This window comes from Paenibacillus pini JCM 16418 (genome assembly GCF_000576305.1).
Lineage (GTDB): Bacteria > Bacillota > Bacilli > Paenibacillales > Paenibacillaceae > Paenibacillus_AQ > Paenibacillus_AQ pini.
Map to the genome: position 1 here is coordinate 230410 of NZ_BAVZ01000002.1, position 57671 is coordinate 288080.

The 57671-nt window shown below is 44.0% G+C and carries 43 protein-coding genes, 7 pseudogenes and 1 other annotated feature (2 of these 51 only partly in view); of the genes and pseudogenes, 44 read left to right on the forward strand and 6 right to left on the reverse strand.

From position 1 onward, the window contains the following. The 3 genes from JCM16418_RS04375 to leuS all read left to right on the forward strand — a co-directional run. A protein-coding gene (locus JCM16418_RS04375; protein ID WP_306304748.1) for a carbohydrate-binding family 9-like protein crosses the window boundary here: on the forward strand, positions 1 to 149 show its end. 925 nt of this gene lie to the left of the window's left edge; the window shows 149 of its 1074 coding nt (coding positions 926–1074); its start codon lies off the left edge, out of view; its stop codon occupies positions 147 to 149. Between the two features lie 86 nt (positions 150 to 235). Next, the gene (locus tag JCM16418_RS04380) at positions 236 to 1273 is read left to right on the forward strand and encodes a glycoside hydrolase family 18 protein (protein ID WP_036646561.1); all 1038 of its coding nucleotides are present in this window, start codon (positions 236 to 238) and stop codon (positions 1271 to 1273) included. Between the two features lie 100 nt (positions 1274 to 1373). Continuing rightward, positions 1374 to 1610, forward strand: a binding site (T-box leader). Between the two features lie 104 nt (positions 1611 to 1714). After that, complete coding sequence (leuS, locus tag JCM16418_RS04385) at positions 1715 to 4156, forward strand: leucine--tRNA ligase (protein WP_036646564.1); 2442 nt, start codon at positions 1715 to 1717, stop codon at positions 4154 to 4156. A gap of 1 nt (position 4157) precedes the next feature. Here the strand turns inward: leuS and comER are convergent, their stop codons facing one another. After that, positions 4158 to 4985, reverse strand: coding sequence for a late competence protein ComER (comER, locus tag JCM16418_RS04390; protein ID WP_036646566.1), 828 nt, complete (start codon positions 4983 to 4985; stop codon positions 4158 to 4160). Between the two features lie 181 nt (positions 4986 to 5166). On the opposite strand from comER, the gene JCM16418_RS23540 reads away from it, so the two are divergent. The 6 genes from JCM16418_RS23540 to holA all read left to right on the forward strand — a co-directional run bounded on the left by JCM16418_RS23540 (position 5167) and on the right by holA (position 12371). Continuing rightward, entirely contained in the window at positions 5167 to 5706 is a 540-nt protein-coding gene (locus JCM16418_RS23540) for a ComEA family DNA-binding protein (protein WP_242403711.1), read from the forward strand. 48 nt (positions 5707 to 5754) lie between these two features. Continuing rightward, the gene (locus tag JCM16418_RS04400) at positions 5755 to 6273 is read left to right on the forward strand and encodes a deoxycytidylate deaminase (protein ID WP_036646567.1); all 519 of its coding nucleotides are present in this window, start codon (positions 5755 to 5757) and stop codon (positions 6271 to 6273) included. Positions 6274 to 6381: 108 nt separating this feature from the next. After that, on the forward strand, positions 6382 to 9048 hold the full coding sequence (locus JCM16418_RS04405; protein ID WP_242403712.1) for a DNA internalization-related competence protein ComEC/Rec2: 2667 nt from the start codon (positions 6382 to 6384) through the stop codon (positions 9046 to 9048). A 248-nt stretch (positions 9049 to 9296) separates the two neighbouring features. Continuing rightward, positions 9297 to 9845, forward strand: coding sequence for an RNA polymerase sigma factor (locus JCM16418_RS04410; RefSeq protein ID WP_036646568.1), 549 nt, complete (start codon positions 9297 to 9299; stop codon positions 9843 to 9845). Continuing rightward, the gene (locus tag JCM16418_RS04415) at positions 9842 to 11089 is read left to right on the forward strand and encodes an anti-sigma factor family protein (RefSeq protein WP_036646569.1); all 1248 of its coding nucleotides are present in this window, start codon (positions 9842 to 9844) and stop codon (positions 11087 to 11089) included. The genes JCM16418_RS04410 and JCM16418_RS04415 overlap by 4 nt, the downstream gene beginning before the upstream one ends. 262 nt (positions 11090 to 11351) lie before the next feature. Then, on the forward strand, positions 11352 to 12371 hold the full coding sequence (gene holA, locus JCM16418_RS04420) for a DNA polymerase III subunit delta (RefSeq protein WP_036646571.1): 1020 nt from the start codon (positions 11352 to 11354) through the stop codon (positions 12369 to 12371). Positions 12372 to 12446: 75 nt separating this feature from the next. Here holA and JCM16418_RS04425 read toward each other — a convergent pair whose 3' ends face one another. Then, positions 12447 to 13325, reverse strand: a complete 879-nt coding sequence (locus JCM16418_RS04425; RefSeq protein ID WP_036646573.1) for a metallophosphoesterase — start codon at positions 13323 to 13325, stop codon at positions 12447 to 12449. Between the two features lie 93 nt (positions 13326 to 13418). Between JCM16418_RS04425 and JCM16418_RS04430 the strand changes: the two genes are divergently transcribed. Together JCM16418_RS04430 and JCM16418_RS04435 are read left to right on the forward strand one after the other, a co-directional pair. Next, positions 13419 to 14066, forward strand: coding sequence for a response regulator transcription factor (locus tag JCM16418_RS04430; RefSeq protein ID WP_036646575.1), 648 nt, complete (start codon positions 13419 to 13421; stop codon positions 14064 to 14066). Continuing rightward, positions 14059 to 15450 (forward strand): HAMP domain-containing sensor histidine kinase, encoded by a 1392-nt coding sequence (locus tag JCM16418_RS04435; RefSeq protein ID WP_036646577.1) that lies wholly within the window; start codon positions 14059 to 14061, stop codon positions 15448 to 15450. Before JCM16418_RS04430 ends, JCM16418_RS04435 begins: the two co-directional genes overlap by 8 nt. Positions 15451 to 15472: 22 nt before the next feature. On the opposite strand, the pseudogene JCM16418_RS04440 reads toward JCM16418_RS04435, so the two are convergent. Both JCM16418_RS04440 and rpsT read right to left on the reverse strand, forming a co-directional pair. Then, positions 15473 to 17829, reverse strand: a pseudogene (locus JCM16418_RS04440) (glycoside hydrolase). Positions 17830 to 18010: 181 nt separating this feature from the next. Beyond that, positions 18011 to 18283, reverse strand: a complete 273-nt coding sequence (gene rpsT / locus JCM16418_RS04445; RefSeq protein WP_036646579.1) for a 30S ribosomal protein S20 — start codon at positions 18281 to 18283, stop codon at positions 18011 to 18013. Positions 18284 to 18440: 157 nt separating this feature from the next. Between rpsT and gpr the strand changes: the two genes are divergently transcribed. From gpr to JCM16418_RS04475, 6 genes are all read left to right on the forward strand, one after another. Continuing rightward, positions 18441 to 19442, forward strand: a complete 1002-nt coding sequence (gene gpr / locus JCM16418_RS04450; RefSeq protein ID WP_036646581.1) for a GPR endopeptidase — start codon at positions 18441 to 18443, stop codon at positions 19440 to 19442. A 118-nt stretch (positions 19443 to 19560) separates the two neighbouring features. After that, positions 19561 to 20862 (forward strand): stage II sporulation protein P, encoded by a 1302-nt coding sequence (spoIIP, locus tag JCM16418_RS04455; protein ID WP_036646582.1) that lies wholly within the window; start codon positions 19561 to 19563, stop codon positions 20860 to 20862. Between the two features lie 25 nt (positions 20863 to 20887). Further along, complete coding sequence (locus JCM16418_RS04460) at positions 20888 to 21238, forward strand: hypothetical protein (RefSeq protein WP_036646583.1); 351 nt, start codon at positions 20888 to 20890, stop codon at positions 21236 to 21238. 82 nt (positions 21239 to 21320) lie between these two features. Further along, positions 21321 to 23135, forward strand: coding sequence for a translation elongation factor 4 (gene lepA, locus JCM16418_RS04465; protein WP_036646584.1), 1815 nt, complete (start codon positions 21321 to 21323; stop codon positions 23133 to 23135). A gap of 105 nt (positions 23136 to 23240) precedes the next feature. Further along, positions 23241 to 24434, forward strand: a complete 1194-nt coding sequence (gene hemW / locus JCM16418_RS04470) for a radical SAM family heme chaperone HemW (protein WP_052020070.1) — start codon at positions 23241 to 23243, stop codon at positions 24432 to 24434. A gap of 73 nt (positions 24435 to 24507) precedes the next feature. Continuing rightward, on the forward strand, positions 24508 to 24969 hold the full coding sequence (locus tag JCM16418_RS04475; RefSeq protein ID WP_036646585.1) for an N-acetyltransferase: 462 nt from the start codon (positions 24508 to 24510) through the stop codon (positions 24967 to 24969). 83 nt (positions 24970 to 25052) lie between these two features. On the opposite strand, the gene JCM16418_RS04480 is transcribed toward JCM16418_RS04475, so the two are convergent. Beyond that, positions 25053 to 25559, reverse strand: coding sequence for a hypothetical protein (locus JCM16418_RS04480; RefSeq protein WP_036646591.1), 507 nt, complete (start codon positions 25557 to 25559; stop codon positions 25053 to 25055). Between the two features lie 324 nt (positions 25560 to 25883). Here JCM16418_RS04480 and hrcA point away from each other — a divergent pair. The 12 genes and pseudogenes from hrcA (at position 25884) to JCM16418_RS04540 (ending at position 36531) form a co-directional block, all read left to right on the forward strand. After that, a pseudogene (gene hrcA, locus JCM16418_RS04485) lies at positions 25884 to 26917 on the forward strand (heat-inducible transcriptional repressor HrcA). A gap of 113 nt (positions 26918 to 27030) precedes the next feature. Next, positions 27031 to 27642 (forward strand): nucleotide exchange factor GrpE, encoded by a 612-nt coding sequence (gene grpE, locus JCM16418_RS04490; RefSeq protein ID WP_242403713.1) that lies wholly within the window; start codon positions 27031 to 27033, stop codon positions 27640 to 27642. Positions 27643 to 27703: 61 nt separating this feature from the next. Then, positions 27704 to 29548, forward strand: a complete 1845-nt coding sequence (gene dnaK, locus JCM16418_RS04495; RefSeq protein WP_036646593.1) for a molecular chaperone DnaK — start codon at positions 27704 to 27706, stop codon at positions 29546 to 29548. 118 nt (positions 29549 to 29666) lie between these two features. Beyond that, the gene (gene dnaJ / locus JCM16418_RS04500) at positions 29667 to 30797 is read left to right on the forward strand and encodes a molecular chaperone DnaJ (RefSeq protein ID WP_036646594.1); all 1131 of its coding nucleotides are present in this window, start codon (positions 29667 to 29669) and stop codon (positions 30795 to 30797) included. Positions 30798 to 30965: 168 nt separating this feature from the next. After that, positions 30966 to 31331 carry a hypothetical protein gene (locus JCM16418_RS04505; RefSeq protein ID WP_036646597.1) on the forward strand — a complete coding sequence of 122 codons (366 nt, stop codon included), beginning with the start codon at positions 30966 to 30968 and terminating at the stop codon, positions 31329 to 31331. A 23-nt stretch (positions 31332 to 31354) separates the two neighbouring features. Next, complete coding sequence (locus JCM16418_RS04510) at positions 31355 to 31552, forward strand: YfhD family protein (RefSeq protein WP_036646599.1); 198 nt, start codon at positions 31355 to 31357, stop codon at positions 31550 to 31552. After that, positions 31549 to 31929 (forward strand): hypothetical protein, encoded by a 381-nt coding sequence (locus JCM16418_RS04515; protein ID WP_036646600.1) that lies wholly within the window; start codon positions 31549 to 31551, stop codon positions 31927 to 31929. The genes JCM16418_RS04510 and JCM16418_RS04515 overlap by 4 nt, the downstream gene beginning before the upstream one ends. Before the next feature lie 171 nt (positions 31930 to 32100). After that, a pseudogene (prmA, locus tag JCM16418_RS04520) lies at positions 32101 to 33074 on the forward strand (50S ribosomal protein L11 methyltransferase). Beyond that, the gene (locus JCM16418_RS04525) at positions 33074 to 33757 is read left to right on the forward strand and encodes a site-2 protease family protein (protein WP_036646602.1); all 684 of its coding nucleotides are present in this window, start codon (positions 33074 to 33076) and stop codon (positions 33755 to 33757) included. The pseudogene prmA and the gene JCM16418_RS04525 overlap by 1 nt, the downstream one beginning before the upstream one ends. Before the next feature lie 98 nt (positions 33758 to 33855). Further along, positions 33856 to 34617 (forward strand): 16S rRNA (uracil(1498)-N(3))-methyltransferase, encoded by a 762-nt coding sequence (locus JCM16418_RS04530; protein WP_036646603.1) that lies wholly within the window; start codon positions 33856 to 33858, stop codon positions 34615 to 34617. A gap of 2 nt (positions 34618 to 34619) precedes the next feature. After that, a pseudogene (gene mtaB, locus JCM16418_RS04535) lies at positions 34620 to 35959 on the forward strand (tRNA (N(6)-L-threonylcarbamoyladenosine(37)-C(2))-methylthiotransferase MtaB). A gap of 140 nt (positions 35960 to 36099) precedes the next feature. Further along, positions 36100 to 36531, forward strand: coding sequence for an NUDIX hydrolase (locus JCM16418_RS04540; RefSeq protein ID WP_036646605.1), 432 nt, complete (start codon positions 36100 to 36102; stop codon positions 36529 to 36531). Between the two features lie 21 nt (positions 36532 to 36552). Here the strand turns inward: JCM16418_RS04540 and JCM16418_RS27100 are convergent. Continuing rightward, a pseudogene (locus JCM16418_RS27100) lies at positions 36553 to 37515 on the reverse strand (Na/Pi cotransporter family protein). 176 nt (positions 37516 to 37691) lie between these two features. Between JCM16418_RS27100 and JCM16418_RS04550 the strand changes: the two are divergent. From JCM16418_RS04550 to yqfD, 15 genes and pseudogenes are all read left to right on the forward strand, one after another. Continuing rightward, positions 37692 to 39066, forward strand: a pseudogene (locus JCM16418_RS04550) (class I SAM-dependent rRNA methyltransferase). A gap of 211 nt (positions 39067 to 39277) precedes the next feature. Then, positions 39278 to 42785 (forward strand): annotated as a pseudogene (gene addB / locus JCM16418_RS04555) (helicase-exonuclease AddAB subunit AddB). Next, positions 42782 to 46882, forward strand: coding sequence for a helicase-exonuclease AddAB subunit AddA (addA, locus tag JCM16418_RS04560; protein WP_036646607.1), 4101 nt, complete (start codon positions 42782 to 42784; stop codon positions 46880 to 46882). The pseudogene addB and the gene addA overlap by 4 nt, the downstream one beginning before the upstream one ends. Before the next feature lie 87 nt (positions 46883 to 46969). Then, positions 46970 to 48148: an exonuclease SbcCD subunit D gene (locus JCM16418_RS04565; protein WP_036646610.1), complete on the forward strand. Its 1179-nt coding sequence runs from the start codon at positions 46970 to 46972 to the stop codon at positions 48146 to 48148. Then, complete coding sequence (locus tag JCM16418_RS26560) at positions 48145 to 48609, forward strand: AAA family ATPase (protein ID WP_306304749.1); 465 nt, start codon at positions 48145 to 48147, stop codon at positions 48607 to 48609. Before JCM16418_RS04565 ends, JCM16418_RS26560 begins: the two co-directional genes overlap by 4 nt. Next, entirely contained in the window at positions 48557 to 51571 is a 3015-nt protein-coding gene (locus JCM16418_RS04570) for an SbcC/MukB-like Walker B domain-containing protein (RefSeq protein WP_306304750.1), read from the forward strand. The genes JCM16418_RS26560 and JCM16418_RS04570 overlap by 53 nt, the downstream gene beginning before the upstream one ends. Before the next feature lie 314 nt (positions 51572 to 51885). Next, positions 51886 to 52245, forward strand: a complete 360-nt coding sequence (locus JCM16418_RS04575; protein ID WP_036646612.1) for a hypothetical protein — start codon at positions 51886 to 51888, stop codon at positions 52243 to 52245. 135 nt (positions 52246 to 52380) lie between these two features. After that, positions 52381 to 52740, forward strand: coding sequence for a histidine triad nucleotide-binding protein (locus tag JCM16418_RS04580; protein WP_036646614.1), 360 nt, complete (start codon positions 52381 to 52383; stop codon positions 52738 to 52740). A 138-nt stretch (positions 52741 to 52878) separates the two neighbouring features. Further along, positions 52879 to 53052, forward strand: a complete 174-nt coding sequence (rpsU, locus tag JCM16418_RS04585) for a 30S ribosomal protein S21 (RefSeq protein ID WP_005547957.1) — start codon at positions 52879 to 52881, stop codon at positions 53050 to 53052. Positions 53053 to 53067: 15 nt separating this feature from the next. Continuing rightward, positions 53068 to 53511, forward strand: a complete 444-nt coding sequence (locus JCM16418_RS04590; protein WP_036646616.1) for a GatB/YqeY domain-containing protein — start codon at positions 53068 to 53070, stop codon at positions 53509 to 53511. A gap of 117 nt (positions 53512 to 53628) precedes the next feature. Next, positions 53629 to 54987 carry an NfeD family protein gene (locus tag JCM16418_RS04595; RefSeq protein WP_081765322.1) on the forward strand — a complete coding sequence of 453 codons (1359 nt, stop codon included), beginning with the start codon at positions 53629 to 53631 and terminating at the stop codon, positions 54985 to 54987. A gap of 60 nt (positions 54988 to 55047) precedes the next feature. After that, positions 55048 to 56058: a flotillin-like protein FloA gene (floA, locus tag JCM16418_RS04600; RefSeq protein WP_162472260.1), complete on the forward strand. Its 1011-nt coding sequence runs from the start codon at positions 55048 to 55050 to the stop codon at positions 56056 to 56058. A 14-nt stretch (positions 56059 to 56072) separates the two neighbouring features. Then, positions 56073 to 56645 carry a YqfB family membrane protein gene (locus JCM16418_RS04605; protein WP_036646622.1) on the forward strand — a complete coding sequence of 191 codons (573 nt, stop codon included), beginning with the start codon at positions 56073 to 56075 and terminating at the stop codon, positions 56643 to 56645. A gap of 171 nt (positions 56646 to 56816) precedes the next feature. After that, positions 56817 to 57110 carry a sporulation protein YqfC gene (gene yqfC, locus JCM16418_RS04610; protein WP_036646623.1) on the forward strand — a complete coding sequence of 98 codons (294 nt, stop codon included), beginning with the start codon at positions 56817 to 56819 and terminating at the stop codon, positions 57108 to 57110. Then, a protein-coding gene (gene yqfD, locus JCM16418_RS04615) for a sporulation protein YqfD (RefSeq protein ID WP_036646624.1) crosses the window boundary here: on the forward strand, positions 57107 to 57671 show its beginning. The gene runs 629 nt beyond the window's last position; only the first 565 of its 1194 coding nucleotides appear in the window; its start codon is at positions 57107 to 57109; its stop codon lies beyond the right edge, outside the window. Before yqfC ends, yqfD begins: the two co-directional genes overlap by 4 nt.

The window sequence follows — 57671 nt, forward strand, 5'->3', positions numbered from 1 at the left end:
TGGAAATGCTCATGCATTTGTCCGATGAGAAATGGAGTATTGTCCCACAGATGCAATCGACGGAAAGAATGTTTGAGATTTCAGCGCCTATACCCGGCAGTAGCTCCAGACTATATTTACGAGATGACGGCAGAGTATGGAAAGAATAATGTTCTGAGTTTTATTAGTAAAAAGACAGGAATTGATATTTTATTATCGAAGTTACATAGATACAGATGAATGGAGTGAGATTCTAATGAAGCGAAATTATATCGTGGCAGGGTACGCTGTAGATTCCATTTTACCAAGTATGACAGAAGAAGATTTGAACAAATTAACTCATTTAAATGTAGCATTCGGACATGTGATCGATGATGAAATTCGTACAGATCATTTGAATAATGTAGATCATTTAGCTTTAATCAAGCGTAATCATCCCGACCTTACTATCCTTTTGTCCGTAGGTGGATGGGGCGCTGGTGGATTTTCCGAAGCTGCGGCAACGGAAGAAGGTAGAAATCGTTTCGCGAAATCAGCAGTTCGAGTTATCCAAGACTATCCGTTTGACGGCGTTGACCTTGATTGGGAGTATCCAAGCTATGGAGAGGCGGATATTGCATCGAGTCCAGACGATAAGAGGAACTTTACGTTGCTCTTAAAGACAATACGGGAATCACTTGATCGCGTAGGACAGCAGGATCATAAGCACTATCTGCTGACGATAGCTGCAGGAGCCGATCAATATTACATTGATGGAACGGAGATGGATCAGGTACAACAGTATTTAGATTTTGTGCAGCTCATGACTTATGATATGCGTGGTGGATTTCAAGTCCTAACAGGACATCATACGAATTTGTACACATCGACAGGTGATTTGTTCCGCATAAGTACCGATGCTTCAGTCCGCATGTTTATCAATGCTGGAGTACCTGCTGACAAAATCGTTATTGGTGCAGCATTTTACTCCCGCATGTGGCAGCATGTACCGGATCGTCAGGACGGCTTACTCCAGATGGCGGGAACTACGGGAGGGTACGGGCCTAATTTTATGACGCTTGAAGCTAACTATATTAATACCAATGGATATTCACGCTATTGGGATGAAGAAGCTTGTGCTCCGTTCTTGTTTGATGGGAACAATTTTATTTCATATGATGACGAAGAATCGATAGGGCATAAGTGCGATTATATTAAAAATCATAAACTTGGAGGCATCATGTTCTGGGAATACAGCTGTGATCTGACTCATAAGCTAATTAACGCTATGCACGAAGGATTAACTGTTGATTAAAGTTGTGATACGGAGTAGGGTATTACGTTGACTAGAGCTTGATTTTTATATATAATATGATTCAATGTTTCAACTAATTTAAATTGGACTAAAATGAATATCTCAGACGATGATAAGGGGTATTAGTTTCGAAGATGTCATACAGAGAGCCGGCGCTAGGTGCAAGTCGGTTGACGATTTGGGATGAACTCGCCTTGGAGTAATGATGTGAAACGCAGAACATCTGCGCGTAGGATCATCGACTTACCCGCGTTAAGGGTGCAAAGTGAGTGGGGATAAAGCATATTTCCCGCTAACTAGGGTGGTACCACGGGAATTCAAACCTCTCGTCCCTAGCGATAATTCGCTATGGATGATGAGGTTTTTTTGTTGGAAAAATACTGTTGGAAAACAGCGAGTACGATGTTATACATGGTACCGACTGTGAGGAGGACATACGTAATGAGTGAAAATCAACAGCCTAGTCAAGGCTACCAGCCGCTGGTTATTGAACCGAAATGGCAAAAGTATTGGGATGAGCATCACACGTTTAAAACAGGAGAAGACAAGGGGAAGCCTAAGTTTTATGCACTGGATATGTTTCCATATCCATCAGGTGCGGGCCTGCATGTAGGACATCCAGAAGGATACACCGCTACGGATATCGTATCTCGTTTCAAACGGATGCGCGGATATAACGTGCTGCATCCGATGGGCTGGGATGCATTCGGATTACCAGCAGAGCAGCATGCTCTAGATACGGGTGAGCATCCACGTGATATCACGGTTAAGAATATTAACAACTTCCGTCGTCAAATTAAGTCCCTCGGTTTTTCGTATGACTGGGACCGGGAAATCAGCACAACGGATCCAGATTATTACAAGTGGACACAGTGGATCTTTATTCAACTTTACAACATGGGCTTAGCGTATGTAGCGGAAGTGCCAGTGAACTGGTGTGAAGCTCTAGGAACGGTACTTGCGAATGAAGAAGTTATCGACGGTAAGAGTGAGCGCGGAGGTCATCCGGTTACTCGTAAGCCAATGAGACAATGGATTCTGAAGATTACTGAATATGCAGAGCGTCTGCTTGATGATTTGGAAGAGCTTGATTGGGCAGAGAGCATCAAGGATATGCAGCGCAACTGGATTGGTAAATCGAAGGGTGCGGAAGTGGTTTTCGATATTAAAGGACATGAGGGTAAGCTGACTGTATTCACCACGCGTCCAGATACTTTATTCGGTGCAAGTTATTGTGTACTGGCTCCTGAGCATGAGCTGGTCGCTGAAATTGCAACGGCTGAGCAACAGGGCGCAATTAAGGCATATCAAGATCAGGCTGCACGTAAAAGTGATCTTGAGCGTACAGACTTGGCTAAAGATAAAACAGGTGTATTTACTGGAACCTATGCAATCAATCCAGTAAATGGAGCTGAAGTGCCGATCTGGATCGCTGATTATGTTTTAGCAGGATACGGGACGGGAGCCATCATGGCTGTACCAGGGCATGATACTCGTGACTGGGAATTTGCTAAACAATTTAATCTTGAAATTATCGAGGTTGTTCAAGGCGGTAATGTTGAGGAAGAAGCATATAGTGGAGACGGGGCGCATGTGAACTCTGGCATTCTGGATGGCCTTCATACCGAAGAAGCCATCGCTAAGATGATCGCATGGCTTGAAGAGAACGGTAAAGGACAGGGTAAAATCACCTACCGTTTACGTGACTGGCTGTTCAGCCGTCAGCGTTATTGGGGAGAGCCTATTCCAATTCTTCATTTGGAAGATGGCACAATGAAAACTGTTCCACTGGATCAGTTACCACTTGTACTGCCTGATGTTGAACAGATTAAACCTTCGGGAACAGGCGAATCACCTCTTGCAAATGTAACCGAATGGGTTGAAACCGTTGATCCAGAGACAGGCATGAAAGCACGTCGCGAGACGAACACCATGCCGCAATGGGCAGGCAGTTGCTGGTACTATCTTCGTTACATTGATCCTCATAACCAAGAGGAGCTTTGCTCAAAGGAGAAGCAGCAGGAATGGATGCCAGTTGACCTCTACATTGGTGGAGCTGAACATGCTGTACTTCATCTGCTATACGCACGTTTCTGGCATAAGGTACTTTATGACCTTGGTGTCGTAAGCACGAAGGAGCCGTTCCAAAAGCTGGTGAACCAGGGCATGATTCTAGGTACTAACAATGAGAAGATGAGTAAGTCTCGTGGTAATGTTATTAACCCAGATGTCATCGTTCAAGAATACGGCGCAGATACACTTCGCATTTATGAAATGTTTATGGGCCCGCTTGAAGCTACCAAGCCATGGAATATGAACGGTGTTGAAGGTGCACACCGCTTCCTATCCAGAGTATGGCGTCTCATTGTCAATGATGAAGGTAGTCTGAATGCGAAGATCACTGACGGTGAAACAAGTGCTGAGTTCAAGCGGACATGGCATAAAACAATCAAAAAAGTGACTGAAGATTTGGAGCATCTGCGTTTCAATACAGTGATCAGTCAATTGATGATTTTCATCAACGAGGCTTATAAGACAGACATCCTACCTCGTCAGGCGATTGAGAACTTCACACAGCTGATTTCACCACTTGCTCCACATATTGCGGAAGAGCTGTGGGCACATCTGGGGCATGAGGGAAGTATCACTTATGAAGCATGGCCTGTATATGATGAATCGTTGACTGTTGATGCAGAAGTAGAAATTGTTATTCAAGTAAACGGTAAAATCGTACAACGCGAGTTTATCGCTAAGGATATGAGCCAAGAAGCCATGCAGGAACATAGTCTTTCTCTTCCAAATATTCAAGAAGCGATAGCTGGTAAAACCATTCGTAAAGTGGTTGCTGTTCCAGGCAAGCTAGTTAATATCGTAGCGAATTAATTTAAGGCGCTTCACTAAATAACTCATCACATTTATGAAGATCCTCTTCATATTTAGCATGAGTAGTGTTGATAAGCTGCTCAAATACGCCAGAAAGACTGTGATTGAGTAATGCAAGTGCTTCGGCGGTTATACCGCCTGGCACGGCAACGCGTCCCTGAAGCTGTTTTGGGGAGAAACCTCCCTGCGTAAGCAGCATGCCAGTGCCTAGTAACATCTCACTAGCCATGCAGGTTAACTCCTGCCGGGGAGTACCGGTTATTTTGACGGCAGCATCAATCCATTGCTCTAGAAAGAAACTTAGAAATGCTGGCCCACAGCTTGAAAAATCAGAAGTTATTCGCGCATGTGATTCTTTGATTTCAATGGGCTTACTGATCGAAGACAGAAGGTGTTCCAAAAGCTTTCTGTCTTCTTCTTTTATACGATCACCATACATACACAAACATGTTCCACTCTCCACACGGTGAGTAATACTTGGGATCATTTTGGCGATTTTACAGGGTAGTGTTTTCTCCAGATGATAGATCTGCACAGGACTTGTAATGGATACAACGATTTGATGGGGGTTCATGTATGCCCTTATTTCATCCGTTAGCTTTTTGAATTGCAAAGGTTTGACACATAAAAATAATAAATCACAAGTTGTCGCAGTCTCTATATTACTGTCGCATACATGTAGCCCAGGATGACGCTCTACAAGCTGTGCTAACTTACCTAATGTGCGGTTGCTTGCGTATAGCTCCTCCGGCTGAAGTGCACCAGAAGCGATGAAGGCATCGATCAAGAGACTTCCCATACTTCCAGTTCCGATAAATCCGACCTTCATTTGATGTAGACCTCCTTTCGTGCTTTGCGGTAACGGCGTAGCCTTCTTCTTAATGTATGCGCCTCAGCGTGGACCTCATGACGATTTTTAAATATAAGCAGCTTAGATTATGCATTATTTTTTTGTCTGCTTCTCCAAAAGCCTATATTAAACGGAGGTCGAGGTGTAGTTTATGAAACGGATGTCTATTGGAATTAGCGTCTGCTGTGCCCTTATAGGGAGTGCGGCTATTGTTATATCAGGAGTCAAACCTACGAGTGAAGCTATAGCAGAGTGGGAACCACTCAATCAGCAAGTGGATCAGGTTCTCAATCATAAGGAACAGGCTGTTAATAAGGTAACTATAACTGACTCGAACAAAGCAAAAACGGTCTTTGAAGAGGAGAAGGCTCCCTTGGTGACTGAAGTTAAATCTGAAGAAGCGCAGCAGGACAAGAAATTGGACACCGCAGTAGAAACAGTTAAACCAGTCACCGCGCCTACCAAGAGCGAAGCCGGCACGGCAGTTGCTGAAGATGAAGCTAATGTGCAAAAAGTGAATGTGAATACAGCTCAAGTTTCACAGCTTATGAACATACCTGGCATTGGGGAGAAGAAAGCTCAAGCCATCATTGACTACCGAACACAACATGGACCTTTCAGACAGGTATCGGATTTGGATAAAGTAAAGGGCATTGGGCCTAAGCTACTAGACAAAATGAAGCCTTACGTACAGTTGTAGCTTGTGCTACAATGAGTAACACAATCTATGAAAATCAGGTGATAATAGATGACAGTTGATGCCCGTAAAGATTGGGACACATACTTTATGGATATTGCCTTCATGGTTTCTACACGCTCGCGGTGCCCGCGTCGTCATGTTGGCGCAGTATTGGTTCAAGGTAAGAAACTGTTAGGCACGGCTTATAATGGTGCACCTATGGGAGTACCTGACTGTTCAGAAGCGGGTTGCATGATCGCAGAGGAGTATGAGTTTGTTGACGTGGATGGCGAAGATCAGATGATCAAGAAGCAACGCTGTGTAAGGACCATTCATGCGGAGCAGAATTTACTTCTATTTACTGATCGAATTGATCGCGAGAATAGTTCTGTCTATGTGACCGATGAGCCTTGCTGGACTTGTGCGAACATGTTAGCGAATAGCGGTGTGACGGAGATTGTATTCTACCGTTCATATCCTAAGGATACCGATAAGGTGACCGAGATGATGAAACAGAAGGGTATCAGTTTTCGGAAGCTTGAACATTATGAACCACCCCACGAAACGCTGATGACGGTCTCCAACTAAAGTATATAAGTATTAGCATGTAATTGAATAATAATGAGGAAGCACCTCTGCTCCGCGCATTTTTTATGCTGCGGCGCAGAGGTTTTTTTGTGAGAGGAGAAAGATGTCATGAAGAGCAGACCGCTACTCATGTTTACAATTTGTTGGATATTAGGAAGCTCGTGTGCCTATTTTGCCTCGGGTACGAAGCTAGTGATGATTTGGATAGGTCTATCGTTATTACTTGCGATTCCTGTTATTTTACGCAGAAAGACGTGGGGTTTGGTGTTAATGATGTGGTTAGCCATTCTATTATCTGGTTTATATTGGGAATGGAAGGAAATAAGGAATGTTTCCTTGCTTCCTGAAGAATTCCAGCAGGTTATACTTCAGCAGGCAGACGGACTCAATGTTCAGGCCCAAGGAAAGGTTGTTTCATCCGTTGATGTTGATGGAGACCGTGCTGATTTTGAAGTTGAGCTAGAAGAGTTAAGCTCAAGTGTAGTCGTGGGTAATGGCAAAGGAAAGGAGCAAGGAAAAGTAACTCATTTGTCTGAAAGGGTTCTTGTTCAGGTGAAATTGAAGGTGCAGAGCGATCAGCAACAAGCTGGGAAATGGCAACGTGGAGATTACGTGAAGCTGAGCGGTACGATGGTGAAGCCGGCTGAGGCACGTAATTTCGGCGGCTTTGATTATGGCAAGTATTTGCGCACGCAGGAGGTCCACTGGATTTATAAAGTAAAAGGATTATCTGGTGTACAGTGTAAACCTCCTGCATCGTGGAGCCTTGGCCATATTCTCCGTTGGAATGATCAAGTGCGTGATTCTTTGGGGGCAAAGCTCGACCTGCTTTTCCATGAGCCACATGCAGGGTATATGAAGGGGCTCATCATCGGTATGCAGGATGACCTTGATCCTGAAACCTTCAGACAATTTTCTCAGCTTGGATTAACGCATATTCTAGCCATCTCAGGCATGCATGTTGCCGTATACGTTGCTGTTCTCTTATTTATATTGTCCTTATTTAGGGTATCTCGTGAGAGGGCGCTGACGATTGTGATGGTGCTAGTCCCAGTTTATGTGCTTTTATCTGGGCTCAGCCCTTCGGTTGTGAGAGCAGGCGTTATGAGCATAATCGCTCTGTATGCTGCTAGGCGCGGTATTCTCAAAGATGGCATGAACATACTGGCTGCTTCCGCCCTGCTCATGTTGATATGGAATCCATACTATTTACTTAGTGTCAGCTTTCAACTTTCCTTTTTGGTCACAGCCGGTTTAATGGTATATGTACCTTTACTACAGCCCCTACTTCGGTTCATGCCTCAGCGGCTTGGCGCTCCGCTAGGTGTCACGTTGATTGCTCAGCTCGTTTCCTTTCCACTTACAATCTACTACTTCAATCAATTTTCACTCCTATCTTTTGCTGCTAATTTCATTCTAGTACCTGTAATTACCTTCCTAGTACTGCCACTGGGTACGGCTGCGTTGATCATTGGAAGTCTGTGGAACATGGGTGGAAGGGGAGTGGCATGGATCACAGAATGCCTGGATGACATAACCTTTTGGCTTGTGGAGCGTATGAATGATTATCCTAGTTTCGTGACGATTTGGCGTTCGCCATCGCTGGTATGGATTGTTATGTACTACGTTCTATTATATGTATTGCTTTACTTGGCGCGATCATGGGCTGTTGGAAGAACTCCCCCAGTCATGCAGGCAGATGAAACGGTTCTGCTAGGAGATTATAAAGCATCAGGAAAGAAGATTTCATTTCCTAACAGCGAGAAGCAGCGATACAATCTTGTGATGATTCCCGTACTAGCTTCACTCGTCATTCTTATGATTTTCGGATATCAGCCTGAAAGGCGTAATGGAACAGGGCTTGTGCAGTTTTTGGACATCGGGCAGGGTGACAGTATTCTGATTACTACACCAGAAGGTAAGAACATTCTGGTCGATGGTGGAGGTACCGTTAGCTTTCGTAAACCAGAGGATGCTTGGAAGGAAAGACGCAAGCCATTTGAAGTTGGGGGTAAAGTTCTGGTACCATTGTTAAAGCAGCGGGGAATACATAGACTGGATGCCGTTATCCTGTCGCACGGAGATCAGGACCATGCGGGTGGACTCCAGTCCGTGTTGGATCAGATACCGGTTAATGCGTTTTTCTTTAACGGAACGCTTGCTGGAACGGTTAGTATGGATAAACTTCTCAGTACAGCTCTTAACCGTAAAATCCCTCTTTATGCCGTGCATGAGGGAATGGTCTGGTCTCCGGATGAGCTTACTCGTCTCGACTTCATCTATCCTCAAACAACACAAGAAGAACAAGAGATGCTATTTTTGGAGAAAAACCAGAATCATGCTTCCCTTGTATTTATTCTGAGCATGGGCGGTAGTCGATTTTTATTTACAGGTGATATGGATAAAGCTGCAGAGACGGCCTTGCTTGATTCTACTTTTGCCAGCCCTAGCTCGAAGACAACTTCTGCTAGCCCTAAGTTATCTGGTAGTAAGGTCCTTCCTTACCTCGCTGCTGAGGGTGTAGATGTGATTAAAGTTGCTCATCATGGTAGTAAAACTTCTAGTTCAGCAAGTTGGCTGAAGGCTTGGCAGCCCAAGGCTGCCGTGATCTCTGCCGGACAGAACAACTTATATGGTCACCCCCATGCCGAAGTTGTGGGGCGAATTAAGGATCAGAACGCCACTATTTACCGAACAGATCAGCAAGGTGAAATCCAAATGCTGGTGAAGAACGGTAAAATACAAATACGTTACAGGATATTAACAAAATCGTAACGCAAAGATGTTCATTACCCTTTAAAATTATTGAGTTACCGTTTATATTATACAGGTGACGCGCCCACTAGAATTTGGTATTGTTAAGTGAGGTTTACAGTACTTATAAGTTTGTACAATGCTTTAGCATCTTAGTGTACATATTAAGATTAATTTCTTATGAAGCAGATATAAAAAATGTAGTTACAATTTGCAACAATTTGCTGGTCTTACACGTCTGTAAGATTGCAGGGAGAGGGGGATCCTTTGTGGTAGAGCAGGGACTCATCAGAGCCGCTCAATCGGGCGATCGCGACGCTCTAATCACCCTATTACGAGAAATTGAACATCATGTATATCGGACTGCCTTCTACATTCTTAACAATGAGCAAGATGCAATGGATGCTTCTCAGGAAGCTCTGATTCGCATTTATACTAAAATTGATACGTATGAAGAAAAGGCTCAGTTTAAAACGTGGATTCAGCGTATCGTAACGAACATTTGCATTGATAAATTCCGGCGTAACAAGCCAACAGTTTCAATCGATGAACACGAGTTTGATTTCCAAGACAAACAAAATGTAGAACAAGTCGTCATGTCCTCATACTTGGCGCAGGATATCCAAGAGGCAATAGACCAATTACCTGATCATCATCGTACGGTTATTGTTTTAAGATATTTACAGGATTTTTCCTATAATGAGATTGCTGATTGTCTTAACCTGCCTTTAAATACGGTTAAATCCTATTTATTCAGAGCAAGACAACAGCTGCAAAATATGCTCCAAGAGCATCAGAAAGGTGGTGTATCAGGATGAAATGTTCAGAGGTGGTGGAATGGATGCACCGGTATTTGGACTATGATTTAAGCGATGAAGAAACGATTGAAATGTCCCAGCACCTGGCTAGTTGTCCTGAGTGTGCGGAAACCTTTCGAATGCTTAAGTCATTGTCCAGGGATCTGGAGGACTTGCCAAAGGTTGCGCCCAGATTTAGCCTGGTTGACGCCATTATGCCACAGCTCGATGCAATAGATCTGGCTCGTCAGGAGAAGAGTGCTTCTGTAGAGGAAATACCTGCTCAAATGAAGCCTGTACCTATGCGTCATGAACGGAAGAGTAGTTTCCGTAACTCGGTGGCTGGAAGAACAGCAGTGGGTGCTGTCGCGGCAGCCATTATATTGGGTGCTGCTATTTATAGCTACACGCCTAAGCAAATGTCCAATGCCGATGAGCAGCTAGGTAGTCAAAGTCTGACCCAAGAGCCCGTGACGGCCTCGAATCCGCAAACGGAAAGCTCAAGTAAGATGATGAAACAAGATCCAAAGTTGTTTCAGAAAGAACCAACCTCAACCGATTCTACCGATTCTACTGATCCTTCTGATCCAGATCAGAATGGGGTAGAGGATAAGACGGCTACGGCTTCGGAAAGTACACATAACAAAGGCTCGAAGAAGAGTTCTACAGATTTAACAAATCCACCTGCAAACGCTGCTGATGTTACTTCTCCTGTGAAAACTGAGAAGGTTACTCCTAAAGAGGCTAACGGTGCTGGCTCAAAGGGAAGCAATACGCCTACAGATCCATCTTCGCAAGCTAATACGAAGACAACGCAACCACCAGCAGCTAATAAAGAGGGAAATGGCGCTAATAATTCAACAAAGTCGGATTTAGGCGTCGCGGAAATATCCAATGACGATAAGGCCGTTTCGACGAATACAGCAGAGCCGGACCCTAGTGCAAACCCGTCAGCTTCAGGTAATGGGCTTGAGAGTGATGCTACAAGTGGAATGTACACGATGCGTGCTACAGGTGTTCTACAACCTCTAAATTCGCCTGATGGCAAGTATACTGCTGTGGTAGAAGATAAGAAACTCGTCATATACAGTATTGGCAAAGATGTGACTCAGAACAAAGCTGTTCGTTCGTTTGATCTAACGGGCTCATGGGTATCAGGAGTATGGTCTGCGGACAGTACTGTATTTACCTATCAAACCGCAGATGCGAACGGAGCACCAACGAGTCAGACGTATCAGGTCAATGCAGCTACTTCGGATAAATAAGTATAAAAACTATGCACCGAATTTCAGGAGCATGAATACATTATATTAAACAGCCATTATACGAAACTTAGCGTTCGTATGATCACGGGCGCAAAGTTTCTAGAGCTTTCTTTGCCGGTGTTTATCATAGATGTGCTGAATAAAGGGACCCCTAGATATTAAGGGTCTCTTTATATTTCTCTAAACGTTTTTTTTTGATAGAATAATAAGATGTGATCAATGTAGTTTGATCGGTACGGATTAGTGAAGGGAGAAACTTGCATTGGATGTAAAGTCAGCGGCGAAGGCCATTAAACAGGGTGAGATTTCACCTATATATCTGTTGTACGGGTCTGAGAAATACCAGATGAAGGAGTTCACTTCATTTCTTGAGGAGCAAGTAATCCAAAAAGAAGAACGTGACTTTGCTCTCGTTCACTATGACCTAGCAGAAACGCCACTTCAAATTGTAGTGGAAGAGGCAGAGATGGTCCCTTTTATGGTTCCGCGTAAGCTTATATTTGTTCGTGACTCATCGGTCTTTACGGCTGGTAAGGATAATGGTAAAGTGGAGCACCATGTTGAGGCTCTGCTCGAATATATGAAGAACCCAGCTGAATATAGTGTTCTTATATTCGTTGTTAATAACGAGAAGCTAGATGAACGTAAGAAAATCGTGAAGGCAGTGAAGAGCTCAGGCATTGCCCTATCGTTTATGCCTATGGGTGGGGACGAGCTATTGCGCTGGGTTGAGAAGAGATTTAAAGATGGTGGATGCATTACGACAGCAGGTGCCTCAGAAATGCTCATTAACAATGCCGGGACCCAGCTCCAGACGTTATCTGCTGAAGTAGACAAGCTGTGTTTGTACGCAGGCGCAGGCGGTACCATTAATCCAGAGATTGTTGAACAACTGGTGGCACGAAGTACTGAGCAGAATATCTTTGTACTTATAGAACATATTGCTAACCTCCGATTGGAGCAAGCACTAGCTATATTCTACGAACTGTTGAAGCAACGAGAAGAACCGATTAAGATTGCATCCTTGATCTCAAGACAATTCAGAATCATTTTACAAGTGAAGGATTTGGCTGGCCAAAGTTACTCACAGCAGCAAATCGCTTCCCAGTTGAGTCTTCACCCTTATGCGGTTAAAATTGCAGGGGAACAGGCACGTAAATTTCAAGCAGCCCAATTGCGTCAGATTCTTAGCAGTCTGGGTGAACTTGATTATCAAATGAAGACTGGGAAAATGGACAAGGTACTTGGAATCGAATTATTTCTACTCCGGCTTGGAAAGTAGTTTAAGGAGGCTGTATGGATGGTAGTGGAGACTACTGTGCGTACAGCCTCTTTACAATTTGTGCATTATTTCATTTTAATGAGATGCGGCATGTTGAAGGGTGAGGAGTGTTACCTCGGGTACACTGTCGAACCGGAAAGGCAGACGCGTTGTGCCGATGCCTCGGTTTACATAAAGATTCAAGGGCTTACTTCTTCCTGAATCAAAAGTATATAGACCTTCTCTGTATTTTTGGGCGAGCGGCGGCGTGTATACAGATCCGTACCCAGGCATCTGGACCTGCCCGCCATGACTATGACCAGATAACTGCAAATCGACGGGATAGGAATTTAATCTGTCAGCAATATCCGGCTCATGTACGAGCAGTAGAACAAAAGCGTCAGCAGGAACATTTTTAAACGTTTTCTTGAGGTTGGGAGATCCCAGCAAATAGTCGTCCAGTCCCGCAATAACGAATTGACTCGAACCAATGGTTAGCACTTTATGTTCATTGATAAGCACTTTGAAGCCACTGCTAGACATAAGCTTGGGATATTTATGTTTGCCTCCACCCCCTTGGTCATGATTGCCGTACACAGCGTATTTCCCTAGTGGTGCTTTGATTTGCTTTAGAATTGGAGCGACACCGCTAGTCTCATCATATTGGGAGAAGTTATCGATTAGATCTCCTGTAAATACAACGAGATCTGGCTTCAATCCATTGATACGTGCGACAAGCTTGCTTAGTTTATCTAACGAATAGAATTTACCAAGGTGGATATCACTAATTTGAACGATGCGTAATTCGTCCAAATCCCTTGTGACAGAAGTAGAAATGCTTACCTCTTCTAGCCGCAGTAGATTCGGTTCCACATATCTTGCATAATAATAGATAGCTCCTAAGGACATTAGGAGTACAAGGATAAGTAGAGTGAGTCGTTTGAAGAAGGTTGGTTTTCTAAATGTTAGCTTCATATGATATGATCCTCCCTTACAACATTAATATACCGAGGCTCCGTTACAGCAGTGTGACAGACTAACCGCGGAGAGACTGAAAAGGAGATTTCGATGCATATTTTAATTGCTGATGATGAGCAGGATATGCGAAGGATTTTAAGAGCATATTTTGAAAAGGAAGGATATAAGGTTTCAACCGCAGCGAATGGTGAAGAAGCACTAGCTATCTTTTACCGTGAAAAAATAGATCTAGTGATTCTAGATTGGATGATGCCGAAATTAAATGGGTTATTGGTATGCAAGGAAATAAAAGCCCGTTCCGATAAAAAGGTATTGATCTTAACTGCGAAAAGTGAACAGGAAGACGAGCTGAAAGCACTCGATATCGGTGCAGATGAGTTTATCCGCAAGCCATTTCACCCGAAAATTCTCGTGCTTCGTGCCAAGAAGCTGCTCGGTGATGAGAGAATGCTGCGGTATAAAACGATTAAAATTGATAGGGATGGAAGTAAAATATCTAAGGATGGTACGGATTTACAGGTAACCAAAACGGAGTTTGAGCTTATGTGTTGCTTGATACGTCATAAAGGACAAATTCTCACAAGGCATCAATTACTGGATTTAGTATGGGGTCTGGATTACATTGGGGATGAGCGAACGGTAGATACCCATGTTCGAAGACTTCGGGAGAAAGTGGGCGATGACCTGATCAAAACGCATAGGGGAATCGGCTACAGCGTAGAGGCGAGGGATGAATAAGCTTGGGCGCAAGTTATTTATAAGCATCTCTTTAGCCGTCTTATTTATCTTCGTTATCTTTGTGCTACTGACGAATATGTTTCTACCCAAGTACTATATCTACAAAACTAAAGCGAAGCTCGGAGAAGCTATAGAAACCATTGTAGAACTACCTGCTAATAATTTCATAGCCTCAATACCGCAATTGGAGGAAAGGTACAATCTTACGATTGTTTATGATTCGGTGCAGCAAAAAGAAAATGATCTAAATGATTCATTATTAGAACAATTCTCGAAAAAGGCAGTCAAGCTGAATAAGTTCTGGATTACGAAAGAATCCTTAGACAAGGTTGAAGCTGGTAGTCGCGTGAATAAAATATATGATCAAGGTAAGCTGAAGTCGAGCTTTTATACCAGCTTTATTCGTAAAGATCAGCGTATCATTGTAATTGGTGTCTCTATGGCTTACTTAAGCGATACAATTCAAATTATCAACAAGTTTATTTTATATTTAGCGATCTTGTCCGTTCTGATTATTGTGATGGTTATTTGGATTGTATCATACCGCATGACGAGACCGTTGAAAGAACTGGGTGAGGTTGCAAAGGATATATCGGCGCTGCACTTTAGAAAAGCAAAGGTGCATACGAAGGATGAGATCGGCGAGCTCGCACTAAGTATTAATACGATGAGTGACAAGCTAAGTGCGGCACATGATGATTTATTGCGGAAAAATCTTAGCTTGAGACGGTTTATGTCCGATATTACACATGAGCTGAAGACGCCGATCTCACTCATTCAAGCCTATGCGGAAGGCATTGAGGATGGGCTGGATGACGGAAGTTACGTCCAGACTATTCTGCGGCAGAATGAGAGTATGACACGGCTGATTGATGAGCTATTGGATTTTGCCAAAATAGAGAGAGATATCCTTGAACGAAATTCGTTTGCGTTGAAGGATCTGTTCTATGAGTGTGTGGAGAAATTCCAGATCGAACTTGATTCCAGGCAAATTACATTGGTGACCCAAGATGAGATTCAAGGTAATCCGATGATCCATGCGGACTTGGATAAAATTAGAATCGTGTTTCATAACCTCCTAAGTAATGCTGTAAAATATACGGCGGATCAACGGATTCAAGTATCTTTGAAAGAACAGGGCTCCGATCTTATCCTCCACATGAGCAATGGAATTCATGAAGATATTGAAGATGTGTCACAGTTGTGGGAGCCGTTCTATGTGCTTGAAAGTTCGCGTCACAAAGAACGGTCAGGCACGGGGCTTGGTCTCGCGATCGTCAAATCGATTCTGGATCAGCATGGCTATGATTATCAACTGGCTGTGAACGAACAGGTTATTCATTTTTATGTATATTTCAAGAAAAACAGCTCGCATACTGCGTAGGCAGTATGCGAGCTGTTTCTTTTTAATAAGCTGAAGCATCGAATATACTTACTTTTGCTCCGTCATAGATAACTGCTGTTTTGGGATGAATCATCTTATCATCTAATGAAAAGTCCTTGGATGAGAAATTCACGACCACACGGAGGTTGTCTCCGAATGTAGTGCTTTGCACAAGACGGTCCGAGGATAAAATTTCATAATCGTTAATAGCTTAGTCACAGCCTTCTCATGAAATGGGCTCCAAATGTTAAGATACGCTGTAATCATCTGTTTATTCTTTTTCCAGCTATCTTGGTCAATGTGATATAGAGGGGGCACATTATATAGAAGCTCAGATAACATCCGATTTCCAATCTCATCTTTAATTTTAAGACTTCCCCACTCCCAATGATGTGTCGTAATTACCGAGTCGTTATAGACGAGTTTGTACAAAGGTAAGGAGTAAGTTGGATCAATATAGATATGCTTGTAAGCTTCCTTAATGGGTACTGTTTTTGCATATCTCTCAGGAGTCCCACCACCCTCAGACCAGTATCCTCCAACATAGTATGGGCTTGTTTTATTGACACGCATATCTTCATCGGACCACTGAATAACGGGTGTTTCAATACCATGTGCAAAAGCAATGGTTGTGCTTGCGAAGTCGTTTCCGCCTTCGGAGCCGATGACCATCTTCTTGTCATTACTAATGTAAGTCATACGTTCTAATCGCGCCTGTAGATCCTGTTGTTCAGTCGTCGGGTGATCACTGGAATAATCATCATAAATCTCTCCAGTAGCATCACAATCGATAAACCACGAATTGAACGGGATGTTATTCTGAAGAATTCCATTAACGCGCTGCTTGACGCTAGGCAGAGATAAGGTCGGATTAAGCTTTCTTCCTCTACCTAGAAAACCCTTTATTTTCTCCCCATTCTTATTTTCGATCGTTGAATTGTCATATAACGATGTATCTTCAAACGATGCCGTATTCCAGTCTTTACTGGCGTTCTGCTGAATGGAATGATAGGAGTCATAAGGTCCAACCAAGTATCCCAATTGATTGGCTTCTTCGACCATGGCAGGATTCTGAAGTCCGTCTGCCCAGTTAGGTAAACCGATCCAAGCTTTTTGAATGCCAGAAGCATGCATATCTTTCAGAACATTAGTAGAAGCATCAGCGCCCCATTGTTCGAGAGGATCAACAGTATCCTTTAGAACGCTTTTGAGTAATCTTTTGTTTAACGTGTATAGTTCCTGTTCACTTAATTGGTCAATTCCTTTATTGAGCAGTGCTTTCGAATCATCGTCTGGATCTTTGAATAAAGTCGGTGTGTACAATTGAGGTAGCTTAATAGCCGTATTCAGCCCCGTTGTAATGGTATTCTTCTGATAGTTATCGATATAATCGTTCTTTGAAATATCTGCAAGCACACTATTAAACTCACCAGATCCATCATCACTGTACTGTTTAAGCAGCTGTTCGATTCGGTTGAATAATGGGCCTTCGACAGATTGCTTCAGCTTGTTCCAATGAATATTATCTAGGGTAAGTGCCTGACTGCTCCATAAATAAATATGGGGCGCTCCAAACAACTTGTTCACATTTGGATTCTCCTCAGCTTTCTGCTGGAGCGTTTTAAATTCACCTTTTTCCTGAATATAGGCACGATAAATTTGAGAGATCTTGGCAGGGTCATTATCTGTTACATAAATACGGAATTTATACGATTTATTCGAATTAATGGATGGGAAATCATGTGTAAAGCTCATTTGAATGGCAGGTTCTGTCTTAAACTGAATCGTATCATTATACATATCGTCTGCTATGTACAAGACAGAGTAACCTTTATGGTTAACAGCAAAAAAACGCATGGAGAAGCTCTCTATAAAGTTCATATTATTATCGGTAAGAAAATTTCTCCATATCTTGTCTCCAGCTGGGATATACTTACCATCGCCAATTGGCAGCATATAGCTTTCACCTTGAACTTTTGGCCATTCATAGCTCGATGCTCCGTTTGAAGTAAGAGAGACCTCAACGTAATGATCCTTTTTCTCCATTTTGATGTCCATCTGTTTCTGAGGATAGCTCCAAGAAATGATTTCAGGTGTCTTCTTCAGTTGAGTAACGGTTTCTTTGGGTAGGGGAAGAGATGCGCTTTCCTTCACACCATCTTTTTCAACAAATAATTGAGCTGTTTCCGGATCGGCATCGAAGGTAAAATCACGGTAAACATTTTTCAGTTCCACTTGCTGCACTTGGAGTTTGTTATTTGTACTGTTTGAGCTCTGGATGTTTGGATCTGCGGTCTTTTGCGGTTGCATGACGGAGATGCCTACGATCAGGACCGCGGCTACGGATAAACTAACTCCGATCACTACTTTTCTATTCATTCCATTCCCTCCTTGTAATAAAACCCACTTTAGCGGTTCATTGTGACGCCAATGTGACAAGTAGAGAAGAAATTGAATTTAAATATATGTAAAGGTAGAGGGTTCCATAAAAATTAAAAAGTCCTGATAAGCTTAATAGCTTCTCAGGACTTCCCTATGCATATCTTATGGATAGCGCTTCTTATGCTTGTGCACTAAGAGCGTTAAGTTTTTTCGCCAAGCGAGATTTCTTGCGGCTTGCTGCATTTTTGTGGATCAAACCTTTTGTTACGGCTTTGTCCAGCTTTTGAGAAGCGGCTTGAATAGCGGCTTTCGCAGCTTCAACTTCATTATTTGTCAGCGCGTTGTCAGCAGCTTTAACAGCTGTACGGAGCGCGGATTTTTGGGAAGCGTTAAGCGCATGGCGTTTGTCGTTCGTTTTTACGCGTTTTACGGCGGATTTAATGTTTGGCATTGCATTCACCTCCTGTAAGGCATTCGAATAACTCGAAATGATTCACAACTTAAAATAGTTTAGCATGGGGTACTACAAAAAGCAATACCAAAAAGGCTTTGCATAAACTGGCTCCACCTCCAGCAAACTATCTTTATAAGCTGAAGGAGGTAAAGTGATGGAATTGGATTTACAGGATTATGCGGTCCGGACGGACCTAGCGATTGATTCGAAGGAAATGGCAGAGAAACGCTACAACCAACCGATTACAGGTATCGATGAAGAGGTATCCGAAAAAGATGGTATCAAGATTACTCGCTTGAACGTGCTGAACGAGGCTGGAGCTCAGTCCATCGGCCGTGTACAAGGACATTACGTTACCCTTGAAGTTCCTGGGCTCCGCAATGGGGATACGGGTCTACAAGAGAAGGTAGCTGTAGCTTTTGCTCATGAATTCGAATATTTCCTTACATTAATTGGTGTTCAGAAGACGCAAACTATTCTTGTTGTGGGTCTGGGTAACTGGAATGTAACACCCGATTCGCTTGGACCGTTGGTGGTAGAGAATATGCTTGTCACAAGACAATATTTCGAGTTGATGCCCGATCAGGTAGCACCAGGTTACCGTCAGATTAGTGCGATTGCGCCAGGAGTACTAGGTATTACGGGTATTGAGTCGAGTGAAATTGTTCAAAGTATCGTTGAGCGTATCCACCCTGATGTTGTGATTGCGATTGATGCGCTCGCATCCAGGTCACTGGAGAGAGTTAATACAACGATTCAGATTGCTGATATCGGAATCCATCCAGGTTCAGGAATTGGTAATAAGCGGCGTGGTTTGACCAAGGAAGTACTAGGTGTTCCTTGTATTGCGATAGGTGTCCCAACCGTCTGCTATGCATCCACAATCGTGAACAATGTACTTGATATGATGAAGAAACATTTTAGTCAAGAAACCAATCAGTCTCGGGAAATCATGGGACTACTTGATGATATTTCTGAAAATGAACGCCTGGCGTTGGTTAAGGAAGTGCTGGAACCGCTGGGGCATGATCTGATTGTAACACCCAAAGAAATTGATGAGTTTATTGAAGATATCGCCAATATTGTCGCAAGCGGTCTGAATGCTGCACTGCATGATGCAGTTGATCCCGGTAATGTCGGAGCGTATACCCATTAAAATCAATTGTTCTAAGAAGTCCCCTAGGTAAATCTAGCGGACTTCTTCTTTTTATGGTTCTAGTAAATCTCTTCTGTTCATAGATTGGGAGTATAAGAGATTTCAGGAGGACATCAGAATGAAAAGGAACGGGTTTCAACTTTGGAACATTGCTAAATTTAGAGCCAAGTTGCTTCATATCCTTACATTGGGACGCACTTTCGTGTTGTTAATGGTAAGCTCACTGCTGTTTTTCGTTGTACTCGGTTTGGGAGGCATAGCTGAACAGAGATTAAATTCTTCCCCAGTTTCATCCATGAAAGGATTTGCAGGATCGCTGTCCAGCCAGTTTTTTATGGATATGCTTGGAATGGAACTTCCTAATTTAGCTAAGGCGGATAAGGATAAAAGCACCTTTTCAGGTGAAAACATGACGACCTTTATGTTCCAGATGCTAACCAGTGTCAATATACGTGATCCTAAAAGTTTAGTGGCCCGTGAAATGCCTGGATTGGGTTCGAATGACCCCGTACTGTTAAGAATTGGCTCAGGCAATAAAAACCTTGAGGGACCTGAAGATTTTCATCCGCCGGGAGACACAGCACTCGCTACGGATGATACTGATCCAACTACAGGCAGTAATGGAAAAACGGATGCGACCGAAAGGGAGCCTCAGCCTGGTGGAAAGAAGAACCCGACAGGAACAACACCAATACCGGATACTGAGGATAAAGTTCCATCTACAGGGTCATTGAACAAGCAGGTTTTGATCTATCATTCTCATCCGAGAGAATCATATAATCCTTTATTAGGTAAAACGAGTAATAATCCAAGCTCCAGCTCATCTTCAAAGAATGTGATGGTCGTCGGCAGTTACATGGCACAAAGGCTTGAAAAGCTTGGGGTCGGAACGGTTCATGCGCAGAAAGATTACGTATCAACCGTGGCAGGCTACAACTATAATTTCTCTTATAAATATTCAAGACAAACAGTTAAACAGGCCATGAGTCAGAACAGTAATCTTACGTATTTACTTGATATCCACCGAGATTCACAGCGTCATGGCAAGTCCACAGCTGTTGTGAACGGGGCGAGCTATGCACAAGTCTTCTTCATTATTGGTCATGAGAATAAAAAATGGCGGGAGAATGAGGCCTTCGCAAACGCCATTCATGAGCGGTTAGAGAAGCAGTATCCTGGAATATCACGCGGAATCTGGGGAAAGACTTCGGCGCAAGGAAATGGAGAGTATAACCAGACCCTATCTACTAAAAGCATATTAATTGAAGTTGGCGGGATCGATAGTACAAATGAAGAACTGCGGCGCACGGCAGAGATTCTAGGCGATATTGTAGCTGATTTATATTATCAAGATCAGAAAACGCAGAAAGCGAATGTTGTTGTGCCAGAGCCTGGGAAAAAAACAGAGCCAAAAAACTAAAATGGACTGTGGGAGGGGAATAATAATGGCAAGGAAGAGTAAAAAAATGTGGGGCTTGGTCATATGTGCAGGAATTGGTGTATTGATTGGAATGCAGCTTGCGGGTTCTGACGTACCTTCAAGTGACCCATCGATCCGCAGTTCGGTAAATGCAAGCCAGCAAACCTCCCCCAGCTCCCGCACCAGCTCGAATACGTTCATTGTACAAACAACACAAGAAGATGTGAGGAATATGACGCCAGAACAAATATTGTTACCGAATGCCAAAAAACCGACAGTGGATGTATTGGCAGACAAGACTTCAGGTCTTTTGCAGGAACTTTCACAAAAGAGTATACGGATGGTTGTTTCATTATTCAGTTCCTTAACGGATTAAGGAAGCTATAGGGATTGCTGGCCTATCCTTCAACTGCTATAATGAATTGATTGATACATCAGGCTGTTTTTGGGGGTAAGGCATGACAGACATTCAAGCAAGACAAAAGAAAATTCGGAACTTCAGTATTATTGCACATATAGACCATGGTAAATCGACACTCGCTGACCGGATATTAGAGTTTACAGGGGCGTTGACATCACGTGAAATGCAGGAGCAGGTACTGGATCAAATGGATCTGGAGCGAGAGCGCGGAATCACAATCAAGCTTCAAGCCGTTCATCTTACATACCGTGCCGATGATGGAGAAGACTACCTGCTGAATCTGATTGATACACCAGGACACGTCGATTTCACCTATGAGGTCTCTCGCAGCCTTGCGGCCTGTGAAGGTGCACTGCTTGTAGTGGATGCTGCACAAGGAATTGAAGCGCAGACGCTTGCAAACGTATATTTAGCACTGGATAACAACCTTGAAATTTTACCTGTCATCAACAAGATTGATTTGCCGAGCGCAGATCCAGATCGGGTGAAGCAGGAGATTGAAGATGTTATTGGTCTGGATGCTAGCGATGCTGTTTTAGCTTCCGCTAAGGCAGGAATTGGAATTAAGGAAATTTTGGAGCAGGTAGTGAAGCAAGTTCCTGCACCGACTGGTGAATCGGATCAACCGCTGAAAGCATTGATTTTTGATTCGCACTATGACCCGTACAAAGGTGTAATTGTATACGTTCGTGTCGTGAACGGATCGGTTAAAACAGGTACGAAGATCAGAATGATGGCTACAAATAAGACATTTGAAGTCATTGAAGTCGGAGCTTTCATGCCGCGTATGACGATCGTGGACGAGCTTAATGTCGGCGATGTTGGTTTTATTGTGGCGGGTATTAAGCATGTTGGTGATACGCGTGTCGGTGACACGGTTACAGATGCAAAGAATCCTACACCAGAGGCGCTTCCAGGTTACCGTAAAATTAATCCAATGGTATATTGCGGTCTATATCCGATCGAAACGTCGGAGTATAATGATCTACGTGAAGCTTTGGAGAAGTTACAGCTCAATGATGCATCTCTTAGCTTTGAGCCGGAAACGTCCAGTGCGCTTGGCTTCGGTTTCCGTTGTGGATTCTTGGGACTATTGCACATGGAAATTATTCAGGAGCGGATTGAACGTGAGTTTAACATTCCGCTGATTACGACTGCACCAAGCGTTATTTACCGCATTGCTCTAACCAACGGCGAAACCATTCAAATCGACAACCCTTCCCACTATCCGGAGGTAGGTAAAGTAGATTATGTTGAAGAGCCTTATGTGAAGGCGGCTATTATTGTACCTAATGATTATGTAGGGACAATCATGGAGCTTTGCCAGAACAAACGCGGAGATTTTATAAATATGGAATATCTGGACACGACACGTGTAACGATTACGTATGAAATGCCGTTGTCCGAAATTGTATATGACTTCTTTGATCAATTGAAATCCGGAACAAAGGGCTATGCTTCGTTTGATTACGAGCTCTCGGGTTACAAACGTTCTAACCTGGTCAAAATGGATATTGTGCTTAATGGCGAACAAGTCGATGCACTTTCCTTCATTGTCCACCGCGATCGTTCTTTCCATCGTGGACGGGGTATTTGTCAGAAGTTACGCGAACTGATCCCACGCCAAATGTTCGAGGTGCCTATTCAGGCATCTGTCGGAACGAAGGTTGTTGCGCGTGAAACGGTTAAGGCGATGCGTAAGAACGTACTTGCCAAATGTTACGGTGGTGACATTTCGCGTAAACGGAAATTGCTCGAGAAGCAAAAAGAAGGTAAGAAGCGTATGAAACAGGTGGGAAGCGTCGAGGTTCCGCAGGAAGCGTTTATGGCGGTTCTTAAAATAGACGATTAACATCTAAAATGTAATGCGGAATGAAACTACATTAAACCTTAATGGGGAGAGCCGTTTACGGCTTTCCCTTTTCTAAGTAGATCGGAGGGAAATGATATGTCGGGTATGCATGCGCAAGAAGTAGACAACAATCGGCTTACCATCAAAAGTAAACCGCAGGCGGTATATTTGCACATTCCCTTTTGCACCAATAAGTGCTTTTATTGCGATTTTAATTCTTATGTTTTGAAGAATCAGCCGGTTATGGACTATTTAGTAGCTCTAGATCGGGAGATGGAACTGACTGTAGCGGCAAATCCTCCTGGGCAGATTAAGAGTATATTTGTTGGCGGAGGTACGCCAACGGTGCTGAAACCGAATGAGATGGAATTTTTCTTGAAATCAGTTAAGAAACATTTTCCGGACTGGGCAGAGGATATGGAGTTCTCGATGGAGGCGAATCCGGGCACAACCGATCTGGAGAAGCTGTCTGTAATGAGAGCTGGCGGAGTTAATCGAGTGAGCTTTGGGGTGCAGGCTTTTCAGAATGAATTACTAAGCGACATTGGGCGAATTCATGATACGGATGATGTGTACCAAAGCTTGGAGAATGCTCGTAAGGCAGGTTTTGATAATATGTCGATCGACCTGATGTTTGGGCTTCCGAACCAAACGGTTGAGATGCTTAACGAGAGTATCACGAAAGCTTTGGCGCTAGATCTTCCGCATTATTCGATTTATAGCTTGAAGGTAGAGGAGAACACACTTTTCCATACGATGTTTAAGAAAAATCAACTACCTCTACCGCATGAAGATGATGAACTGCAAATGTATTTGCTACTCATGGAGCGTATGAAGCAGGCCGGTTATGAACAATACGAAATCAGTAACTTTGCGAAGCCCGGCAAATATAGCCGTCACAATATGACTTATTGGCTGAATGAGGATTACTATGGTCTAGGTGCAGGAGCACACGGTTATATGGATCATCAGCGCCATATGAACATCAAAGGTGTAAATCCATATATCCAAGCGACTAGGGAGGGTTTGCCACGTCTAGAGAGCTTCCCTATTCCGCGCGATGAAGCGATGGAGGACTTCATGATGGTTGGGCTTCGTGTTATGCAAGGTGTCTCTCGCGCTCATTTCAAGGAGCAATTTGAGCTTTCAATGGACGACGTGTTTGCTAAGCCGTTGAATAAAATGCTGGCTGCAGGCCTGTTGGAGGAGACCGAAACGGGGTACCGACTTAGTGACAAGGGAGTCCTATTTGGTAATGAAGTATTTGGCGAATTTATAGGGTACCTGACCGTAAAATAATGGCTTGAACTTTTATACGTACTGTTGTATATTTATTCATTATATTGGACAGTACGTGTAAGGAGGATAACCCATGCCTGCGATATGCAGAAAAGCGGTACCTGAAGATGTCGAGCCGCTGTATGAAATGATTCAGAATTATGCACAGCGTGGCATTATGCTACCGCGCTCACGAAAAATACTGCTTCAACAATTAGATCAATTCGTTGTTGCTGAACTTGAGGGTGAAGTGATCGGATGTGGATCGTTATGCCGACTGGGCAGCGACTTGGTAGAAATTCGTTCTTTAGGTATCCTTGAAGGATATAAAGGCATGGGCATCGGCTCTATGCTCGTGAATCGCTTGACGGAAGAAGCGATGGTTCAGGAAATTCCGAAAATCATGGCCTTAACATATGAAGCTTCCTTTTTCCAGAAAAATGGCTTTGCCATTGTTGATAAAGAGATATTTCCAGAGAAAGTATGGACGGATTGCATTCATTGCAGTAAGCAAGATTGCTGTGATGAAATTGCGGTTCTTAAGATCCTGAATTAATTATTCAAACCGCTACTTTTTTTGAAAATCAGACTGCTACTTCATTAGTTCGATCTAATGAGGTAGCAGTCTATTTAGATGAATTACTTGTCCTTTTTCAATTCATAGTAGTTTCCATCCCATAAGAAAATCATGGTTTGATCGTCTTTAATAATTAACAAACTACCTGCATTGGTCCAATTATTTATAGATACCGTTTTAACCGACTCTGATTTAACTCCAATATCGTTTAATTCGATTCTGTATTCGTTGAGAAATTCTTCATTCGTTAAATTCAGCTCTTTATATTGTGGAGTCAGAATTTCATTCTTACCAAAGGATGCTTTTTCATTGGAGTAGGATGCCTTCGTTTTAATTAGACTTTGATCGACTTCTGTGGAGATAGGTGATGACCCAGCCAGTCCGGTTACAGTCCAATCACCAAAATATTCGGGTGAATGTGAAGAAGGAATGGATGAAACGCTTGATGAAGAAGCGTTGGATGGCGAAACTGAAACTGGATCTGAAGTCGTGTTTGTTTCATTTTTGCTGCAAGAACTTAACAATAGGGCGATGACGAGAAATGCAGAGTAGTAGAAATTTTTGTTCAAAGCTGTTTTAACCTCCATTTATTATTTATTACTAAAAAGTCTTTATAGCTTACAATGATGTCCTAATTATAGGGTGTCATTTTATTTACTTTAGAGTGTCATTTTATTCACCTTACTGTTAAGAAAATACAGAATCAACTTAGAAAAACGGGTGTGATTCTACCTGTGAGAAAAGCTTTTATCTTTTTCCTTCACGTAAATACTGAACCGACTTGACAATGCTCAGGTCAGTTTGGTATTTTTGTATTAGTGATTAGCACTCGTCTAATGTGAGTGCTAACGATCGAATGACAGGATGGTATTTACCGCAGAGGGGGGAAAGGCATGCTAACCGAACGCCAAAGAATGATTCTAAACGCTATTGTGAACGATTATATTCGTTCTGCTGAACCTGTGGGTTCCCGAAGCATTTCTAAACGGGGAGATGTTGGATACAGTCCGGCTACCATTCGTAATGAGATGGCTGATTTAGAGGATTTGGGATTCTTGGAGCAGCCTCATACTTCAGCCGGTCGTATTCCTTCTCATAAGGCTACCGTTATTATGTGGATCATCTAGAACCGCAAAATACCGCACTGCCCGATGAAATGCAAACGATACGTACGTTTTTCGCTGAGAAACTGAATGCGATGGAGCAGGTCATTCAAAATGCCTCTTCCATACTTTCCAATATGACGAATTATACTTCCATCCTTCTGGGACCGGAGGTTTTTCATACATCATTACGTCATTTCCAGTTACTTCCACTTAATGAAACGACTGCTGTGGCTATTATTGTTACCAGTACAGGTCAGGTTGAGAACAAAACCGTTACGATTCCACCGGGTGTTTCAGTTTCGGAAATGGAGAAAGTGGTAAACCTGCTTAACAGTAAATTGGTAAATGTACCATTATACAAGCTGAAACCTCAGTTATACACAGTGCTTGGAGATGAGATGGAAAGACATATCTCACATTATGAAGAAATTATGAAAGTACTGGATACTATATTTTTGGATGGGGAGAACGATCAGCGGGTATACCTTAGTGGTACTACGAACATGCTGACACAACCTGAATTTAAGGATGTAGACAAGGTTAAGGAAATTTTAGATTTGCTTGAACAAACACCAACACTTATGAAAATGATGGCACCTTCCCAAGGCGCGGCGGGAATTCAGGTGCGAATCGGTACAGAAAATGATCACGAAGCTTTCGCTAATTGTAGCTTGATTACAGCGACGTATTCACTTGAAGGCGAATCACTGGGAACAATCGGTATTCTTGGTCCTACACGCATGGAATATGCGAGAGTCATGAATATACTAGGCATGCTGTCGAAAGATCTAACAGCGCTGATGTCCCATTGGTATAAATAAGGCGAGCCATGAATCAGTTCTTCGTATTCATGACTTCACCCGAGTTGAAGGGAGATTACAAGCATGAACAAAGGTTATATATTAGAAGGGCATACTAAGGAGGTGAAGACATCTTGAAAGAGAACAAACATAATCAACATGAAGAAATGCAGGAAGACATAAATCAATCTGCATTTGATACTGATTCAAATGAGCAGTTTGAACAAGAAGACAATGGGAATTTTGCGGAAAACGCAGATGAATCCAACGTTGAAGTGCTTGATTCCAACCATCTACAAGGTGAGCTTGAACGGTACAAAGCTTTGGCAGACGAGAATCAACAACGTGCGCTGCGCACGCAAGCTGATTTTGACAACTTCCGCAAACGTACACAGAAGGAAAAAGAGGATTTCGCCAAATATGCATCAACGAAGCTGATTACGGAATTGTTGCCGATTGTGGACAATTTTGAACGTGCATTGGCAGTAGCTGGTGACAATGCGAATGAGGAATCTTTGGCTAAAGGTGTAAGTATGATTTTCCGTCAACTGGAAGGTGTACTGCAAAGCGAAGGATTAACCGCTATGGATAGCGTAGGTCAGCCTTTTAACCCTGAGTTCCATCAAGCGATTATGCAGGTGGAAAGCGAAGAGTATGAGGAAGGCATCGTAGCCGAAGAAGTTCAAAAAGGTTATATGTTGAAGGACAAAGTTCTACGTCCAGCGATGGTTAAAGTCAGCATGTAATATTGCTGTTTAAATATAAAATGAGAATGCAAAGTTCATTCATTATAAGGAGGAAATTTTAATGAGTAAAGTTATCGGTATCGACCTTGGAACCACAAACTCTTGTGTAGCTGTTATGGAAGGCGGCGAGGCTGTCGTTATTCCGAATCCGGAAGGCGCTCGTACAACTCCATCCGTTGTAGGTTTTAAGAAAGATGGAGAGCGTATTGTTGGTGAAACAGCAAAACGTCAATCCATTACAAACCCTGATCGTACGATCAGCTCCATTAAACGTCATATTGGTACAAACCATAAAGAAACAATTGAAGGTAATGACTATACACCTCAAGAAATTTCTGCAATGATTTTGCAAAAGCTGAAATCCGATGCAGAAGCTTACTTGGGACAAACGGTAACGCAAGCCGTTATTACCGTTCCTGCTTACTTCAATGACAGTCAACGTCAAGCAACTAAAGATGCAGGTAAAATTGCAGGTCTAGATGTACTACGTATTGTCAATGAGCCTACGGCTGCAGCTCTTGCTTATGGTCTTGAGAAATCCGAAGATCAAACGATTCTTGTTTATGACCTTGGTGGTGGTACATTCGACGTATCCATTCTTGAACTAGGCGATGGTTTCTTTGAAGTTAAAGCTACAAGTGGTGACAACCACCTTGGCGGAGACGACTTCGACCAAGTGGTAATGGAATACCTGGTAAGTGAATTCAAAAAAGATCAAGGTATCGACCTTAGCAAGGATAAAGCAGCGGTACAACGTCTGAAAGACGCTGCTGAGAAAGCGAAGAAAGAATTGTCAGGCGTTCTGACAACTACAATTTCTTTGCCATTTATCACTGTAGCTGACGGCGTACCACAGCACTTGGAGATTAACCTGACTCGCGCTAAATTCGATGAAATTACTGCAAGTTTGGTTGAACGTACTCTCGGACCAACTCGTCAAGCTTTGAGTGACGCAGGTATGACTTCTAATGATATTGATAAAATTGTTCTTGTAGGTGGTTCGACTCGTATCCCTGCAGTACAAGATGCAATTAAGAAATTGACTGGTAAAGATCCTCACAAAGGTGTTAACCCAGATGAAGTCGTTGCACTTGGTGCAGCTGTTCAAGCCGGCGTATTGACTGGTGAAGTGAAAGACGTTGTCCTTCTGGACGTAACTCCATTGTCCCTAGGTATTGAAACTGCAGGTGGCGTGTTTACGAAAATGATCGAGCGCAATACAACGATCCCAACTAGTAAATCACAAGTGTTCTCGACTTATGCTGACAGCCAACCAAGCGTTGAAATTCACGTTCTGCAAGGTGAGCGTCAAATGGCAGCTGGTAACAAAACACTAGGACGCTTTATGCTTGGAGATATTCCTCCAGCACCACGTGGTGTACCACAAATCGAAGTTACTTTTGACATCGATGCGAATGGTATTGTTAACGTATCTGCAACGGATAAAGGTACAAACAAAACGCAAAAAATCACCATTACATCATCTAGCGGTTTGAGTGATGAAGAAGTTGAACGCATGATGAAGGACGCTGAAGCTCACGCTGATGAAGATCGTCAACGTAAGGAATTGATTGAAGCGAAGAATAATGCGGACCAACTCGTATATTCTACGGATAAAACAATTAAAGACCTAGGCGATAAAGTGGATGCAGCTGAAGTTGAAAAAGCAAATGCAGCTAAAGAGAAGGTGAAAGCTGCACTGGAAACGGATGATCTTGAGCAAATTAAATCGACAACTGAAGAGTTGACTGAGATTGTTCAACAGTTGTCCGTGAAATTATATGAGCAAGCAGCACAAGCGGAGCAAGCTCAAGGCGCTGAAGGCGGCCAAGAAGGCGCACCTAAAAAAGACAACGTCGTAGACGCTGACTATGAGGTTGTTGACGAAGATAAGAATCAAGGTTAACCTATAGAAAGTTATGTTCAGGAAAGGGAAGGTCAAAGCCGGGGCATCCCGAAGCTTTGGCTTTCCTTTTGTCCATGCAACTAAGTAGGGATAATCCTGAAATATTGGGGGTGGAAGAGTGGCTGAAAAGCGTGATTATTATGAGGTTTTAGGTGTAGGTAAAGATGCTTCGGATGAAGATGTGAAAAAAGCTTATCGTAAGCAGGCTCGCCAGTATCACCCGGATGTAAACAAAGCAGATGATGCGGAAGCCAAATTTAAAGAAGTTAAAGAGGCTTATGATGTACTGAGTGATGGCCAAAAGCGTGCTCAGTATGATCAGTTTGGTCATGTTGACCCGAATCAAGGCATGGGTGGCGGCGGCTTCTCAGGCGGTGACTTTGGTGGCGGCTTAGGCGATATTTTTGATATGTTCTTCGGTGGTGGCGGTGGTGGTCGACGTGATCCTAACGCACCAACACGTGGAAACGATCTACAGTACACGATGACGATTGAATTTAAGGAAGCGGTATTCGGTAAAGAAACGGATATCACGATCCCTCGTACAGAAAACTGTGATACTTGTCACGGTTCAGGCGCTAAGCCAGGTACGAAGCCAACGACATGTTCGGTATGTAGTGGTAGCGGTCAGCAAGAAGTTGTGCAGAACACACCTTTCGGCAGAATGGTAAACCGTCGTGCATGTTCCAATTGTGGAGGCAGCGGACAAATTATCAAAGAAAAATGTTCAACTTGTAGCGGTAGCGGTAAGGTCAAGAAGCAGCGCAAGATTCATGTCAAGATCCCTGCTGGCGTGGATGATGGTGCTCAGCTTCGTATGACTGGAGAGGGCGAAGGCGGCCTACGTGGTGGGCCTTCAGGCGATCTCTATATCGTGATTCGTGTTAAACAGCATGATTTCTTTGAACGTGAAGACGACGATATCTACTGTGAAATTCCTCTAACTTTTGCGCAAGCAGCATTAGGCGATGAAATTGAAATTCCAACGCTGACTGAGCGTGTGAAGCTCAAGATTCCGGCTGGAACACAGACAGGAACGTTCTTCCGTCTCAAAGGTAAAGGCGTACCTCGTTTACGTGGTATCGGTCAAGGAGATCAACATGTAAAAGTGGTCATCGTTACACCAAGTAAACTTAGCGATGAGCAGAAAGACCTGCTTCGTCAGTTCGCATCACTTGATGGAGCACAAACGCATGAGCATGAGCAATCTTTCTTTGATCGCATGAAGCGTGCATTCCGCGGAGACTGATCCGTTCGAATCATAAGAGAACTCCTCACTGTAAAAGCCTTCAATTCTATCTCTAGAATTGAAGGCTTTTTTGCTATGCAGACAATCAAAACGTATAAATTTTCGGCTGTGGCGGAAGCTAAATTTGTACTTCGCGGGTAAGAAATTATTTTAGAGTAGGAGAAACACATGTCAGAGAAAAATATCCTTGCTTATTTTAAAAGCCCAGAGGATGCCGAAAGTGTCTCAAAGAAACTACAATCACTGCGCGTTGTAGATATGTCCATCGACCGTTTCAGCCGATTCCCGGATATGGAGATGTATAAAGAAACCCATTTTGCAGGAGATGTAATTAGTATTTCTTCCATGGGCACAGGTTCACTTGATCCTGTTTCTGCAAGCATTATGGCTGGGGCAGATTCGTCCGTGAGTGGCATGAGCCATGGTGGGCAAGGTGGCCCAACGGGGCGAGATATTCTACTGACGGTTGTGGTCGAAGAAGAATCATTTGAACAGGCGCTGAAGCTTATTGTGGAAGCCGATGGTATGGTATAAATCATATAAGGAGGCCGTAATTTATGGCAGATCGAGATAAAAAAGGACGTATTATGTCCAAAACAGAAAAAATGAAGGAACTCGCATCGATGAAAGTCGAGGATGTTGAATTTGCTGCTTTGGAGGCTGACGCTGATGATGTTGAAGCGATTCGCCGGAGCGAGGAATCTGACAATCGTCAACTGCGCAAGATGAACGACGGAGGGTGGAACGAGCTTTGAGTGAAGAGTTCCGCAGGTTAGAAGCTTATTTTTCCAGACGGACCGATGCTGATATTGCTGAACAGCTTCTGCGTAATTTACCATTAGAATCAGTGCGTATTGAAAAGTTTGGAGGTAATTCGAATACCTCTAGTAGCTCAGAGAATTCATACGGGATGCGTTCACTCGGATTTGCTTCGCTTTACAGTTTAGGAAGTCCACCAACAGCATTTGCTGGGGTACTCGGAGGAGAAGATGTAAGTCGAGATATGTTGCTACGTCAGGGAATAGTAAGTGGGCAGCCCGATGAACATGTACTTCTTTCCGTGGCTATACCTCAGTCATGGGCGCAACGAGCAGCGCAAGTAATAGAACAGCAGGGTGGACGTTTGAGGTAAGAAAACTAGCGACAAGCTGAATTTTATTTGAGGTCGGACAGGTGTGAATCTGCCCGGCCTTTTTCATCTGTAAACACCCTTAGTGATGAGATGACTTAAATTTTGTACACAGCTCGTCATGTATAGTACAATGGTACGTATGCAAAAGGTCAAGGAGGACGATAAAGAGATATGTTATGGCATGAATTCACAATACATACTACGGAAGAAGCCGTAGAAATGATTTCAAACTTTTTACATGAAGCAGGGGCTGGCGGGGTGTCCATTGAGGAATCTGGCACACTGAATAAGGAACGGGATACCACATACGGACAATGGTATGATCAACCGCTAAATGATATCCCTGAAGGACAAGTCGAAATTAAAGGGTATTTCGCTGAGGAATCACCTATGGAAGATATTGCAGTGGATATTCAAGAACGCATTGAAGAGCTTCGCAGTTTTGATATTGATCCTGGTAACCCGCGCTTTGAGCTTAGATTAGTAAATGAAGATGAGTGGGCAGATGCATGGAAGAAATATTTCAAACCTCTGCGGGTATCTGAACGTTTGACTATTAAACCAACCTGGGAAGATTACTCGCCTGAAAGTGACGCTGAGAAGATCATTCATTTGGACCCAGGAATGGCTTTTGGAACAGGTGCTCATCCGACAACTTCGTTATGCCTACGTACGCTTGAGAAAGTAATCAAGGGCGATGAGGAAGTCATTGATGTTGGGACAGGTTCAGGGATATTGGCAATTGGTGCAATTCTTCTAGGAGCTAAGCATGTACTAGCACTTGATCTTGATCCGGTTGCTGTGACATGTGCGAAGGAAAATACTCAAATCAATGAGATGGACGCTCAAATTACGGTTAAAGAAAGTGATTTATTATCGCTTCTTGGCGGGGAAAATGGACGTGATGTATTAGGTATAGAGTTACCTGTAAAAGTCGTTGTCGCTAATATTCTAGCTGAAGTTATTTTGCTGTTTATTGATGATGTATATCGTGCATTAGAACCAAACGGAGTTACATCGCATCAGGTATTTATAAGAATAAAGTCGATATCGTTGAGAAGGCTCTAATCGATGCGGGCTTTAGTATTGAAGAAATAAACCGTGATGAAGATTGGGTGGCATTTGTGGCCAGAAAGAGGTCTTAATGGATTTTCTAAATGATTTATTTCGAATTCCGCTTGCTATACTACCTTTTTATTTAGTTGTCATTGTTATTGCCTTTACAGTGCATGAATTTTCGCATGCGTATTTTGCTAATAAATTTGGTGATCCAACCGCAAAATTGTTGGGCCGAGTAACATTGAATCCAACGGTTCATTTTGATTTTTTTGGTATTTTGCTATTATTGATTGCTGGCTTCGGATGGGCAAGACCTGTTCCGGTTAATCGGGATAACTTCGCAAGACCGCGTCTAATGGGAATTGTAGTTTCTATTGCAGGACCGTTAAGCAACTTTGTGCTAGCGATTATTGGATCTTTCATTTATGCTGTGCTAATTCATACTGGATATATCGAATCAATGACCAATTTGAAACTTCAAGAAGCAATAGCGACTTTCCTGTATTATTTCTCGTTCATGAACTTTTTCTTGTTCTTGTTTAATCTTATTCCACTGCCGCCTCTTGATGGTTATCGAATTCTTGAGGATCTTGTTCCACCAAAAGTACGGGCAAAACTTCAGCAGTGGGAGCAGTGGTCAATATTTATTTTCCTATTGATTTTGTTCATACCTGCATTGCGGGCATTTACAATCGATCCCATTTATGAATTGACAAAATTTTTATATCTTAATTTTATACAAATGTTTTTAGTTTTGCTTGGAGGCTAGGGCCGGAACTTACAAACAAACCGATGAATCAATCACTTCATATCGTGGCAAACGTTGTATGATGATTTTTGTGATTATGGGATAGGATGTTGATAATAATGCAGAGATATTTTGTGTTACCGGAGCAATTCAAGGAAGATCGAGTTGAAATTACAGGCGAGGATGCTCGCCATATCGCTAAGGTTATGCGTAGTAAACCTGGCGATTCATTTATTGTTAGTGATGGTATTGCAAGAGAAGCCATTGTGGAAATTGAGTCCATTGAGATTGGATCTGTAACTGCTGTGGTGGTAGAACCGCTTGAAATGCTACAGGAGGCTCTCGTTAAAGTAACGGTGGCGCAGAGCTTGCCTAAAGGCGATAAGATGGAGACGGTTTTGCAGAAATGTACGGAAATTGGTGCCGTGTCTTTTGTGCCTTTTCTATCCGAAAGAACGATTGTGCAGTACGATGCGAAGAAGGAAGAGAAACGTTTGGATCGTTGGCGCAAAATCGTTAAGGAAGCTGCGGAGCAAAGCCATCGAAATATTATTCCTGAAGTGCATCAGCCATTATCGTGGAAGAAGCTGCTTCAGTCTTTCACTGATTATGATGCTGTATATTTTTGCTATGAAAAAGAACAGGGTCTTCAGCTGCGTGATGCGCTGAGGTCCATTACTTTAGATGCTAACGAGCAGCAACTTCGGATTTTGCTCATCGTAGGTCCAGAGGGTGGATTTAGTGAGCAGGAATGTCATCAAGCCGAAGAAGCAGGAGCCTCTAGCACCGGCCTAGGACGACGTATATTACGCTGCGAAACAGCAGGAATGGTCGCACTTGCCTGCATATTATACGAGTTTGGAGAAATGGGGGGAGTTTGAACATGTCATCCGTAGCATTTTATACATTAGGGTGCAAAGTTAATTTCTATGATACTGAGGCCATCTGGCAGCTATTTAAGAATGAAGCTATGAACAAGTCGATTTCGAGCAGACCGCCGATGTTTATTTAATTAATACATGTACAGTTACGAATACAGGAGATAAGAAAAGCCGTCAGATTATACGCCGTGCAATACGACGTAATCCGGAAGCCATTATTGCGGTAACAGGATGCTATGCACAAACTTCTCCAGCTGAAATATTGGATATTCCCGGTGTGGATTTGGTTATCGGAAACCAAGATCGCGAACGCATCATTCCTTATGTGAAGCAAATTTCTGAATCACGTCAGCCTATTAATGCGGTTCGCAATATTATGAAGAATCGTGTGTTTGAGGAAATGGACGTACCTGATTTTGCTGATCGGACACGGGCTTTTCTGAAAATTCAAGATGGTTGTAATAACTTCTGTACCTTCTGTATTATTCCTTGGTCACGTGGGCTGTCCCGCAGTCGCGATCCTAAGAGCATCATCACACAAGCGCACCAGTTGGTAGATGCTGGGTACAAGGAAATAGTGCTCACGGGTATCCATACGGGCGGTTATGGTGATGATTTGGATCAGTATCGTCTTTCGGACCTACTATGGGATTTGGATAAGGTAGACGGTCTAGAGCGAATCCGTATCAGTTCTATTGAAGCGAGTCAAATTGATGAGCGCATGCTTGAGGTGCTGAACAAGTCCTCTAAAATGTGTCGTCACTTACATATTCCGTTACAAGCTGGTGACAATACTGTGCTGAAACGGATGCGTCGTAAATATACGACTGAACAATTTTATGACAAAATGCAGCTTATTCGTCAGGCGATGCCGGACGTAGGTATTACAACAGACGTTATTGTCGGATTCCCAGGTGAAACGGATGAAATGTTCCGCAATGGTTATGAATTAATGAAAGCCATTCAATTCTCGGAAATGCATGTCTTCCCCTATTCTCAGCGCAACGGAACACCAGCCTCACGTATGGTGGATCAGGTGGACGAAGACATCAAGCATGCACGTGTGCATGAACTGATTAAGCTGTCTGAGGAAATGCAGCTTTCTTATGCCCAGCAATTTGTGGGTCAAGTCATGGACGTGATTCCAGAGGGTTCTTCCAAAGGAGTGCACGGTCCGGGTAAGGTACATGGATTCAGCGATAACTATTTACAGATGATTTTTGACGGACCAGATGATCTTCAGGGTAAGTTGTGCCGAGTGAAGCTGACGAAAGCCGGAGTTCATGAATGCGAAGGTCAATTGGTGCGCGTCATGGATGAGCAACCTGAGGTATTAGTGTAAGGAAAAATAAAGCAGAGTTCCGGGTGAAATCTGCTAGAAGAATGCAAGGATTTCATTTCCAGCTTACATGAGGAGGTGGAATCCTTGTTGTCCTATAGATATCGTACATATTTGAATAGAAAAAGGAGGGTTCACTCCCTATGACCAAAAAAGAAATTTCCGCAGGCGGCGTCGTGTACCGTAGTGTAAACGGACAATATGAAATCCAACTGATTATGGACCGTTACGGTAAAGTATCACTCGCCAAAGGTAAAATGGAGCCGGGTGAAACAGTGGAAGAAACGGCATTAAGAGAAATTGAAGAAGAGACTGGCATCATCGGTGAAATTATTTCTCCTGTAGATATTATTCGGTATACGTATATTAATTCAATACTTGGACAGGTAGATAAAGAAGTGCATTACTATCTTGTTGAAGCTAAAAGTGGGAGCTTACAGCCGCAAGTCGAAGAGATTAATGGCGTAGCTTGGTATGATCCACAGGAAGCTTGGACTAAGCAGGAACAAGGCGGTTACGATAACAATGATATGATTGTGCGTAAAGCCTTAGCCTTGCTTGATATCCATGTATAAATGAGTCTTCTCATTTGGCTTTTAAGTAGCCCTCTTCCAGATAGGTAAGTAGCATAGAGGTAAGGCTATAAGTGAGCTAAGCACATTGAATAGAGTCTGGGCATGAGCAATTTGTACGCCATGATCGGGTGACATCCAGGCGACAGCGTTATGTAGATAGGGAATGAGCGGAAGAAACAGCAGAGCTCCGCCAGCGTTTAACACGACATGCGACCATGCTACGAACTTGCCTGACTTTGTGCTTCCTACGGAAGCTATTAGCGCAGTTACACATGTACCAACATTTGATCCGAGTACAATCGCAATGCCAACTTCAACGGGTAAAGTGCCAGTACCAGCGAGGGCAATGGCAAGCCCAATGACAGCTGCGCTGCTATGCATCAAGGCTGTCAGGCAAAATCCAGCTGCAAAGCCCATCCATACATTATGCGATGAACGGTCTACAAACCATTCAAAGAGGCCTGCATTCTGCAAGGCAGCTGATGGTTTGCATGATATGGATGCCTAACATGACCAGAGCGAATCCAGTTATGGCAAGACTGAGATATTGTGCTGGCTGTAACAGATGGTAGACTCGTCTAATAAAGCGGGGCGGCTGCTCTGCTAATGTGACTGCCGCCCCCCAGCTTACGAGCGAAGCAACGAGCAGCGGTAGAGCTAATTGGCCGATTTGTAATCCAATCAGCTCGGTAGTGAGACATGTACCGATGTTGCTGCCAAGAATAATCCTAGCGTGCGTTCATAAGTAAGCAGTCCAGCATTGACTAGTCCAATCGTAAGCACAGTTACCGCTGTGCTGCTTTGAAGGATGGCTGTAATACCTGTGCTGAACAGTAATCCTTTAAGCGGAGATGCCGTTGCTTTACGCAAGAAGGACGATAGCAGAGGCCCTGCCCAGCGACTTAGGGCAGCCTCCATAACCTTCATGCCCACAAGGAATATAACAAGTCCGGATAAGACCGGAAATACGATAGAGGTCAACATGGTTGGGTGTTCTCCTTTGTATATATCTGCTCAACATATTTGTTTTTCTACAGTTCACATATATGAAGAGAGCAGGACAACCATGACAAGTTCCTGAACCTTTCCGTTCAGCTATCGATCAAAATGGAAATAAACATCACATACAATGGTTAGAACATAAGAAGGAGTGAAAGGCATTGGCATCAGTTGTTTTACAGCGTAGTCGTAAGAAGAGATTGGAACAGGGACATCCTTGGGTCTACGGAAATGAAATTGCTCGGTAGAAGGAAATCCAGAGGCAGGAGATTTAGTAAATATAACGAACCATCAGGGAAGATATCTGGCAACAGGTTATTATAACCCTACATCACAAATAACGGTGCGAGCTGTTTCGTATCAACCCATTGAACAAATGGATCAACTCTTTTTTACAGAGCGCTTCCGCAGCTGCTTGAAGCATAGGGAACGTTTTTTACAAGAAGAGAATGCTTATCGATTGGTATATGGTGAAGCAGACTTTTTGCCAGGTCTCATTGTGGATCGATTTGGTGATGTGCTCGTCGTTCAGCTGCTAACACTTGGTATGGACAAAAGACGCAAAGAAATTGTAGATGCACTGGTTGAAGTTATGCAGCCACAGGGTATTTACGAACGCAGTGACGTTTCGATTCGTGAGCTAGAAGGACTGGAGCAAGTGAAGGGTTCTCTATATGGGGAATGTCCTCGTTATGTTACGGTGCTTGAAAATGGACTTCAAATTCGTGTTGATATTGAAGAAGGACAGAAGACCGGATATTTCTTCGATCAACGTGAAAACCGTGCTTCCATTCAGCCGCTGATGACGGGCTGGGGCGATCGGAGCGGGATTACACTGCAAGAGGTTGATCAGGATGGTGAAGTTTCTAAGCAACCTGTTAATAAAAGTGGTAAAGTTGTTACCTTCCCGTACTGGATGGCGCTACAGTACTGGAGTGCTTCTCGCATACGGGCAGTTTCACCTTGAACGCTTGTAAATATGGAGCTAAGAAAGTAACTTGTCTAGATATTTCAGAACATGCCATTGAAAGTGCGCGAGATAACGTGGCTTTAAATGGTTTTGAAGATCGGGTCGAGTTTGTTGTTGATGATGCTTTCCAATATTTACGTTCTCAGGTCAAGGGTGCAGAGGAAAGACAGCTACGTGCTGGAGGCAAAACGGATAAAGTCGATACCTCTAAGGCGATGACAGCTGGGATCGGCCGGACCTGGGATGTGGTTATTCTAGACCCGCCTGCATTTGCCAAGACCAAGAGTGCTGTTAAAGGCGCATGCCGTGGTTACAAGGACATCAATTTGCATGGAATGAAGCTTGTGAATGAGGGTGGATTTCTAGTGACAGCTAGCTGTTCTTACCACATGCGTCCGGATTTGTTCTTGGAGACGATTCAAGAAGCAGCTGCTGACGCCGGTAAAATTCTTCGACTCGTAGAGTGGAGAGCGGCAGGTAAGGACCACCCACAAATTCTGGGTGTCGATGAAGGTCATTATCTCAAATTTGCGATTTTTGAAGTGCGCAGCAAAACCGCTCTTTAATACTATTTTATAGATGGACATCGATCCCTTATGGCACTCAGAATGCTATAGGGGTTTATTTATTTTCAAATCCCTAACATTTTACAATTTAGCAAACGTACGTTCCTTAATAATTAGATGTGTTATACTTCTAAAGGTACGAGGTATTCAATTATAGTTAAATTCCGCTCAGATTAAGGGTAGCGGTTTACATATGAAGGAGGCAAGCGCCATGTCGGTTCATATTCTCATGGGACGCTCGGGAAGCGGGAAAACAACAAGGATTTTACAAGAGATAACATCTAGCTTAATACATCGCCTCAAGGAAAACCTATTATTTTTCTTGTTCCTGAACAGGGATCTTTTCAGGCCGAGCATGGACTTGTAACGTCTGGGGTCAAGGGGAGCATACGAGCGCAAGTATTAAGTTTTCGGCGTCTCGCCTATCGGGTTATGCAAGAAACGGGAGCTCCGCCAGAGTTGGCATCAGTGAAGAAGGCAAGAAAATGTTATTATACAAAATCATTCAGCGCCGCAAGGAACAGTTGAAATTGTTTGGAGCCTCAGGTGAACAAATGGGATTTGTAGGTAGACTGAGTCAGCTATATACGGAAATGAAGCGTTACTGTGTGGATTCATCTGCTGTTGAAGAGCAGCTTGAGCGTATGGCATCTAGTCAATTAGGCTCCCCGATCCTTAGAAATAAACTAGAGGATTTATATACGGTATATCGGGATTTTGAACATGAATTATCGCCGCTATATGTTGATGACGAAGACAATCTAGTGACTTTAGCTGAAGGGATTGCAGATTCTTCTTATATTAAAGGTGCAGATATATGGATTGACGGGTTTCATGGTTTTACTCCACAGGAATATCGGGTGCTGGAGCAGCTAATGGTTCATGCTGCATCGGTTACGATTGCTTTGACTTTGGATAAGCCCTATGGAGGAGCGGTGGCTTTGAATGAACTGGACTTATTCCATCCCACAGCAACAACATATATAAAAATTAAAGGTATGGCCGAAGAGCTTCAGGTTGAATCGGATGACACATTACTGTCTCCACCTATCCTTCCACGCTTTATGGATCATCCCAAACTAGCTCATGTAGAACGTGGATACGACCGTTGTCTTCGCTGGAGTGGTTCCATGTTAAGTGAAACGGAGGAGCTATCGATTCATACTGCCCCAAATCGTCGTACTGAGGTCGAAGGAGCACTTCGGGAAATGTCACGGCTCGCACGTGAGGAAGGTGTTCGTTACCGTGATATGGTTCTGCTAGTCCGTAATTTAGGTGACTATGAGCATTTGGTTGGACCCCTGTTTACGGATTATGAAATACCATTTTTCCTAGATCAGAAGAGGAGCGAACTTCATCATCCGCTGGTTGAATTTATTCGTGCTTCACTTGATATTGTGCAGCGTTTCTGGCGTCATGAGGATGTATTTCGGTGTGTGAAGAGTGACTTGCTTCTGCCAAAGGACGGTTCCTTGGAGCGGACAGATATGGACAGGCTAGAGAATTATGCGCTTGCTTGTGGCATCCAGGGCTATCGCTGGACGGATGGTCGTCCATGGAGGAATATTCCGAGTCTTTCGCTTGAGGGCGTAAATGGGGATGTCCAAAAGTCGGGCGTGGATTTACTTGATGTTATGGAGCAATGCCGTGAAGTGATTACGGGACCTTTGTTTGCTTTTGAGAAAAAATTGAAAAAGGCAAAAACGGCGCTTGAAATGAGCACGGCGGTATATGAACTAATGGAAGAATGCGAGATTCCGCAAAAGCTGGATTCTTGGAGTCGTCAGGCTCTAGAGGAAGGAAGACCTGAAGCAGCGAAGGAACATCGGCAGTTATGGAGTCTGGTTCTCGATTTGCTCGATCAAATCGTAGAAATGATGGGCTCTGAGAAAATGAATATTGAATTATTTGCAGGCGTACTTGAAACGGGGCTCAGCGAATTAAAACTAGCATTGGTGCCTCCCTCACTGGATCAGGTATTAGTAGGTAATATGGATCGTACTCGTCCGGGCAATGTAAAATATACGTTTTTATTAGGTGTAAATGATGGGGTTATTCCGGCCATTTTCCAAGAGGATGGTGTTCTTACAGAACAGGAACGTTCCCTTTTAGCAGAAACAGGAATGGAGCTAGCTCCGGGCATCTCACGTAAGCTACTTGATGAACGGTTTCTCATTTATAATGCGATCGTATCTGCAAGTCAGCATCTATGGATCAGTTACCCGGGCGCGGATGATGAAGGGAAGGGACTGCTCCCCTCAGAACTTATCCGCCATTTACGTAAGATGTTCCCTGATTTGCAGGAAAGGGGTCTTTCTACACAGCCTGTATTAGAACAGTCGGTAAATGAGCAGTTAGATTATGTGACAGTTCCCAGACAGACGCTAAGCCACTTAGTTATTCAATTAAGAAATTGGAAACAGGGTGCAGAAATACCTGAGCTATGGTGGAAGATTTATAACTGGTACAGAGCAGATAATGTGTGGAAGCAACCTCTGGATATGATGCTGCGCTCTCTTTTTTATCGCAATGAGACGGTTTCACTACAAACGGGAACGAGCCGCAAACTATATGGAACCAAAGTTCGGACAAGTGTGTCGCGAATGGAGCGATTTGTAGCCTGTCCATTCTCACATTTTGCTTCGCATGGATTGAAGCTTAAGGAAAGACAACTTTATCGATTGAAGGCTCCCGATATCGGGCAATTATTTCACGCTGCGCTGAGTGACATGGCACTGCGTATGCAAGAGCAGCATCGTAGCTGGGGAAGTCTATCGGCAGAAGAATGCCGCACCGAAGCACAAAGAACGGTGGAGCGTCTCGCGCCAATGCTTCAAGGCGAGATCCTACTTAGTTCTAAGCGTTATGGATATATCTCTCGTAAACTTACGAATATCGTGAGTAGAGCTTCTGTCATTTTGGGAGAACATGCTAGGCGTGGTAGTTTCGAACCTGTTGGTTTGGAACTGGACTTTGGTCCGGGTAAACCTTTACCACCGTTGACATTCTCGCTAGAGAACGGAACCGTCATGGAAGTGGTAGGACGTATTGATAGAGTTGACATGGCGCAGGACGAGCATGGTCTGCTGCTTAGAGTCATTGATTATAAATCAGGACAGAAGGACTTAAGGCTGCATGAAGTGTATTACGGTCTAGCCTTGCAAATGCTGACGTATCTCGATGTGCTACTAACATATTCGCAGCAATGGCTTGGTCAACAGGCGCTTCCAGCCGGAACTCTGTATTTCCATGTGCATGATCCTATTCTGCAATCTTCTAATGGAATGAGTATGGAGCAAGCTTCAGAGGAACTATTGAAACGATTTAAGATGAAGGGTCTGCTGGTTGCTGACCGTGATGTCGTTTCCAAAATGGATACGACGCTAGACAAAGGCCATTCATCAATTCTGCCTGTGGCAGTGAAATCAGATGGTAGCTTCTATAGCAGCGCATCTGTTGCGAGTCCAGAACAGTGGGGGCATCTCCTAACCTCAGTAAGAAATAACATCGTTCAGATTGGAACCCGTATTACGGAGGGCGATGTTCACATTGAACCTTATCGAATCCAGCAGGAAACGGCTTGTACATACTGTTCGTTCAAGCCTGTATGTCAATTTGACGAGACGATTGAAGGGAATCACTATCATCTTTTACGCAAACCAGATAAGGGCAAGGTCTGGGATATGCTGTCCGAAGCAGAAGGAGGGAATACACTATGATCGAAGCTGCAAAACCTGTAGGAAGCATGTGGAGTGACGACCAGTGGCAGGCCATCTCCCAATACGGCGACGATATCCTAGTAGCAGCTGCAGCCGGTTCTGGTAAGACCGCCGTGCTGGTAGAACGGATTATTCGCAAAATTATGAACGAAGAGCAAGGCTTTAGTGTGGATCGGCTGCTTGTAGCTACATTTACCAAGGCAGCTGCTGCTGAAATGCGTGAGCGCATTCGAGAAGCACTGGATAAAGAACTCGAAAAAAACCCTGAGCATGAGCATTTACGACGTCAACTCTCTATGCTTGGACGTGCGTCGATTACGACACTGCATTCATTTTGCCTTGAAGTGATTCGTCGTTATTATCAGATGATCCCACTTGATCCTGGATTTCGGATTATCAACGAAAATGAAGCTGAGCTACTTCGTCAAGAAATTCTAGAGGAACTGTTTGAAGAGAAATACGGTCAGGAAACGGATGATAGTACATTTATTAAATTGGTGGATTGGTTTAGTGGTGAGCGGAGTGATGATGCGGTCTATGCATTAGTACAGAAGCTGTATGATTTCTCGCGTAGTCATCCATGGCCAGATGAGTGGCTTCGTAACATGGCTACTGCATTTTCGGTAAAAGACACAGCAGATTTGAGTAGGACGGCTTGGGTCAAAAGCATTCTTCAGGATGCCAGACTGGCGCTAGCTGGAGCCGTAGCTCTGCTAGAACAAGCTCATCAAGTCGCTATGATGCCTGGCGGACCAGGTCCATACGTGGATAATTTGAATGCAGATTTAGATATGGTGCGTGGTCTACAGGATGCCCTGGAACATCGCCAATGGGATGAGCTGTTTCCCGTTTTTCAAAATGCAGCATTTGGTAAATTAAAGAGCTGCCGTAAAGATGAAACGGATCCGATCATGCAGGAGCGGGTTAAAGAGCTGAGAGAATCCGTCAAGAAGACAGTGAATGATCTCAAAGGAGCTTTATTTGGTCGTCCTGCTGAGACCTTCTTAGTAGAGCTTCATGAAGCTGCTCCACTAATGCAGGAACTTTCGAGCATTGTTATTCTCTTCGGTGAACGTTATCAGATGGAAAAGCGGCGCAGAGGAACAGTCGATTTTAGTGATTTGGAGCATTACTGTCTGCAAATCCTGCGCGACCCTGCATCGACACCAGATCGAGTTATTCCTTCAGATGCAGCGATGGAATATCGGGCGCAATTCGATGAAGTTCTATTAGATGAATACCAGGACACGAATAGTGTGCAAGAAAATATTGTAAGGCTTATCTCGAGGGAACAACCAGGTAACCGATTTATGGTCGGTGATGTGAAGCAGAGTATCTATCGCTTTCGCTTGGCCGAGCCCGGTCTATTTCTGGATAAGTATCGCAGATATGCTCTTGAGCAAACCGAAGGAGTACGCATTGATTTGGCGCGCAACTTTCGTAGTCGGCTGGAAGTCGTGAATGCGGTAAATGTCTTGTTTCGCCAATTGATGAATGAAACGGTAGCTGAGATAAACTATGACAAGCGAGCAGAATTAGTGTATGGCGCTTCTTTTCCAATAAAGGAGATTAAAGAAGGGTTTATACCTGAACAGACCTATACACCTGAGCTTGTGCTGATTGAACGAGCACATGAAGACCAACTCTCAGCTGATGATTCATCAGAGTCGGATACGGGAAGTAGCGGTCTGATGCAGGAAAGCGAAGTTGTGGAAATGGAGACGGCTCAAATTGAGGCAAGGGCCATTGCCCGCAAAATTAGATCGATGATGGGTGAGACAACGGCTGAACCGTTCATGGTTTACGATAAAGGACTTCAGGCAATGCGGCCGGTTCGTTACGGCGATATGGTTATTTTGCTGCGGTCTGCTTATTTGTGGGGACCACTAATATTAGAAGAATTGAGACAGTTAGGTATTCCGGCAGATGGAGAACAGAACAAGGGATATTTTCAAGCAACAGAAGTAGAAATTATGCTGTCCTTATTACAGATTATTGATAATCCTCAGCAGGATATTCCGCTTGCTGGCGTACTTCGTTCACCTGTCGTTGGATTGAGTGAGGAGGAGCTAGCACAAATACGTTTATGTAGTGGAGGCTCATTCTATGAGGCGATGCTTGCAGCGATCCAGCAGCTTCATAGTGTTAGTAATGTAAAAGCCTTTAAAGGTGATAACGAACATGTGGGAGAGTCCGTTGAAGCGTCTGAGCTCCATTATATCAAGGAGAGTATTGAGTTGGCTCAGCAGGAAGCTGTAGCCACAGCGGAATCAGAGCGCACTAGTTCCTTGACACCTGACATATCAGAGGGTGATTTTACAGGAGTATCTTCATTATTACGGGATAAAATCACAGCTTTTCTGGAGCAACTTGAAGGTTGGCGGAATGCTGCTCGTCAGGGAAGTCTAGGTGATTTGATCTGGCGCGTTTATCGTGAGACAGGATATCTTGATTGGGTTGGTGGCTTGCCCGGAGGTGGACAACGTCAAGGGAATCTCAAGGCACTGCATGATAGGGCTGTCCAGTTTGAGCAGACCACAGCTTCACGAGGGTTATTCCGATTTCTTACCTTTGTTGCTCGTCTTCGGGATCGCGGTTCGGATCTTGGAGGGCCAAGTGGAACGCAGCAGAAAGATAACGCTGTAAGGATCATGACGATTCACAAAAGTAAGGGGCTTGAGTTTCCGGTTGTTTTTATTGCGGGCATGTCTAAGCAATTTAATCAACAGGATTTGAACTCTTCGTTCCTTATTCATAAAGAGCTCGGATTTGGTCCAAAATTTGTGGATCAGCTTCATCGGGTTAGCTATCCTACACTGGCGAATCTCGCCATTCGGCGTCGATCACAACTAGAGCTACTGGCCGAAGAATTACGAGTGCTCTATGTAGGGCTTACGCGTCCTAAAGAGAAGCTGATTCTGATTGGATCGGTTAAAGATTTACCTAAGAAAATATCCTCTTGGGCGCAGATACAGCAGGAACAGCAATACCTACTTCCGGATTATATCTTGGCAAGAGGACGTAGTTATTTGGACTGGGTTGGACCTGCATTGATCCGCCATCCAGATGCTTGGTTATTAAGGGAAATTAACGGCTCAGAAGAAGGTGTGTCAACCGTGCTGGAATCCGACCCTTCATCATGGAACATATCGGTTTGGTCAGGAGATGATTTGTCTTTAGCTACACTTGGCGGATGGGAAGATTCCGAGGAATCAACACCTGAACGTCGAACGATATTGCAAGCGATGAAGAGTAGACTGCCGATTGTAACCGGAACTTCAAATCATCAATCGGCTCTTGAATCTCAAGTGAATTCGCAGCTTTCATGGCAGTATCCTTTTGCGGCAGCGAGCAGATTATCTGCCAAAACTTCTGTGACTGAAATGAAGAAACTAATTTCTCTGCAAGAACAGCCAGCACTTGATTGGGTAGAAGAGTCCATTATGCGTGAGGAAATGACTGTTAAAGGTGGAAAGACATCTCCAGAACACACGTTACAGCTTCGCAGACCGAAGTTTATGGAACAAAAAGCAATGTCCCCTACGGAAAGAGGTACGGTGTATCATACCGTAATGCAGCATATTCCTTTAGATCAAGGAACAGTGGATACTGCGGTTGTCGAGCAAACTATTCAATACCTGACAGAGCGGGAGATGATTACCCGTGAGCAGGCGAATATGATAAAACAGCCGGAAGTGCAGTTATTCTATGAGAGTGACATAGGCAAAAGATTATTAAATGCTGAGTGGGTATTAAGAGAAATGCCATTTAGTTATGGACTTACGGCTGAAGACGCCTATAAGGGTCTTATGATGCTGAATGCTACGGATATGCCTTCTGAATCCATGCCAAGTACGGAAGAAACTGTGCTCATTCAAGGTGTAGTGGACTGTCTATTCCGATTAGAAGACAAGCTTATTCTAGTAGATTACAAGACAGATCGGGTACTGGAGCAACGAGGTGGTATCGAAGTATTAACGGAGCAGTATCGGTTTCAATTAGAGCTATACAGTAAGGCACTGTCAGACATTTTAGGAGAAGAAATCAGTGAGAAATGGCTGTATTTCTTTGATGGTGGACATGTGTCCAGGCTGTAGAAATTATGTCATACAGACCATAATCTTAATTCAGAGTTTCGCTGAACTTAAATATAAGAAAAGCTAGTATGGGAGAGGAACGGACATATGAGGATATTGCATACGGCGGACTGGCATTTTGGACGTTCGCTTGAAGGACGGAGTCGTCTGAGGGAGCAAGAGGATTTCGTAGATGAACTAGTGAAAATTGCGTCAGATCAGCAGGCCGATCTTATTCTAATGGCGGGAGACGTATATGATTCTGTCAATCCGCCTGCGGCTGCCGAGCAGCTTTTTTACGAGGCATCTGCTAGACTCACCGCTGAAGGACGCCCGCTGGTTGTCATTGCAGGCAACCATGATCAACCTGAACGTGTATCCTCTGTTTCACCCCTTGTATCCCGACAAGGCATCACCTTAGTCGGGCTTCCTATTGCTGAGGCTATTACAGTTCACGCGTCCCGTACGAATGAAATAGCCAAAATCGCTGCACTTCCATATCCTTCGGAAGCACGACTAAATGAGCTACTCTCAGCAGAAGGCGACGAGGATGAACTGCGCCGAGCATACAGTGCCCGTGTTGGTAAATTAATGCGTATGCTTGCACGTGATTTTTCCTCACAAACCATCAATTTGGCGATGAGTCATATATATGTATTGGGCGGGGTAGAGAGTGACTCGGAGCGTCCTATTCAGGTCGGAGGAGCGTATACGGTTGACCCCTCTGCACTATCCATTGGAGCGCAGTATACCGCTTTGGGGCACTTACACCGCTCACAAGCAGTGAAAAGTGAAGGTATGGTGCAGTATAGCGGTTCTCCATTAGCGTACAGCTTCTCAGAAGCAGGACAGGCTAAGTCGGTGACGATGCTAGATATTTTGCCTAGTAAGCAGCCAGTGATGGAAGAGATTTTTCTATCCTGCGGACGCCCGTTAGTGCGTTGGAAGGCCAAAGGTGGACTCGATGAGGTTTACCGTTGGTTGGAGGAAGGGCGAGATGAGCAGGCATTTATTGATCTAGAGATTTCATTGACCGAAGCCATGTCGCTTGGCGAAATCCAGCAGCTTCGCAAGAGTCGCGAAGGATTTGTGCATATCCGTCCAGTGTATCCAGAGATGGAAGCTGCTGAGCTACAGCATGAACGCTCGCGTTTGCCAGTACCAGAGCTGTTCCGGCGATTCTATCAACGCCAGACAGGTGGAGCTGAGCCAGAAGAGGCTTTGGTAGACTTGTTTCTGCAGCTTGTCGAGGAAGATGCAGATACAAAGGAGGAAGAGACACAATGAAGCCCATTACACTGAAGCTATCAGGACTGCAGAGCTATCGTGAAATGCAGCAGATTGATTTTGAAAACCTGTGTGAAATGGGCTTATTTGGAATTTTCGGTCCTACAGGCAGTGGTAAATCAACGTTGCTTGATGCGATGACGCTAGCGTTATACGGTAAGGTAGAACGAGCGGTGAATGGCACACAAGGAATAATGAATCACTCTGAGGATTCGTTATTCGTGTCTTTTGCATTTGAATTAAGTTCAGCTAATAATGTCCAACGCTACCGAGTAGAGCGTCGTTTTAAAAGGGTTAACGAGCTATCTGTGAGTAACACAATCAGCCGCTTTATCGAGATCACATCAGAAGGTGAAACGGTACTAGCGGACAAGCTAGCGGATGTGACACGATGTGTTGAAGATAAGATTGGACTTAAAATGGATGATTTCACTCGAGCAGTGGTCCTCCCTCAGGGTTAAATTTGCGGAATTCCTTTCACTTAAGGGCAGTGAGCGCAGACAAATGCTGCAGCGATTATTTCACTTAGAACAGTATGGGGATCAGCTAGCGGCCAAACTTAGCCGTCGTGTAAAAGAGAATGATGCCGTTCTGCAGACCGTTGAAGCGGAGCAGCAAGGTCTTGGAAATGCTGGTGCCGAGGCTCTAAAAGAGGCTAAGCATCAATTGAAGAATGCCACAGGTCATGCTGACTCCTCACGTAAACAACTGCATGAAATGAACACAAGAGTTGAACAAAGAGGCAAAGTTCGAGATTGGCAGTTGCAGCGTAATACGTATCAGTCTCAGCTGGATCAACTATCTGCGAAGTCAGAGCAAATCTCAGTGCTTGAGCAAAAACTTAGCTATTCTTCCTCTGCTCAATTGATTAGACCTGCTTTGATACAGTGGCTTGAGAGTAAGAAAGAATGGGATCAACGCCAGGTGGTGGCAATTTCATCGCAGTCCGAAGCTGAAGCTGCGGAACAGATCGCAAAGCAAGCAAGCGCTGAGGATGAGGCCATGCAGCATAAACTCTCTGTTGAAGAGCCTCAGCTACGGCAACGTCAGGATCAGCTTGAGCAGGCTGTAGATATGCAACAAGAGTCCCAGAAACTGCAAGTGATGCTAAATGATTTAACCCAGAAGAAGCAAGAAACAATGAGTGAGCTGGATCAGCAGCGTCAATTACTTATAAAGGAGCAAGAGCTATTAGCTAAGGGACAGAAGCGGCAGTCTGTATTGCAAGAAAGCTTGAATCAATTGGAGGTTCGTTCGAAAGAGCGAGACACTGTAAATATAGCCATGAGGCGGTTACAGCGTCTAAGATCTTGTGATGATCAATTGCTTCAGGTGCAAAAGGAGTTGCAGCAGCAGGAAGACAAATGTGTAGCAGCCCGCCAAAAGATCGAGCAATCAGTAGGTGAACAAGAAGCTTGGCAGAAAAAGTATGAAGTGATTTTACGGGAACGCGCTTCTTATATTGAGGCGCTATCAAGCTGGGAGAATCGAACGATTCTATCGCTTCATCAGTTGGACAAGGAGGAGGAACTTCTTCGTCAAGCATTGAAGCAAGCGCAGGTTCATGCGCTATCATTAGCACTTGCATCAGAACTCCAATCGGGAGCTCCCTGTTCTGTTTGCGGATCTACGCATCATCCGAGTCCCGCAGTTATGGAAGAACATACGAACAGGCCTGCAGAAACGTTAGAAGCGCAGCTTGAGTCGCTTAGAGATACGCGTAATCGGCTTCAGGAGCTGCGGTTGACCCTGCGGCAACTATTGCATGAAAGCCGTAGTCTAGCCCTTACGGAGCATGTTGAAACGGATGCTGCTTCAGACGAAGTAGCTGCCTCCATTGAAGTTGTTCCAAGTAATGCTTCAGAGGATGAGCTGAAAGAGAATACGGTTGACGGATTAAATGAGTTAATTGAGATAGAATCTACCGTTTTGGAACTGTCCCGTACACTTGAGCGTATTCGAAATGAAATAAGCGGCTTTAAAGCACAACAGGAAGATCTACGCCGAAGTAGCGAGAGATATGTGCTGGAGGCGGAAGCTGGAGAGCATCTATTGGAACAGCTGCGGATCAAGGCTGTTAGGCTCGAAGAGGAGAGCTTAGGACTACGACAAGAATGGAAGCAGGAGCTGCCTGAACTTGAGCCACAAGAAGCTGAGTTTCGGCTAACTGAGATACAACGTAAAGACGCTGAATCGGAACAGGTTAAGGAGCGACTTCAGATTAGTGTTCCTTTCTTGGAAGAAAAGCGTCAATCTGTACAGTCTTTAGAGCAGCGTATGATTGAGCTCGATAAGGCACTCATACAGTGGGATACCCAGTTGCAAGGCAAACAAGAGCTGCTAATTGAGAAAAAGAAACGGCTACAAGTTTGGGTTGGTGAAGAGCGTGCAGAGGAGCTACTTGAAGCATGCAAACAACAGCTACTGGTGCTTCGCGAAAAAGTAGCCGGTTCGAAGCAGCGCCGCCATGAAGCGGAGCTTGCAGGGCACGAGAAGGCTAAAGCCGCTGCAATGGCTGCGCAGGCCGCAGCATCGGCCTGTGAACATCATCAGAATGCGGCTGCGCGATGGGAGGAGCAACTTGCATCCTCGCCTTTCGAGACAGCTGAAGAAGTGGAGACTTCCAGCTTAAAGCCAGAACAAGAGGCACAGCACACCGAGCAGGTGAAGCAGCATCGTGAAAGCGAACGTGAGGCAATGATCCAGCTGCGTAAGCTCGATCAGCAGCTAGCGGGGGATTCAGTCACTGAGGAAGAGTGGCAAGGACTCACCGCTCAGCTCGAACAGTGCCGCACAGCCGATGAAGAGGCACTTCAGGTTCGTGCGCGCGCGCAGCGCGACTTAGAGGATGTAGAGAAACGACATATTCGCTGGACCGAACTGGAGCAGATACGTGTACAACGTCATCATGAAGGGGAGAAGCTGTCCAAACTTCAATCTTGTCTACGCGGTAACGCATTTGTCGAATATATCGCAGAGGAACAGCTCATGCAGGTCAGCCAATCGGCTTCCCAGCGCCTCCGCTTTCTGACGAAACAGCGTTATGCGCTGGAAGTCGATTCTGGAGGCGGATTTTTGATCCGAGATGATGCCAATGGTGGTGTACGGCGTCCTGTTTCTACTCTTTCAGGGGGAGAGACCTTCTTGACCTCGCTTTCACTCGCTTTGGCATTATCTGCTCAAATTCAATTGCGTGGTCAATATCCGCTGCAATTCTTTTTCTTAGATGAAGGTTTTGGTACCCTTGACCCGGAGCTTCTGGATACAGTGATCACTTCATTGGAAAGATTGCATAATGATCAGCTGACGGTCGGTATCATTAGCCATGTACCTGAGCTTCGAGCTCGTCTGCCACGCAAACTAGTGGTGTTGCCAGCAGAACAAGCAGGGGCAGGTTCGAGGATTGTTGTTGAACAAATGTAAGGAGAACGAAGTGATCCAACTTGTGGGGTCAGAATCTGTTACTTGGGACAAGTGAGGAGTGTCACAGTAACAGCATCATGCTACTGTTATAATACAGTTAAAGCCGACATCTTAAAGAAGCACCTCGCGGACGTATGATGAGGGATGATTTATATCCCTTACATACGTTCGTGCGCCATGAAGCTGTTTTCAGCGGAGTGGGTGCTTCTTTTTTTTGCGTTTTTAGCTTTCTTTTTTTTATATGGGCAGTAGCCATTCGCCTAATCCCGAATATGATGGCGTATAGATTATTGAACTTAGGGAGGCTTACACGCATGAGCAAGGAAAAAATTGAGGTTAAAGAACTTTGTGTTAAGCACGTACATCGGTATGTGCGCGTATGGATGTTGGATGGTACTGCCCATGATGGATTTGTGGAAAGCGTGGATGAGGATAAAGTATGTTTAGCAGTTCCGATTGGGCATGAATTAATGCCGCTTCATCATCATCAACATCATCAGGGGTGCGGCTGTGGTCACCATGACGGATATCGTCAGGGCGATTCTCGTGGATTCTATCCAGGCTATTACCCTCCTTACGGTGGTTACGGCTACCCATATGGTCGTCGCCGTTTTAACCGTTTAATTTTGCCGCTTGCGGGTTTAACTGCGTTGACGTTATTACCATACTTCTGAGTTGCGTGATCTTCCAAAAGGTGACTGCTGAGCAATCAGCGTCATCTTTTTTTATATAGGAAAAGTAGTTGGACGAGAGCTAGCATCATCCGTTATGATTAGGGAAATATGTACACTCCCAAGGAGGCCATAACAATGGATTGTCTTTTTTGTAAAATTTCAGAGGGAAGTATTCCTTCACAAAAAGTGTTTGAAAATGAAAGATTACTTGCATTTAAGGATATTCAGCCTGCTGCGCCCGTTCATATCCTTATTATTCCTAAGAAGCACATTGCATCAATGAACGATGTGCAGGAGGAGGATTTGTCATTAATCGCTGAAATGCACCGAGTTGCTCAGGACATTGCAAAGGATATGGGGATATTTGAGTCAGGCTATCGCCTCATTAACAACTGTGGTCCAGATAGTGGACAAGCTGTCCACCATTTACACTATCATGTGCTTGGAGGCGCGAAATTAGGCGCTTTAACAGGGATTTCAGACTCGCATAGCTAATATTTTTGCAGGATTTTCAAAATGCTTTTATGAAAATATGGGTTGTAAGGTTGACACCCTATTTATTCATACCTATAATTATAGTTGATGAACCGTGTTATTGCTCTTGGACGGTCTGGTCGGAGGGAGGGAAAACTGGTGTCTGAAACTAAAGTTCGCAAAAACGAGACTATAGATGCTGCACTTCGCCGTTTTAAGCGCTCCATCGCTAAGGATGGTGTATTGGCTGAGGTGAAGAAACGCAAGCATTATGAAAAGCCAAGCGTAAAGCGCAAGAAAAAGTCCGAGGCTGCTCGTAAGAGAAAGTTTTAGGAGGATTTAAACTACATGAATCTTAGCGAACGATTAAACGAAGATATGAAGCAAGCGATGAAGAGTAAGGACAAATTCAAACTCTCCACCATTCGAATGGTTCGTTCGACGATCAAGAATCTTGAAATAGATTTGAAAAGAGATTTGGATGACAGCGAAGTGCTTGATATTTTAAGTCGTGAAATCAAACAGCGCAAAGATGCCCTCCAAGAATTTGAAAAAGCAGGCCGCGACAATCTTGTTGCAAGTTCCAAAGCAGAAATCGAGATTATCGGTCAGTACCTTCCCGCACAGCTTTCTGAAGAAGAAATTAAAGTGATTGTACAGCAGACCATCCAAGAAACCGGTGCTTCTTCAAAAGCCGAGATGGGGAAAGTGATGAGCGCCTTGATGCCAAAGGTTAAAGGTATTTCTGATGGCAAACTTGTGAACCAGGTGGTTCAGCAATTTCTGCAATAAAAATAACCGAAACACCCCTTATATTAAGGGGTGTTTTTTCTTTTTTGAAACGATTTAGGCATTGGTGCGTAGTAACTTCCATAAGCTGGACAATATAAAGGAAAGGAGGTCATGAACATGAGTCTGTCCAAATTTAACAAAATGGTAGCAATATGGGCAGTAACATTGATCATTTGCCTAGCTTTCGCGTCTTCTGGATGTATTGGATCTATCTCTGCCGCTGAATCATCGAAAAGTGGTCCCGTTTATATAATACCGGTAGATCAGGAAATTGAAACTGGACTTCAGAAGTTTATGCAGCGGGGATTTAAAGAAGCCACCAAGATAAATGCTAGCTTAATTGTGTTGGAAGTGAATACACCAGGCGGGACGGTAAAAACAGCTGAAGAAATTGGCCAAATGATTCGTAGTAGTAAAATACCAACGGTAGCGTACATACGCGGAAACGCAGCTTCTGCAGGAAGCTATATCGCGTTAAACGCTAACAAAATTGCCATGAGTCCGGGCAGTATGATCGGTGCGGCAGCTATGGTAGATAGCACGGGTAAGCGCGTGGAAGATGCCAAGCTTGTAGCCTACTGGAAATCAGTCATGGCGAGTGCAGCTGAGTCTAGTGGGCGTAATCGACAAATCGCCGAAGGCATGGCCGATATTAATTTGGTTGTAGATATGCCAGAGATCGGTGAGAAGAAAAATAAGGGAGATATTATTGCTCTCTCTAGTGAGCAGGCCCTTAAAGTAGGATATGCTGACAAAATAGCTTCTTCACCTGAAGAAGTCATTGCATGGATGGGCTATTCGACAGATGATGTATTTCAGGTTGAGCATACCGGAGCTGAAAAACTTGCCACGATTTTGACGAATCCAATTGTGATGACGATCTTGCTATTCCTAGGTATCGCAGGGGTCGTTATTGAATTGATCGTTCCTGGATTTGGTGCACCAGGTATTATAGGTATCTCAGCATTTGTACTGTATTTCTTTGGTAACTATGTAGCAGGCTTTGCGGGTTCGGAGACCTGGTTACTATTTATTGTTGGTCTCATACTGATGATACTCGAAATGTTCATTCCTAGTATGGGCATTCTAGGTATTCTAGGTTCTATTAGTTTAGTTGCCGGTGTTGTAAGGGCAGCTTATGATACATCGCATGCGCTGCTATCATTAGGTATCGCTTTTGCAGCAGCTGTGGTTGTTATCGTTATTGTAGCTTTTGTTTTTAAAGAGCGTGGTATTTGGAATCGATTCATTTTGAGTGAATCACTCACCAAGGAACAGGGGTTCACCCCAACGGCGTCGAGAGAAATACTGCTTGGCAAAACGGGAACGAGTGTAACACCGCTACGTCCTGCAGGTACGGTTTTGATCGAAGGTGACCGAATCGATGTTGTGACCGATGGGGAGTTTATCGGTTCCAACTCAGAGGTTACTGTGGTACGAGTAGAAGGATCGCGAATTGTTGTGAAACCGTTATAAAGTCTGTTTTTGTACATGTTCTAATATTTCACTATGAATCCAATGGAGGATGAACCTATTATGGATGGAACTTCTTTGATTCCAATTTTGTTAATTGCCGTCGTTATCATTATTGTGCTGAGTGTATTTTTTAGCTTTTTCCCTGTTATGCTATGGGTTTCAGCCCTTGCTTCTGGCGTTCGGATCAGCATCATTACGCTTGTAGCGATGCGACTGCGTCGAGTTACACCTAGCCGGATTGTTAACCCGTTAATTAAAGCGACTAAAGCGGGTCTTGGATTAAATATTAATCAACTCGAGAGCCATTATCTTGCGGGTGGTAATGTTGACCGTGTAGTTAATGCTCTTATTGCTGCACAGCGTGCGGATATTCCTCTAGAATTCACTCGCGCAGCAGCCATTGACCTCGCAGGACGTGATGTGCTTCTTGCTGTACAAATGAGTGTTAACCCACGCGTGATTGAGACACCTGTCGTAGCTGCGGTAGCGAAGAATGGTATTGAGGTTAAGGTTAAGGCCAGAGTCACAGTACGAGCAAACATAGACCGCCTCGTCGGTGGTGCTGGAGAAGAGACAATCATTGCCCGTGTCGGCGAAGGTATTGTTACGACTGTAGGTTCTAGTGATTCACATAAAGATGTACTGGAGAATCCGGATTCCATTTCCCGTACGGTATTGTCCAAAGGTTTGGATGCTGGAACAGCCTTCGAAATCCTCTCCATTGATATTGCGGACGTTGATGTAGGTAAGAACATCGGTGCCTACCTTCAAACGGAACAAGCGGAAGCTGACAAACGTATTGCTCAAGCGAAGGCTGAAGAACGTCGTGCCATGGCAGTAGCGCAGGAACAAGAAATGAAAGCCCGCGTAGTAGAAATGAGAGCGCGCGTAGTTGAATCCGAATCCGCAGTGCCTCTGGCAATGGCCGAAGCACTTCGTTCAGGTAAAATTGGTGTAATGGACTATATGAATTTGAAGAACATTGAAGCGGATACTCAAATGAGAGGCTCGCTTGGTAAAATGGGTGATGGCGGAGAATATCCGACAAATGATCCCAAAAATAATAAATAGGGAATGATGCATCCATGTGGATCGTTGAAAATTTCTATTGGATCCTGATTGTTGGATTTGCGATCATCTCTGCTCTTAGTAAGAGCGGGAAGTCTAAACAAAAGAATAACCCTCGCGGGATGCCTACTTTTGGAGGGAACGGCGATAGGAAAGAACGTCGGTCCATTGAAGAGGAACGCGATGATCAGAACTCCAATCCAGACACTGGTTCAGTGTTGTATCGTAGTTCTCAGCTTGATACGTCCAGTGGCTCATCTTCCTTTGAAGAGATAGATAATCGAACCTTTGATTCTTTTCCTTCAGGAGATTATAGTACGGGTGAGGGCGTATCTCAAATGTGGGAAGATCAGGAGCCTAAACAGGAGACGCTAGAAGATCGCAAACGCATGATGCAGCGTGACATTGATAAGGTGAATGCATCTTTGGATCGGATTACATCTGTAATGGATGCTGGATCTGACACTTTGGAGGAGTCCAAGCAACACCATATATCGCCGCTTGCAGAACAAGCAAGACAAGGAATCATTTGGTCAGAAATTTTAGGTCCTCCCCGGTCTAAACGTTCATATAATCAAAGACGCAACTAAATTAGTTCCGTATATTAATAAAAAACCTCTTTGTAATGTATTGGGATTTCAAGATCCACGTACCTTCAAAGAGGTTTTTTGTGTTGTATACCCCAGCGCTTATCAAATAATCTCATATTTAAAAGGACCTGAGCATACGTTGTAAAGTACAGGAAGGGGGAAGACCTTCGTATGACCCGGATGAGTCATAGACTGCGAAAATGGACGAATGAAATGCTTGATTTGCCGCAGGATGTTGTTTTAGACCTACCTCGCATTACGATGGTGGGAAATCAAGAAATTTATATTGAGAACCATCGTGGCCTGCAGCACTTTGCTTCCGACCGTATTGTGCTTTCCCTGAGCAAAGGGTCATTAGAGATCCTTGGAGCGGAAATGGTGATTAGAGCGATTATGCCGGAAGAGGTACTGGTCGAAGGCAAGGTCTTTCACATAACTTATCATGAAATGGAGGAGAGCCTATGAAGATACCTACACTAGTAAATACACGGGGTTACGTTACGATTCTGGTTAGAGGTCAGCATGTGGAGCCTTTTATTAATGCTGTCGCAAAGGAGGGTATTCAAGTATGGGATGTAGTACCCATTCAGAGCGATCAGATTGCGATGAAAGTGCTACTTCGTGATTTCTACGCTCTCCGTCCGCTGTTGAAACGGACAGGCTGTCGTGTGCATGTGAGTAAGCGTACGGGCGTTCCATTTTATATGGCGAGGCTATATAAACGCAAATTTTTTGCAGCGGGCATCATCATGTTCTTTATTTTTCTCTTTCTCTTGTCTTCCATGGTGTGGGATGTGAAAGTGATTGGTAACAAAAAAATTGCCACTGAGGATATTTTAGAGGCTGCTAGAGCAGAAGGTATTTATCCATTCCAATGGATTTATCGACTAGATAAACCGGACAAGCTGTCACGTGATTTGAATTCCAAGCTGCCAGGAATTTCATGGGTTGGAGTGGAACGTAAAGGGACCACCATCACGGTGCAGATTGTAGAGGCAGCAGAACCACAGAAGGAACCACTTCTGA

What these genes read in the sequence shown, in the direction of transcription:
- JCM16418_RS04380 (WP_036646561.1), top strand. Translation starts at nt 236, where the DNA reads ATGAAGCGAAATTATATCGTGGCAGGGTACGCTGTAGATTCCATTTTA.
- leuS (WP_036646564.1), top strand. Translation starts at nt 1,715, where the DNA reads ATGAGTGAAAATCAACAGCCTAGTCAAGGCTACCAGCCGCTGGTTATT.
- comER (WP_036646566.1), bottom strand. Translation starts at nt 4,985, where the DNA reads ATGAAGGTCGGATTTATCGGAACTGGAAGTATGGGAAGTCTCTTGATC.
- JCM16418_RS23540 (WP_242403711.1), top strand. Translation starts at nt 5,167, where the DNA reads ATGTCTATTGGAATTAGCGTCTGCTGTGCCCTTATAGGGAGTGCGGCT.
- JCM16418_RS04400 (WP_036646567.1), top strand. Translation starts at nt 5,755, where the DNA reads ATGACAGTTGATGCCCGTAAAGATTGGGACACATACTTTATGGATATT.
- JCM16418_RS04405 (WP_242403712.1), top strand. Translation starts at nt 6,382, where the DNA reads ATGAAGAGCAGACCGCTACTCATGTTTACAATTTGTTGGATATTAGGA.
- JCM16418_RS04415 (WP_036646569.1), top strand. Translation starts at nt 9,842, where the DNA reads ATGAAATGTTCAGAGGTGGTGGAATGGATGCACCGGTATTTGGACTAT.
- JCM16418_RS04425 (WP_036646573.1), bottom strand. Translation starts at nt 13,325, where the DNA reads ATGAAGCTAACATTTAGAAAACCAACCTTCTTCAAACGACTCACTCTA.
- JCM16418_RS04430 (WP_036646575.1), top strand. Translation starts at nt 13,419, where the DNA reads ATGCATATTTTAATTGCTGATGATGAGCAGGATATGCGAAGGATTTTA.
- JCM16418_RS04435 (WP_036646577.1), top strand. Translation starts at nt 14,059, where the DNA reads ATGAATAAGCTTGGGCGCAAGTTATTTATAAGCATCTCTTTAGCCGTC.
- rpsT (WP_036646579.1), bottom strand. Translation starts at nt 18,283, where the DNA reads ATGCCAAACATTAAATCCGCCGTAAAACGCGTAAAAACGAACGACAAA.
- gpr (WP_036646581.1), top strand. Translation starts at nt 18,441, where the DNA reads ATGGAATTGGATTTACAGGATTATGCGGTCCGGACGGACCTAGCGATT.
- spoIIP (WP_036646582.1), top strand. Translation starts at nt 19,561, where the DNA reads ATGAAAAGGAACGGGTTTCAACTTTGGAACATTGCTAAATTTAGAGCC.
- JCM16418_RS04460 (WP_036646583.1), top strand. Translation starts at nt 20,888, where the DNA reads ATGGCAAGGAAGAGTAAAAAAATGTGGGGCTTGGTCATATGTGCAGGA.
- lepA (WP_036646584.1), top strand. Translation starts at nt 21,321, where the DNA reads ATGACAGACATTCAAGCAAGACAAAAGAAAATTCGGAACTTCAGTATT.
- hemW (WP_052020070.1), top strand. Translation starts at nt 23,241, where the DNA reads ATGCATGCGCAAGAAGTAGACAACAATCGGCTTACCATCAAAAGTAAA.
- JCM16418_RS04475 (WP_036646585.1), top strand. Translation starts at nt 24,508, where the DNA reads ATGCCTGCGATATGCAGAAAAGCGGTACCTGAAGATGTCGAGCCGCTG.
- dnaK (WP_036646593.1), top strand. Translation starts at nt 27,704, where the DNA reads ATGAGTAAAGTTATCGGTATCGACCTTGGAACCACAAACTCTTGTGTA.
- JCM16418_RS04505 (WP_036646597.1), top strand. Translation starts at nt 30,966, where the DNA reads ATGTCAGAGAAAAATATCCTTGCTTATTTTAAAAGCCCAGAGGATGCC.
- JCM16418_RS04510 (WP_036646599.1), top strand. Translation starts at nt 31,355, where the DNA reads ATGGCAGATCGAGATAAAAAAGGACGTATTATGTCCAAAACAGAAAAA.
- JCM16418_RS04525 (WP_036646602.1), top strand. Translation starts at nt 33,074, where the DNA reads ATGGATTTTCTAAATGATTTATTTCGAATTCCGCTTGCTATACTACCT.
- JCM16418_RS04530 (WP_036646603.1), top strand. Translation starts at nt 33,856, where the DNA reads ATGCAGAGATATTTTGTGTTACCGGAGCAATTCAAGGAAGATCGAGTT.
- JCM16418_RS04540 (WP_036646605.1), top strand. Translation starts at nt 36,100, where the DNA reads ATGACCAAAAAAGAAATTTCCGCAGGCGGCGTCGTGTACCGTAGTGTA.
- addA (WP_036646607.1), top strand. Translation starts at nt 42,782, where the DNA reads ATGATCGAAGCTGCAAAACCTGTAGGAAGCATGTGGAGTGACGACCAG.
- JCM16418_RS04565 (WP_036646610.1), top strand. Translation starts at nt 46,970, where the DNA reads ATGAGGATATTGCATACGGCGGACTGGCATTTTGGACGTTCGCTTGAA.
- JCM16418_RS26560 (WP_306304749.1), top strand. Translation starts at nt 48,145, where the DNA reads ATGAAGCCCATTACACTGAAGCTATCAGGACTGCAGAGCTATCGTGAA.
- JCM16418_RS04575 (WP_036646612.1), top strand. Translation starts at nt 51,886, where the DNA reads ATGAGCAAGGAAAAAATTGAGGTTAAAGAACTTTGTGTTAAGCACGTA.
- JCM16418_RS04580 (WP_036646614.1), top strand. Translation starts at nt 52,381, where the DNA reads ATGGATTGTCTTTTTTGTAAAATTTCAGAGGGAAGTATTCCTTCACAA.
- JCM16418_RS04590 (WP_036646616.1), top strand. Translation starts at nt 53,068, where the DNA reads ATGAATCTTAGCGAACGATTAAACGAAGATATGAAGCAAGCGATGAAG.
- JCM16418_RS04595 (WP_081765322.1), top strand. Translation starts at nt 53,629, where the DNA reads ATGAGTCTGTCCAAATTTAACAAAATGGTAGCAATATGGGCAGTAACA.
- floA (WP_162472260.1), top strand. Translation starts at nt 55,048, where the DNA reads ATGGATGGAACTTCTTTGATTCCAATTTTGTTAATTGCCGTCGTTATC.
- JCM16418_RS04605 (WP_036646622.1), top strand. Translation starts at nt 56,073, where the DNA reads ATGTGGATCGTTGAAAATTTCTATTGGATCCTGATTGTTGGATTTGCG.
- yqfC (WP_036646623.1), top strand. Translation starts at nt 56,817, where the DNA reads ATGACCCGGATGAGTCATAGACTGCGAAAATGGACGAATGAAATGCTT.